Annotated in this window: 43 protein-coding genes (1 of these 43 cut by a window edge); 20 read left to right on the forward strand and 23 right to left on the reverse strand. The window is 73.1% G+C overall.

Translation table 11 applies throughout. The features are described 5' to 3' along the window. A protein-coding gene (locus tag ACA514_RS42060; RefSeq protein ID WP_375047062.1) for a helix-turn-helix transcriptional regulator crosses the window boundary here: on the reverse strand, positions 1-818 show its 5' portion. It extends 7 nt beyond the left edge of the window; only the first 818 of its 825 coding nucleotides appear in the window; the start codon lies at positions 816-818; the stop codon falls past the left edge of the window. Between the two features lie 140 nt (positions 819-958). On the opposite strand from ACA514_RS42060, the gene ACA514_RS42065 reads away from it, so the two are divergent. Next, on the forward strand, positions 959-1,738 hold the full coding sequence (locus ACA514_RS42065) for an SDR family NAD(P)-dependent oxidoreductase (RefSeq protein WP_375047063.1): 780 nt from the start codon (positions 959-961) through the stop codon (positions 1,736-1,738). Position 1,739: 1 nt separating this feature from the next. On the opposite strand, the gene ACA514_RS42070 is transcribed toward ACA514_RS42065, so the two are convergent. From ACA514_RS42070 to ACA514_RS42090, 5 genes are read right to left on the reverse strand one after another with little or no spacing between them, the layout of a single operon-like run. After that, entirely contained in the window at positions 1,740-3,203 is a 1,464-nt protein-coding gene (locus ACA514_RS42070; RefSeq protein WP_375047064.1) for an ABC transporter ATP-binding protein, read from the reverse strand. Continuing rightward, on the reverse strand, positions 3,200-4,072 hold the full coding sequence (locus ACA514_RS42075) for an ABC transporter permease (RefSeq protein WP_375047065.1): 873 nt from the start codon (positions 4,070-4,072) through the stop codon (positions 3,200-3,202). The genes ACA514_RS42070 and ACA514_RS42075 overlap by 4 nt, the downstream gene beginning before the upstream one ends. Beyond that, entirely contained in the window at positions 4,062-5,051 is a 990-nt protein-coding gene (locus ACA514_RS42080) for an ABC transporter permease (protein ID WP_375047066.1), read from the reverse strand. Before ACA514_RS42080 ends, ACA514_RS42075 begins: the two co-directional genes overlap by 11 nt. After that, on the reverse strand, positions 5,052-6,617 hold the full coding sequence (locus ACA514_RS42085) for an ABC transporter substrate-binding protein (RefSeq protein ID WP_375047067.1): 1,566 nt from the start codon (positions 6,615-6,617) through the stop codon (positions 5,052-5,054). A 56-nt stretch (positions 6,618-6,673) separates the two neighbouring features. Next, on the reverse strand, positions 6,674-8,287 hold the full coding sequence (locus tag ACA514_RS42090; RefSeq protein WP_375047068.1) for a serine/threonine-protein kinase: 1,614 nt from the start codon (positions 8,285-8,287) through the stop codon (positions 6,674-6,676). A 163-nt stretch (positions 8,288-8,450) separates the two neighbouring features. On the opposite strand from ACA514_RS42090, the gene ACA514_RS42095 reads away from it, so the two are divergent. Then, positions 8,451-8,882, forward strand: a complete 432-nt coding sequence (locus ACA514_RS42095; RefSeq protein WP_375047069.1) for a Fur family transcriptional regulator — start codon at positions 8,451-8,453, stop codon at positions 8,880-8,882. A 96-nt stretch (positions 8,883-8,978) separates the two neighbouring features. Here ACA514_RS42095 and katG read toward each other — a convergent pair whose 3' ends face one another. The 3 genes from katG to ACA514_RS42110 form a co-directional block, all read right to left on the reverse strand. Next, positions 8,979-11,222, reverse strand: a complete 2,244-nt coding sequence (gene katG, locus ACA514_RS42100; protein ID WP_375047070.1) for a catalase/peroxidase HPI — start codon at positions 11,220-11,222, stop codon at positions 8,979-8,981. A 16-nt stretch (positions 11,223-11,238) separates the two neighbouring features. After that, positions 11,239-11,661, reverse strand: a complete 423-nt coding sequence (locus ACA514_RS42105) for a Fur family transcriptional regulator (protein WP_375047104.1) — start codon at positions 11,659-11,661, stop codon at positions 11,239-11,241. 218 nt (positions 11,662-11,879) lie between these two features. Next, complete coding sequence (locus tag ACA514_RS42110) at positions 11,880-12,308, reverse strand: ATP-binding protein (protein ID WP_375047071.1); 429 nt, start codon at positions 12,306-12,308, stop codon at positions 11,880-11,882. 99 nt (positions 12,309-12,407) lie between these two features. On the opposite strand from ACA514_RS42110, the gene ACA514_RS42115 reads away from it, so the two are divergent. The 10 genes from ACA514_RS42115 (at position 12,408) to ACA514_RS42160 (ending at position 20,360) form a co-directional block, all read left to right on the forward strand. Further along, positions 12,408-13,223 carry a helix-turn-helix transcriptional regulator gene (locus tag ACA514_RS42115; protein ID WP_375047072.1) on the forward strand — a complete coding sequence of 272 codons (816 nt, stop codon included), beginning with the start codon at positions 12,408-12,410 and terminating at the stop codon, positions 13,221-13,223. Further along, entirely contained in the window at positions 13,220-13,414 is a 195-nt protein-coding gene (locus ACA514_RS42120) for a DUF397 domain-containing protein (RefSeq protein ID WP_375047073.1), read from the forward strand. The genes ACA514_RS42115 and ACA514_RS42120 overlap by 4 nt, the downstream gene beginning before the upstream one ends. Positions 13,415-13,417: 3 nt before the next feature. Continuing rightward, the gene (locus tag ACA514_RS42125) at positions 13,418-13,612 is read left to right on the forward strand and encodes a DUF397 domain-containing protein (protein ID WP_375047074.1); all 195 of its coding nucleotides are present in this window, start codon (positions 13,418-13,420) and stop codon (positions 13,610-13,612) included. A gap of 3 nt (positions 13,613-13,615) precedes the next feature. Beyond that, the gene (locus ACA514_RS42130; protein WP_375047075.1) at positions 13,616-13,810 is read left to right on the forward strand and encodes a DUF397 domain-containing protein; all 195 of its coding nucleotides are present in this window, start codon (positions 13,616-13,618) and stop codon (positions 13,808-13,810) included. After that, entirely contained in the window at positions 13,807-13,995 is a 189-nt protein-coding gene (locus ACA514_RS42135) for a DUF397 domain-containing protein (RefSeq protein WP_375047076.1), read from the forward strand. Before ACA514_RS42130 ends, ACA514_RS42135 begins: the two co-directional genes overlap by 4 nt. Before the next feature lie 520 nt (positions 13,996-14,515). Further along, on the forward strand, positions 14,516-14,785 hold the full coding sequence (locus tag ACA514_RS42140) for a hypothetical protein (protein WP_375047077.1): 270 nt from the start codon (positions 14,516-14,518) through the stop codon (positions 14,783-14,785). A 48-nt stretch (positions 14,786-14,833) separates the two neighbouring features. Beyond that, positions 14,834-15,706: an alpha/beta fold hydrolase gene (locus ACA514_RS42145; protein ID WP_375047078.1), complete on the forward strand. Its 873-nt coding sequence runs from the start codon at positions 14,834-14,836 to the stop codon at positions 15,704-15,706. A 278-nt stretch (positions 15,707-15,984) separates the two neighbouring features. Next, positions 15,985-16,521 carry a hypothetical protein gene (locus tag ACA514_RS42150; RefSeq protein WP_375047079.1) on the forward strand — a complete coding sequence of 179 codons (537 nt, stop codon included), beginning with the start codon at positions 15,985-15,987 and terminating at the stop codon, positions 16,519-16,521. Positions 16,522-16,726: 205 nt separating this feature from the next. Beyond that, on the forward strand, positions 16,727-19,045 hold the full coding sequence (locus ACA514_RS42155) for an AAA family ATPase (protein ID WP_375047080.1): 2,319 nt from the start codon (positions 16,727-16,729) through the stop codon (positions 19,043-19,045). Next, positions 19,038-20,360, forward strand: coding sequence for a protein kinase (locus ACA514_RS42160; RefSeq protein ID WP_375047081.1), 1,323 nt, complete (start codon positions 19,038-19,040; stop codon positions 20,358-20,360). The genes ACA514_RS42155 and ACA514_RS42160 overlap by 8 nt, the downstream gene beginning before the upstream one ends. A 4-nt stretch (positions 20,361-20,364) precedes the next feature. Here the strand turns inward: ACA514_RS42160 and ACA514_RS42165 are convergent, their stop codons facing one another. Then, positions 20,365-23,787, reverse strand: a complete 3,423-nt coding sequence (locus ACA514_RS42165) for a WD40 repeat domain-containing serine/threonine-protein kinase (RefSeq protein WP_375047082.1) — start codon at positions 23,785-23,787, stop codon at positions 20,365-20,367. Positions 23,788-23,817: 30 nt separating this feature from the next. Between ACA514_RS42165 and ACA514_RS42170 the strand changes: the two genes are divergently transcribed. Continuing rightward, complete coding sequence (locus tag ACA514_RS42170) at positions 23,818-24,534, forward strand: serine hydrolase (protein ID WP_375047083.1); 717 nt, start codon at positions 23,818-23,820, stop codon at positions 24,532-24,534. A gap of 25 nt (positions 24,535-24,559) precedes the next feature. On the opposite strand, the gene ACA514_RS42175 is transcribed toward ACA514_RS42170, so the two are convergent. After that, complete coding sequence (locus ACA514_RS42175) at positions 24,560-27,073, reverse strand: tetratricopeptide repeat protein (protein ID WP_375047084.1); 2,514 nt, start codon at positions 27,071-27,073, stop codon at positions 24,560-24,562. Positions 27,074-27,105: 32 nt separating this feature from the next. Then, positions 27,106-27,765 carry a CHAT domain-containing protein gene (locus ACA514_RS42180; protein WP_375047085.1) on the reverse strand — a complete coding sequence of 220 codons (660 nt, stop codon included), beginning with the start codon at positions 27,763-27,765 and terminating at the stop codon, positions 27,106-27,108. Positions 27,766-27,902: 137 nt separating this feature from the next. Here ACA514_RS42180 and dapD point away from each other — a divergent pair, with 137 nt between their 5' ends. Continuing rightward, positions 27,903-28,877, forward strand: coding sequence for a 2,3,4,5-tetrahydropyridine-2,6-dicarboxylate N-succinyltransferase (gene dapD, locus ACA514_RS42185; RefSeq protein ID WP_375047086.1), 975 nt, complete (start codon positions 27,903-27,905; stop codon positions 28,875-28,877). 113 nt (positions 28,878-28,990) lie between these two features. Beyond that, entirely contained in the window at positions 28,991-29,350 is a 360-nt protein-coding gene (locus tag ACA514_RS42190) for a hypothetical protein (protein ID WP_344266901.1), read from the forward strand. Positions 29,351-29,388: 38 nt separating this feature from the next. Here ACA514_RS42190 and ACA514_RS42195 read toward each other — a convergent pair whose 3' ends face one another. After that, entirely contained in the window at positions 29,389-29,847 is a 459-nt protein-coding gene (locus ACA514_RS42195; RefSeq protein WP_375047087.1) for an STAS domain-containing protein, read from the reverse strand. A gap of 203 nt (positions 29,848-30,050) precedes the next feature. Here ACA514_RS42195 and ACA514_RS42200 point away from each other — a divergent pair, with 203 nt between their 5' ends. After that, positions 30,051-30,365, forward strand: a complete 315-nt coding sequence (locus ACA514_RS42200; protein WP_375047088.1) for a helix-turn-helix transcriptional regulator — start codon at positions 30,051-30,053, stop codon at positions 30,363-30,365. Between the two features lie 23 nt (positions 30,366-30,388). Here ACA514_RS42200 and ACA514_RS42205 read toward each other — a convergent pair whose 3' ends face one another. The 6 genes from ACA514_RS42205 to ACA514_RS42230 are packed head-to-tail and all read right to left on the reverse strand — an operon-like array spanning position 30,389 to position 37,286. Then, on the reverse strand, positions 30,389-32,014 hold the full coding sequence (locus ACA514_RS42205) for a CocE/NonD family hydrolase (protein WP_375047089.1): 1,626 nt from the start codon (positions 32,012-32,014) through the stop codon (positions 30,389-30,391). A 29-nt stretch (positions 32,015-32,043) separates the two neighbouring features. Further along, the gene (locus ACA514_RS42210; protein WP_375047090.1) at positions 32,044-32,865 is read right to left on the reverse strand and encodes an ABC transporter ATP-binding protein; all 822 of its coding nucleotides are present in this window, start codon (positions 32,863-32,865) and stop codon (positions 32,044-32,046) included. Continuing rightward, positions 32,862-33,845 (reverse strand): ABC transporter ATP-binding protein, encoded by a 984-nt coding sequence (locus ACA514_RS42215; RefSeq protein ID WP_375047091.1) that lies wholly within the window; start codon positions 33,843-33,845, stop codon positions 32,862-32,864. The genes ACA514_RS42210 and ACA514_RS42215 overlap by 4 nt, the downstream gene beginning before the upstream one ends. Continuing rightward, positions 33,842-34,711 carry an ABC transporter permease gene (locus tag ACA514_RS42220; protein ID WP_375047092.1) on the reverse strand — a complete coding sequence of 290 codons (870 nt, stop codon included), beginning with the start codon at positions 34,709-34,711 and terminating at the stop codon, positions 33,842-33,844. The genes ACA514_RS42215 and ACA514_RS42220 overlap by 4 nt, the downstream gene beginning before the upstream one ends. After that, entirely contained in the window at positions 34,708-35,670 is a 963-nt protein-coding gene (locus ACA514_RS42225; protein WP_375047093.1) for an ABC transporter permease, read from the reverse strand. Before ACA514_RS42225 ends, ACA514_RS42220 begins: the two co-directional genes overlap by 4 nt. Next, entirely contained in the window at positions 35,670-37,286 is a 1,617-nt protein-coding gene (locus ACA514_RS42230; RefSeq protein ID WP_375047094.1) for an ABC transporter substrate-binding protein, read from the reverse strand. The genes ACA514_RS42225 and ACA514_RS42230 overlap by 1 nt, the downstream gene beginning before the upstream one ends. Positions 37,287-37,572: 286 nt before the next feature. Between ACA514_RS42230 and ACA514_RS42235 the strand changes: the two genes are divergently transcribed. Further along, positions 37,573-38,211, forward strand: coding sequence for a TetR/AcrR family transcriptional regulator (locus tag ACA514_RS42235; protein ID WP_375047095.1), 639 nt, complete (start codon positions 37,573-37,575; stop codon positions 38,209-38,211). 56 nt (positions 38,212-38,267) lie between these two features. Here the strand turns inward: ACA514_RS42235 and ACA514_RS42240 are convergent, their stop codons facing one another. Continuing rightward, complete coding sequence (locus ACA514_RS42240; RefSeq protein WP_375047096.1) at positions 38,268-38,843, reverse strand: TetR/AcrR family transcriptional regulator; 576 nt, start codon at positions 38,841-38,843, stop codon at positions 38,268-38,270. A gap of 154 nt (positions 38,844-38,997) precedes the next feature. Here ACA514_RS42240 and ACA514_RS42245 point away from each other — a divergent pair, with 154 nt between their 5' ends. The 3 genes from ACA514_RS42245 to ACA514_RS42255 all read left to right on the forward strand — a co-directional run bounded on the left by ACA514_RS42245 (position 38,998) and on the right by ACA514_RS42255 (position 42,449). After that, positions 38,998-40,419 (forward strand): amidase, encoded by a 1,422-nt coding sequence (locus tag ACA514_RS42245; RefSeq protein ID WP_375047097.1) that lies wholly within the window; start codon positions 38,998-39,000, stop codon positions 40,417-40,419. 69 nt (positions 40,420-40,488) lie between these two features. Beyond that, entirely contained in the window at positions 40,489-40,959 is a 471-nt protein-coding gene (locus ACA514_RS42250; RefSeq protein WP_344266872.1) for an Lrp/AsnC family transcriptional regulator, read from the forward strand. Positions 40,960-41,036: 77 nt separating this feature from the next. Continuing rightward, complete coding sequence (locus ACA514_RS42255; RefSeq protein WP_375047098.1) at positions 41,037-42,449, forward strand: NAD(P)/FAD-dependent oxidoreductase; 1,413 nt, start codon at positions 41,037-41,039, stop codon at positions 42,447-42,449. A gap of 48 nt (positions 42,450-42,497) precedes the next feature. Here ACA514_RS42255 and ACA514_RS42260 read toward each other — a convergent pair whose 3' ends face one another. The 3 genes from ACA514_RS42260 to ACA514_RS42270 form a co-directional block, all read right to left on the reverse strand. After that, complete coding sequence (locus ACA514_RS42260; protein ID WP_375047099.1) at positions 42,498-45,020, reverse strand: FtsX-like permease family protein; 2,523 nt, start codon at positions 45,018-45,020, stop codon at positions 42,498-42,500. 3 nt (positions 45,021-45,023) lie between these two features. Further along, positions 45,024-45,791, reverse strand: a complete 768-nt coding sequence (locus ACA514_RS42265) for an ABC transporter ATP-binding protein (RefSeq protein ID WP_375047100.1) — start codon at positions 45,789-45,791, stop codon at positions 45,024-45,026. Between the two features lie 1,875 nt (positions 45,792-47,666). Next, positions 47,667-48,950: a DUF222 domain-containing protein gene (locus ACA514_RS42270; protein WP_375047101.1), complete on the reverse strand. Its 1,284-nt coding sequence runs from the start codon at positions 48,948-48,950 to the stop codon at positions 47,667-47,669. Positions 48,951-49,062 lie beyond the last annotated feature (112 nt).

The raw sequence follows: 49,062 nt of genomic DNA on the forward strand, positions 1-49,062 counted from the left end.
GCGGCGGTGGCGGCGAGGGAGCCGAGCAGGCCGAGGGCCTCGCTGCTGGCCGAGGCGGGTTCGGCGTGGTAGACGACGAGCTCCTGGCCTGGGCTGGAGCGGACGTCGAAGGTCTGCATGGACAGCGTCAGCGGCCCGACCTCGCGGTGGTGGAAGCGCTTGCTCTCCAGCGCCTTGCCGCGCGCGTCGTGCCGGGCCCACAGCTCGGCGAACTCCGGGCTCTGCTCGAGCAGCTCGGTGAGCACCCGCCGGATGCGCGGGTCGTCGGGCGAGGCGCCGTAGCCGAGCCGGAAGCCGGCCACGGAGTTGCGCGCGACCTCGTGCCAGTCGCGGTAGAAGGTGCGGGCGGCGGGCTCGGTGAACACCACGTGCATCAGGTTGCGCGAGTGCGACCAGTCGTGGAAGAGCGCGTCGGCGATCGCGTTGGAGGCGAGGACGTCGTAGGCGCGGTTGTAGACGATCGCCGGGTTGTTCGGCCAGGCGGACATGAGCTGCAGGAGGTTCGGGTCGACGTGGTCGGTCGCGGCGGCGGCGCGGGCGCGGGGGCTGAGGCCGGCCAGGCGGAACAGGTGCAGCCGGCCGTCCTCGGGCAGCCGCAGCGCGGCGGCGAGCGCGTCGACGACCTGCCCGGACGGGGTCCGTTCGCGGCCCTGCTCCAGCCGGACGTAGTAGTCGACGCTGACGCCGGCCAGCGACGCCACTTCCTCGCGCCGCAGGCCGGGGACCCTGCGCTGCCCGATGCTGGGGACGCCGGCCTGCTCCGGCGTGACCTGGGCCCGCCGGGCCTTCAGGTAAAGGCCGAGCTCAGAGGAGGACATACCGCCATCGTAGGTCGCGATCCGGGCGGGCTGGGTGGGTGCGTTACTCCCAGGGTGAACCGCGCCCTTCTGCCCGCCGGCGGGCCCGGTCAGGGTTGAAAGCGTGCCGACCGGCACGTGCATCGACCAAGAAGGAACCCATGACCATCACGCACGACCACACCGCTCTTCCGGCCTCGTGGGACCTGACCGGACGGGTCGCCGTCGTCACCGGAGCCGCCCGCGGCATCGGCCGCGCGACGGCCCTCCTGCTGCGCGAACGGGGCGCCCGGCTGGTCGTCACCGACCGCTCCGAGGCCGTCGAGGAGCTCGCCGCGGACGATCCCGGTGGCGTCGCGGCGCTGGTCGGGGACGTCGCCGACGAGGAGCTCGCCCGGGCGACCATGCGGCTGGCGACCGGCCGGTTCGGGCGGCTCGACATCCTCGTCAACAACGCGGGCCGCACCCTCAACAAGCCGATCACCGAGACGTCCGTCGCCGACTTCGAGGGCATCCTGCGTGTCAACGCGCGCGGCAACTTCGTCCAGGCGCGGGAGGCGTTCGGCGTCATGGCGGACGGGGGCGGCGGGGCGATCGTCTCGGTCGCCTCGGTGTCCTCGGTCGTCGCCTTCGAGACGCAGACGGCCTATGCCGCGTCCAAGGGCGCGCTGGCCCAGATGACGCGGGTGCTCGCCATCGAGGGCGGCCCCAAGGGCATCCGCTCCAACGCGGTGCTGCCCGGCGTGATCGACACCGACATCATGGAGGGCGTGGTCGACAACGGCCGCGAGATGCTCGCCTCTTTCGGCCCGGCCCACCCGATCGGCCGGATCGGGCGCCCTCAGGAGGTCGCCGAGGCCATCGCCTTCCTCGTGTCCGACGCCTCCGCGTTCGTCACGGGCGCGCTCGTCGCCGTCGACGGCGGCTGGACGGCCCAGTGAGCTAGCTCGGGCTGAGGGCGGTGGCCTGGAGCAGGCGCACCGATTCGGGGTGCCGGGCGGAGTCGAGGTCGCGGGAGGGAAGCTCCTCGACGATCCGGCCGTCGTGCAGCACGATGATCCGGTCGGCGACGCGGCGGGCCACCCGCAGGTCGTGGGTGACCAGGACGACCGTGAGCCCGTGGTCGCGGCGCAGCGCGTCCAGCAGGCGCAGGATGTGCTCCTGCGTGAGGACGTCCAGGCCGCTGGTGGGTTCGTCGGCGAGCAGGACGCGGGGCTCCTGGGCGAGCGCGCGGGCGATGGCGACGCGCTGGCATTCGCCGCCCGAGAGCGTGGCGGGACGCCGGTCGGCCATGGCCGGGTCGAGGCCGACGCGGCGCAGCAGCCCGTCGTCGTAGGGGCCCGCTTCCGCGATGACCTGGCGGACGGTGCGGCGCGGGTCGAAGGACGCGAGCGGGTCCTGGAAGATCAGCCCGGTGCGGCGCCGGACGGCGCGCCGCTCGCGGTCGCGCAGCGCCCACACGTCCCGGCCGCCTCGCAGGACGGTGCCCTGAGCCGGGCGGTCGAGGGCGGCGAGAGCCCCGATGAGCGTGGACTTCCCGGAACCGCTGCGCCCGACGATCGCCACGGCCTCGCCCGGCCGGATGCGCAGGTCGACGCCGTCCAGCGCCAGGGTTCTGCGCCTGCGGGAGCCGAGGACCCGCCGCACCTTCTGGAGAGCGAGCCCTTCGGCGGACTCCGCCTTCGCGGAAGGCGCCTCCGGCGGACGGGGCGTCTCCCGCACGGCCGCGACGAGCTCGCGGGCCAGTTCGCTGCCGGGCTCGGACAGGATCCGACGAGCGGGGCCCTGCTCGACGATGCGGCCGTCCCGCATGATCGCGATGTCGTCGGCCCAGCGGGCGGCGGCGCTCAGGTCGTGGGTGATGAGCAGCGTGGCCCGGCCCGCCGCCTGCGCCCTGACCAGGTCCATCACGGTGGCCTGGGTGACCGGGTCGAGGGCGGTGGTGACCTCGTCGGCGATGAGGACGGGCGGCTCGTGCACGGTCGCGAGCGCGAGCGCGACGCGCTGCGCCTGGCCCCCGGACAGCTCGAACGGGCGGGCCCGGCCGAGCGCGGGGTCGAGGTCGAAGCGCGCCAGCGCTGCGTGCGGGTCCCCGGTCCGGTGCGCCCTGACGGTCTCGGTGAGGTGCCGCCGGACGGTGACGGTCGGGTTCAGCGAGGCCAGGGCGTCCTGGAAGGCGTATCCGACGTCCCGCCCGCGCACCGGGGGACGGCCGTCCACCAGGACCGTGCCGCCGTGGGGGCGCAGGCCGGCGATGGCGCGCGCGGTGAGGGTCTTGCCGCTGCCGCTCGGCCCGACCAGCGCCAGGATCCGCCCGGCGGGCACGGCGAGGTCGACGCCGTGCACGACACGGCGGCCGGGGACGTCGACGGTGAGGCCCGTGACGACGAGGCCCGGACCGCTCACCACGCCCTTCCTTCGGACGGGCCGGAGATCGCAGCGGCGACGGCGTTGACCGCGATGATCGTCGCGACCACCGCGGCGGCCGGGACCGCGACGGTGTACCACTCGCCGGTGAGCAGGTGCGACTGCGCCTCGGTGAGCAGGTTGCCCCAGCTCGGCCGGTTCGGCGGGACGCCGAGGCCGAGGAAGCTGAGCGTGGACTCGGTGAGGATCGCGTGCCCGACCTCGAACGCGGCGATGGACGCGACCGGCGGCACCGCGCCCGGCAGCAGGTGCCGCCGCATGACCTGCCGGCGCGACAGGCCGAGCGCGTAGGCGGCGCGGATGTGGAGGCGCTCGCGGCGGCTGCGCAGCTCGGCGCGGACGATCAGGGCGACCGGCATCCAGCTCGTCAGCGCGATGGCCGCGACGACGAGGCCGAGCGACGGCCCGGCCACGGCGGCGAGCGCGAGCACGACGACCAGCAGCGGCAGCGCCAGCAGGACGTCGGCGGTGCGGGCGATCAGGCCGTCGAGCCAGCGCGGCGCGACGGCGGCCAGCCCGCCGGCCAGCATGCCCAGCCCGACGGTGATCGCCGCGGCGGTGACCCCGACCAGCAGGGACGTGCGGGCGCCGTAGATCATCCGGGTCCACAGGTCGCGGCCGAGCAGGTCGGTGCCGAGCGGATGGCCGGGCGAGCCGGGCGGCAGCGAGGTCGCCGAGGTGTCGGTGGCGACCGGGTCGAGCGAGGTGAACAGCGGCGCCAGGACGGCGAGCACCGCGAACGCGGCCAGCACCGCGACGGCCGCGGCGAGCGCGGGCCGCCGGGGCCGCAGCCGGACGGCGAGCAGCCCGCGCGGCCGGAGCGGTGCGGCCGGAGGTTCAGTGGGCATGGGCACCGCCCGGCCGGGCGCGGGCGCGCGGGTCCAGCGCCGCGACGGCGAGTTCCGCGACCAGGTTGGCCGCGATGACGATCAGGCCGGTGACCAGGACGATCGCGATGAGCAGCGGGTGGTCCTGGGCGCGGGCCGCGGTGATGGCCGCCCGGCCCATGCCGGGCCAGGAGAAGATCACCTCGGTGGTGTAGACGCCGGCGATCAGCGTCCCGACACCGACGCCGAGCCGGGCGGTGAACGGCACCAGCCCGGGCCGCATCAGGTGCCGGGCGACCACCGTGCGGCGGGGCAGCCCGCGGACCCGGGCGTTCTGCACGTGCGGCGCGTCCCGGAGCCGTCCGACGCCGTTCTCCACCAGCCGCACGTAGACGCTGAAGTGGTGGCCGAACGCCAGCGCGCACGCCGGCAGCACCAGATGGGCGAGCAGCCCGTACGCGGTGACGGGCTCGCCGGGGCGGCTGACGCCTCCCGACGGCATCAGGTGGGTCGCCGCCGCGAACGCGTACAGCAGCAGCAACGCGACGACGAATCCGGGCATGCCGCCCATCACGAACAGCAGGAGGTCGATGCCGCGGCGCAGCCACGCCCGCCGGGTGAGGGCCGCGACCAGCCCGACGGCCAGCGCGGCGGCGAAGCTGAGCAGCACCGCGGCGGCCGTGAGCAGCAGCGTCCACGGCACGGTGTCGCCGAGCGTCTCGGTGACGGGGCGGCCCGACATGTAGGAGGTGCCGAGGTCGCCGCGGACAGCGTGCGACGCCCATCGCCAGTACCGGACGGGCGGCGGGTCGTCGAGCCCCATCTCGCCGCGCAGCTCGGCGACGGCCGCCGGGGACGCCGGGCGCCCGCCCGACCGGGCCTCCAGCACCGACGCGGCCGGGTCGCCGGGCGCGGCGTCCAGCAGCCCGAAGCACACCACCGACAGGGCGACGACGACCAGCGCCGCCGTCGCCATCCGGCGCACCACACGCAGCGCCATCTAGTTGTAGCGCCAGGTCTCGGCGTTCCAGAAGAACCCGTAGCCGTGGTGGCCGAGCGTGCGCTGCGCGGGGCCGGTCAGGTTCTTCGGGACGGCGTTGATGGTCTTGAGGTAGGAGATCCACACGAACGGCGGGTCGTCCTGCAGCGCCTGCTGGAACGCGGTGTAGGCGGCCTTGCGCTTGGCCGGGTCGAGGGTGGAGCGGCCGTCCTCCAGCGCCTTGTCGGCGGCGGGGTTGCTGTAGGAGCCGTAGTTGGAGCCGCCCTTGGCGAGGGCCTGGGACGAGGCGAACGGCCCGTACACCGAGGAGTCCGGGTCGTAGGGCGTGCCCCAGCCGACCACCATGCCCTGCAGGTCGCCCCAGTGCTTGCGCACCCAGTCGCGCGGGCGCGGGCGCGGGTCGACGTCGAAGCCCTGCTGCTTGAGCTGGGTGGCGGACACGTTGAGGATGGCGACGCGCAGCGAGTCCTCGGCGAAGGTGGTCAGCTCGAACTTCACCGTCCTGCCGTTCCTGGCCCACATGCCCTGGGCGTTCTTGGCGTAGCCCGCCGCCTTCATCAGGGAGGCGGCCTTGGCGGGGTCGAAGGCGAACCCGGGCGCAGCGGCATAGGGACTGGCGTCCAGCGGGCCCTTCGCCGGGGAGCCGTAGCCGAGGACGACGCTCCTGGTGATGGCGTCGCGGTCGACGGCGTAGTTCATCGCGACCCGGATCCGGCGGTCGGCGAACACCGGCTCCTTCATGTTGAACATGAGCGCCCGGTAGTCGGCGGTCGGGTAGACCTCCAGCCGGTGCCCGCCGGCCTTGCCCGCCTGCTGCGGCGCCAGGTTCGCGGCGTCGACCTCGCCGTTGCGCAGCTGGATCAGCCGCGCCGAGTCGTCCGGGACGTACTTGACCACGATCTTCTTCAGGCCCGGCTTGCCCTCGTAGTAGCCGTCGAACGCGGTCAGCTCGGCGTACTGGCCGTGCTTGTAGGTCTTGAGGGCGAACGGGCCGGTGCCCACGGGGTGTTGCCCGAATCCGGGGTCGGTGAGCTTCTTCCCTTGCAGCAGGTGCTTCGGCAACATGCCCATCGACACCGCGTCCAGCATCGGCGCGAACGGCTCGTCCAGGGTGAGGCGGACGGTGGCCGGGTCGGGCGTCTCGACCGACGTCACCATGGTGAAGTTGCGCGACAGCGGGGACCCCGCCCCCGCGTCCCGGACGGTCTCGATGGTGAACTTGACGTCGCCGGAGGTGAACGGCTTCCCGTCCTGCCAGGTGACGCCGGGCCGCAGCGCGAAGGTGTAGGTCTTCCCGTCCGGCGCGACGGTCCACGACTCCGCCAGTGCCGGGACGACCCTGTTGTCCTTGTCGTGCCGGGTCAGCCCGCGGAACACCAGCTCGGTGACCGGGTCGGTGTGCTCGTCCTGGAGCCCGGGGTTGAACGTCTCCGGCTCGTCACCGATCGCGTAGGTGAGCGAGCCGTCCCTGCTTCCCGGGGCGGACGCGTCCCCCTGCCCGCACGCGGACGCGAGCGACGCCGCCACCGCAACGGCCAATACCGCCAGAACCGGACGTTTCAGCATGCCCGGCATTATTGCAAACTCTATGCAGTAACCAACTCATCGCATCTAGCGGACGATCATGGGACGGTGAGGCGCACCCCGTTGCTCGACCCGTTCTGATGGAACTCCACGGCGCGCGGCACGAACCCGGACGGAACGTCGAACAGCAGCACCCCGGTGAAGGACTCCGCGCTCGGCAGCGACTGCACGTTCACCCGCGTCTTCGGCCCCGGCCTGCCCTTGAACAGCATGATCGCGCGACGGTCGCCGCCGTCCGCGTCCAGCAGCCACTGGTTGGCCGGGGCCAGCACCTCCGCGGCCGTGCCGGTGTTGGTCACCGTGACCGTCACCTGGCAGAGCCTGCCCTCCTTCGCGGTGACCCCCTTGACCTTCCCTCCGCACTTCGGCGGCGAGGCCTGGAAGGACATGTCGCCGTCCTTGGCGGGCCGGCCGAACTCCGCCGCCGCCGGCTTGTGCTCGTGCTGGTAGTAGGCCAGGCCGGCGGCCGCCAACGCGGCCACGACCACGAGGCCGGCGACGCGCCGCAGCCAGACCCCGATGCGCACGCGCCGGAGGGCCTTCCGGTCGACCGGCGGCGCGGGAGGGGGCGGCGGCAGTGGCTCGGCGGGACGGGACCACAAGGGCAGGTCCTCGGGGCGCCAGTTCGCGCCGACCGTATGGCTGGCGGCGGCCAGGATGTCGATCGGCGGGTCGGCGGCGGTGCCCGGGACGGCCACGCCCGGTAAAGCAGCGCCCGGTAAAGCAGCGCTCGGGAAGGCGGCACCCGGTAAGGCGGTGCCCGCCGGGACGTCGGGCTGCGTGCCGGGCGCGGAACCGCCGACGAGGGCGAGCAGGAGCTGCTGCGCGGTGGGGCGCATGCCCGGCTCCGGCGACAGGGCCTTGGCCACGACGGTCCGCAGCGGCTCGGCGAGGTCGCCCAGGTCGTACATGCGCTGCTGCGCCCGGTAGGCCACCACCAGCGGGTCGCTGGTCGAGTGGGCGCCGGAGCCGCTGAACGGGTGGCGGCCCGTCCCCGCGAGCGCGACCAGGCAGCCCCAGGCGAACACGTCGCTGGCGGGCGAGACCTGCCCGGTCTGCACCTGCTCCGGGGAGATCCAGCCGGGCGAGCCGACCACGAATCCCGACTTGGTGTGCCCGGAATGCTCCCCCACGCCCCGCGCGATGCCGAAGTCGATCACCCGGGGGCCGGAGATCGACAGCAGCACGTTGGCGGGCTTGAGATCGCGGTGGACGAGGCCCGCCGCGTGGATGGCGGTCAGCGCCGCCGCGACCCCCACCGCGAGGCCGTGCACCGTGCCGGGCGGCAGGCCGCCCTGCTGCTTGATGTGCTCCGACAGCGGCCGCCCGTCGACGTACTCGGTGACGAGGTAGGGGCGCCCGGCGTCGTCTCCGTAGTCGAGGACCGCGGCGGTGCAGAAGGAGGCCACCTGCTGGGCGTGCCGGACCTCGTCCTGGAACCGGGCCCGGTAGCGCTCGTCGGCGGCCATCTCCGGCTTGATGACCTTGATGGCGACCGGGCGCCCGTCCGCGCCGCGCCCGAAGTAGACGGTCCCCATGCCGCCCTCGCCGAGCTTCCCCAGGAGCGGGTAGGGCCCGACGGCGGGAGGGTCTCCGGCGCCCAGGGGGTCGACCCCCGCGGGCAGCCCCTCGCTTCGCATCTCGTCCTGCACCGGGCGCGTACCTCCGGCCCATCGGCGATTCGCTCTGCACAAGAGCCCCAGGGACTCCCCAAGCCCCACAAAGTATCGGACGCGGCCCGCGCGGGCGGGAGCAATGACTTGTACCGTTTGCTGTTTTGAATCGTTCTCGATTTGTTAAGGTACCCTGGGCCTCATGTGCGCATCGCAGACCCCGACCACCGCCGAGGAACTGCGCGGTGCCGGCCTGCGGGTGACCGCCGCCCGCGTCGCGCTGCTGGAGACCGTCCGCGAGGGCGACCACCTCGACGTCGAAGGGATCGCCGCCGGGGTGCGCGACCGCGTCGGCCACATCTCCCTGCAGGCCGTGTACGAGGCCGTCCACGCGCTCACCAAGGCCGGGCTGGTCCGCCGCATCGAGCCGGCCGGGAGCCCCGCCCGCTTCGAGGGACGCGTCGGCGACAACCACCACCACCTCGTGTGCCGCAGGTGCGGGACCGTCAAGGACGTCGACTGCGCCGTCGGGCACCCGCCCTGCATGGACCCGGTCGACGACGCCGGCTACCTGGTCGACGAGGCCGACGTGACGTTCTGGGGCCTGTGCCCCCGCTGCCGCGAGGCCGGCTGACCCCAGCGGCGCCCGACGTGACATGTGACGGCCGGGGCGGGGCCGGGGGGACCGCCCCGGCCGCCGTCATGTCAGGCCCGGATCACCGGGTCCGGTTCACCGGGTGGAGGTGAGGTCGTACCGGTCGAGGTTCATGACCTTGTCCCACGCGCCGACGAAGTCCTGGACGAACTTCTCCTTCGCGTCGTCGCTCGCGTAGACCTCCGCGACCGCGCGGAGCTCGGCGTTCGCACCGAAGACCAGGTCGGCGCGGCTGCCCGTCCACCTGACGTTGCCGGAGGCGTCGCGGCCCTCGTAGGTCTCCGAGGTCTCCGACGTCGGCTTCCACGTGGTGCTCATGTCGAGCAGGTTCACGAAGAAGTCGTTGGTCAGCACCCCCGGCTTGTCGGTGAGGACGCCCAGGGACGACAGGTCGTGGTTCGCGCCGAGGACCCGCAGGCCGCCGACGAGCACCGTCAGCTCGGGCGTGCTCAGGGTGAGCAGGTTCGCCCGGTCGATCAGGAGGAACTCGCCCGGCAGGATGTTCCCCTTGGCGAGGTAGTTGCGGAACCCGTCGTGCGTCGGCTCCATCACCTCGAACGACTCGACGTCGGTCTCCTCCTGCGAGGCGTCGGTGCGTCCCGGGGTGAAGGGGACCGTGATGTCGTGGCCCGCGTCCTTCGCCGCCTTCTCGACGCCGGCGCAGCCGCCGAGGACGATCAGGTCGGCGAGGGAGATCCGCTTGCCGCCGGTCTGCTCGGCGTTGAACGCCTCCTGGACCTGCTCCAGGGTGCGCAGGACGGTCCGCAGCTGGTCCGGGTTGTTGACCTCCCAGTCCTTCTGCGGCGTCAGGCGGATGCGGGCGCCGTTGGCGCCGCCGCGCTTGTCGGTGCCGCGGAACGAGGCCGCCGACGCCCACGCGGTCGTCACCAGCTGCGAGACCGACAGGCCGGAGTCGAGCAGCCGGGCCTTGAGGGCCGCGACGTCGGCGTCGTCCACGAGCTCGTGGTCGACCGCCGGCACCGGGTCCTGCCAGACCAGCGTCTCGTCCGGGACCTCCGGGCCGAGGTAGCGGGCGACCGGGCCCATGTCGCGGTGGGTCAGCTTGAACCACGCGCGGGCGAACGCGTCCGCGAACTCCTCGGGGTTGTCCTTGAAGCGCCGCGAGATCGGCTCGTAGATCGGGTCGAAGCGCAGCGACAGGTCCGTCGTCAGCATCATCGGCTGGCGGTTCAGCGTGCCGTCCTCGGGGTCGGGCACCGTGTTGGCCCCGGCGCCGTCCTTCGGCCGCCACTGCTTGGCCCCGGCGGGGCTCTCGGTCAGCTCCCACTCGTAGCCGAACAGGACCTCGAAGAAGGTGTTGTCCCACTTGGTCGGGGTGGGCGTCCAGGTGACCTCGAGGCCGCTGGTGTAGGAGTCGCGGCCCTTGCCGGTGCCGTAGGCGTTCTTCCAGCCGAGGCCCATGTCCTCCAGCGGGGCGGCCTCGGGCTCGGGGCCGACGTGGGTGTCGGGCGCCGCGCCGTGCGTCTTGCCGAAGGTGTGGCCGCCGGCGATCAGCGCGACGGTCTCCTCGTCGTTCATCGCCATGCGGGCGAACGTCTCGCGGATGTCGCGCGCCGCGGCGATCGGGTCCGGGTTGCCGTTCGGGCCCTCCGGGTTGACGTAGATCAGGCCCATCTGCACCGCGGCCAGGGGCTTCTCCAGCTCGCGGTCGCCGCTGTAGCGCTCGTCGTCGAGCCAGGCCGTCTCGGGGCCCCAGAAGACGTCCTCCTCGGCCTCCCAGGCGTCCTCGCGGCCGCCGGCGAAGCCGAACGTCCGCAGCCCCATCGTCTCCAGCGCGACGTTGCCGGCCAGGATCATCAGGTCGGCCCAGGAGATCTTCCGGCCGTACTTCTGCTTGACCGGCCACAGCACGCGGCGGGCCTTGTCGAGGCTGGCGTTGTCCGGCCAGCTGTTGAGCGGCGCGAAGCGCTGCTGGCCGGCGCCGGCGCCGCCGCGGCCGTCGCTGACGCGGTAGGTGCCCGCGCTGTGCCACGCCATCCGGATGATCAGCGGCCCGTAGTGCCCGTGGTCGGCCGGCCACCAGTCCTGCGAGTCCGTGAGGACGTGCGCGATGTCCTGCTTCACGGCGTTCAGGTCGAGGCTGTTGAACGCCTCGGCGTAGTTGAAGTCCTCGCCCAGCGGGTTGGTCACCGGCGGGTTCTTGGCGAGGAGCTTCAGGTTGAGCCGCTCCGGCCACCAGCCGCGGTTGCCGCCGCCCTGCGTCGGGTGCGGCGCGCGCGAGTGCGCGACCGGACACTGGCCCGCGCCCTCCTGGGCCTGCTCGGGGGTCGGCGTGACGACTTCATTGTTGTCGGACATGTGGTTCCTTCCAGGACTACGCGAGGTTGGCGGACGAGGAACTCTGGGCGGTGGAGCAGTCGGGGCAGAGACCCCAGTAGATGACCTCGGCCTCGTCGATCGTGAAGCCGCTGTCATCGGGGGCGGCCAGGCAGGGCGCCTCGCCGACGGCGCAGTCTGCGTCGGCGATGGCCCCGCAGGACCGGCACACGATGTGGTGGTGGTTGTCGCCGACCCGGGCCTCGTAGCGGGCGACGGAGCCGGACGGCTGGATGCGCCGCACCAGGCCCGCCCCCGTCAGCGCGCGCAGCGAGTCGTAGACGGCCTGGTGGGACACCTTCGGGACGTCCCGGCGCACGGCGTCGATGATCGAGTCCGTGTCGGCGTGCGGATGCGCGTGCACCGCGCTCAGCACCGCGACCCGGGGCCGGGTCACGCGGAGAGCGGCCCCGCGCAGCATCTGCTGGTATTCCACGGTCGTGGCCACGTCCGACAGGTTGCCCCCTTTTCTTGAATCAGTCAAGTGTTTGCAGCACCCCACTTCTTGACCGGCTCAGCTAGCCGACCGCGCAAGCCCCGCCGCCCGCCGCCCGACACCGGCCATCGCCCGACCCCGCCACGACCAGCACCGATCACCGAAACGGACCCGTGACGAAGCCTGGCGATCGGACGCGAAGTTCACGGGACCAGGCGGGCCCAGATCCACTTGCCGCCACCCGGATCCTGGGTGGCACCGCAACGCGCCGACAGGGCCTGGACGATGTGCAGGCCCCAGCCCCCGTTGTCGTCGAACGCCTCCTCGGTCAGGTCGAGGTCTTCGAGCGTGAGCCGCCGCAGCGGCTTCGCACGCGGCACCCCGGCGCCAGAGTCCCAGACGGCGATGACGATGCCCTGCGCGTCCCGGCTGAGCTGGAAGCGGATCTCCTTGCCCGGCGTCTGGCGAGCCGCATTCGTGATGAGTTCGGAGGCGACAAGAAGTGCATCGTCGAGAATATGGAAATAGTCCCATTTGCGCATCCATGCGTCCGCCAGAGTACGCGCGAGCCCCACCGTGGCCGGCGTCCCGAGCAGGGGAATGATCAAATCCCCCGTCTCCGTCATCACCATCGTCCCCACCCTTGTCGCAGTTTTGGATTTCCCGTGGCAAGGGTCACTGACCTGTCTTAACTTTGGGTGTATCAACGCGAACTCAAAACAGGAGGGGCTATGCCCAAGGCCCGCGAACCTCTCGACCCAAAGATCTCGATGGGCCACTTCCTCGCGTACTACCTGCGGTTCGTCCGCGAGCAGGAGGGGCTGTCGCTCACCCAGTGGGGCAAGGTCATCGGACTCGCCCGCTCGAGTGTTTCGAACATCGAGGCAGGGCGTGCCCGCCTCCAGGAGGACTACGCCCGACGTCTGGACGTGAAGTTCGAGACCGGCGGCCTGTTCGAGCTGCTGCTCTGGTACTCCCGCATGGCCCACGACCCGAACTGGTTCAAGCAGTACAGCGAGCACGAGCGGCACGCGGCCGAGATCAAGGTCTTCCACGGGCAGGCCATCCCGCTGCTGCTTCAGACCGATGACTACACGAGGGCCTACGGCCGCCTCAGCACGGCGAGGGATCGTGAGGCGGTGCTGGCCGGACGGATCGCTCGAAAGCGGGCAGTTCTGGAACGGGAAGACCCGCCCTACATCTGGGCGCTTCTAGATGAGGCCGCCCTGGCCCGCCGGGTCGGGGGAGCGAAGGTCATGCGGCCGCAGCTTGAACACCTCCTCGAAATGGCCGACCGCTGGAACGTGATCCTTCGAGTGGTCCCCTTCTCGGCGGGCGAACACCTCGGTTCGGAGGGATTCTTCCAGCTCATCGGCCTGCCAGATCGAGACGTCGCTTATGCGGGTGCACAGGGAGGCGGACGCTTGATCGACACGCAAGACGAGTTCAAGGGCTTTGCTGATACGTTCGAACGTATCGGCGCAAAGGCCGACTCCCAGGACGCCTCGCGCGAGTTGATCAAGAAGTACTTGGAGAGTTACCCATGATCATCCAGTGGCGCAAGAGCTCGTACAGTGGCACCGCGAATGACGATGTGTGCGTTGAGCTGGGACGACTCGCGCCAGGGGCGGGCATTGGCGTGCGCGACTCGAGGAACCCGGAGGCCGGGCACCTCACCCTCACGTCCGCGCAGTTCACGGACCTCGTTAGCCAGATCAAGCAGCATCCGGAGCGATAGGCCATGACCGTCCAGTGGCGGAAGAGCTCTCACAGTGGCGGCGCGAACGACGAACAATGTGTTGAGCTGGGACGACTCGCGCCGAGGGTTGGCATCGGCGTGCGGGACTCGAAGAACCCGAACGGCGGGCACCTCACCCTCACGTCCGCGCAGCTGACCGACCTCATCAGCCAAATCCAGCAGCATCCGGAGCGATAGGCCATGACCGTCCAGTGGCGGAAGAGCTCTCACAGTGGCGGCGTGGACGACAAGCAGTGCGTTGAGCTGAGACAACTTGTGTCCGGGGTCGGCGTGCGGGACTCGAAAGACCCGGACGGCGGCCACCTCACTCTCACACCCGCGCAGCTCACGGACCTCGTCGGCCAGATCAAGCGCCACACGGGGCGGCAGGCATGACAGTTCAGTGGCGCAAGAGTTCCCGCAGCGGCGGAGCCAACGACAATCAGTGCGTTGAGCTGGGACGGCTTGTATCCGGGATCGGCGTGCGGGACTCGAAGGACCCGGACGGCGGGCACCTCACCCTCACGGGCGCGCAGCTGAACGACCTCATCGGCCGGATCAAGCGCCACGCGGCCCGCTAGCCCCCACCGGCCCGAGCCGTCCGCTCCGGACCGTCGCTGGGCTCGAACCCGGTTGCCGGCCGAGGTTGAGCCCCGCTCCTTCGTGTCCTCGCACCTGCTGGCTTGCGTCTCGCGTGCGCTGGCGTTGGGTGGCGGGGACGTCCTAGGCCGATCTCTGGTGCGGGCGCGACGGTCCGGGGCTTTGCCCGGCTCGGCAGGCCGGGGCGCACCTGATCGGCGTCGACTTCTCGTCCGTTGCCGTGGCCAACGCCTGGCGACGCGTCGCGCTCCGACTGCAGCGGCTGATCCCGGCAGGGCGATCTCACTGGCACCGGGCTGCCGGACGCCTGCGGCCCTCGCGGGGCTTCAGGGCGAGGCGCGCGCCGCCGTTGTCCCCGCCCTTCCGCGCACATAAGAGTCGACCGCGGCTTTGACCGGGATCTACTTTGCGGAGGTTTGGGCCACAAATGGTGCTGGTGAAGTTTGCATTTGCCGAGGCCGGGTGTGGCCTGAACGTAGGTGACGCGCAAGGGGGGAAGAGATGACGAAGACCAAGATCCCAGAAGACGCGGAGGTCAAGACGCCCAAGCGTCGGCACCGCGTGTTTCCCTGGGTCTTTCTGGCGGTCCAGGCCATATTCCTCGTCTGGATCATCGTGGGGGCGAACTCCGGCGGGGACTGTCCGGCGGGACAGCAGGACGCCTGCGACGCGGGGACGACGATTGGCGTCGGGCTCATTATCGGGCTGTGGGTGGCGGTGGACGTCATCCTCGCGCTGACGTACCTGGTGTTCCGGCTGTTCCGCAAGTGACACAGCGGGGGCGTCGGGGGTGTCTTATCCGCGGGCTACTTTGAGGGCATGTTCGAGGGGTTCGAGGAGTTCGACGTCGCGACGCCGCAGACGACGATCCACGGTGTCCGCGGCGGGTCCGGGCCGCCGGTCCTGCTGCTGCACGGGATTCCCGAAACGCACCTGATGTGGCACCGCGTCGCGCCGGGCCTGGCCGAGCGGTTCACGGTCGTCGCCACCGACCTGCGCGGGTACGGCGCCAGCGGAAAGCCGCCCAGCGGCCCCGACCACGAGCCCTACCGGATGCGGGCGATCGCCGCCGACCAGGTCCAGGTGATGGCGGCGCTGGGCTTCGACCGGTTCGCGGTGGTCGGCCACGACCGCGGCGCCCGCTGCGCCTACCGGATGGCGCTCGACCATCCGGCGGCGGTCGACCACCTGGCGGTGCTGGACGTGGTACCCACCGGCGAGGCCTACGGCCGCGCCGACGCCGAGTTCAGCCTCGGCTTCTGGGTCTGGTCGTTCCTGGCGGCCCCGGAGCCGGTCCCGGAGCGGATGATCGCGGCGGCGCCGCACGTCCTGGTCGACCACATGCTCGACGCCTGGTCCGAGGTGCCCGGCGCCTTCCCCGACGAGGTGCGGGCCGCCTACGCGGCGGCCTTCACCGATCCGGACACGGTCCATGCCATCTGCGAGCAGTACCGTGCGGCCGCCACCCTGGACGTCGCCGACGACCGGGCCGACCGGGGCCACCGGCGCATCGGCTGCCCGACCCTGGTGCTCTGGAGCGCCACCGGCCCGCTCGGGCAGTGGTACGACCCGCTCGGCATCTGGCGGACCTGGGCCGCCGACGTGCGCGGCGCGCCCGTCCGGGCCGGCCACTTCCTGCCGGAGGAGGCACCCGAGGAGACCCTCCGCCACCTGCTGGAACTGCTGGCCTGAGCCCGCTCCCGGCCGCAATGAATTCATTCGCCGGGCCAAAGCGGAGCGATAAGTTTTCACTGGAATTCGTCCAACGACTCCCGTACCCCTCGATGCGTTTACACGGGAGCGCACATTGACCCGAAGCGGTCATTTACGGGGGGTCGCAAGGGCGCCTACCAGGCACGAATACCAATGATCACTCTACCTCTTCTCCGTGGCGTGTACCAGGGTCCGGCACGGGTAAGGCAGGCACCCTCTTCGAAAGAGACGCAAGGACGAAAGAGAGGAATGCGTCCATGAAAAGAGCTGCCTTTCAGCTGTCCGCGATCGCGATCGCGCTGGTGACGGCCCTGGCCCTCGCCATCGCACCCGCCTCGGCACGCCAGCAGGCGACGCCGGCCCCGCTCGCCAGCATTCCGGTCACCGGGACCGCTGACGACGGGTCGACGTTCACCGGGACGCTGGTCCCGTCGGCCTTCACCTCCGAGGGCCGTCAACTCAACCTCGACGGCACGCTGAGCGGGACGATGCGCAACGCGGCCGGCGCCACCACCGGCACGGTCGACGCGACCCCGGTGACCGTGCCGGTCGCGCTGCCCACCGCGACGTGCCCGATCCTGCACCTGACGCTCGGCCCGCTGGACCTGAACCTGCTCGGCCTGAAGGTGCACCTCGACCGGGTCGTCCTGGACATCACCGCGATCTCCGGTCCGGGCAACCTGCTCGGCAACCTGCTGTGCGCGATCGCCGGCCTGCTCAACGGTGTCGGCGACATCGCCGGGCTCCCCGCGCTGATCGCCCAGCTGAACGCTCTGCTCGGCCTGACCGGCTAGCTTCCGGTCGCCGGCCTGGGCGGGCACGGTCCCCTGGCGGGGCCCGTGCCCGCCCGCCGCGTTCGGGCCCTCGGCGCCGAGAGTTCACCGAAGGCAAATAGACATCGCTGTTTGACTGCTACTACATTCGTGGCATGCCCCGTGAATCGGCGCGGACTCCGCAGGACGTGAGGACGCGGTGAGCCGGTTCGGCGGGAGCGTCCGCGTGGTGCTGCGACTGGCGCGGTACGAGGCGCGGGCCGGGCGCGCGCTCGCGGTGGAGCCGGGGCATCTGCTCATCGGGCTGAGCAGGCTGACGCGTCCCGACCAGGCGGAGGTCTTCGCCGCCGCGGAATCGGTCCCGGTCGATCTGGAGGCCCTGCGCGCGGACGCGGGGCTGGTGCGCGAGCGCTTCGCCGCCGCCAGCGTCGACCCGGTGGAGTTGCGCGGACGGCTGCGCACGCTGCTCGCCTCCACCGTCGCGGGCCCGATGGCCGAACGGCCGCCGCATCGCAGCCGCGAGTCGTACGACGCGTTCGGCCGGGCCGCGCAGCTCGCCGAACCGTCCCGGGCCGGGGCGCCGCATCTGCTGCGGGCGATCGCCGAACGGCCCGACCGGTGGTCGCGGAAGGCGTTCGCCGATCTGGACGTCGCCGACCCGCTCGCCGCGCTGTTCCCGGAGCTGGGGCACGGCACCCCTCGCGAGCAGCAGCAGCAACCGCCGCCGGAGCGCGAGCTGAAGCTCCTCGGCAGGTACGGCCGGGACCTGACCGCGCTGGCCCGCCGCGGCCGGCTTCCCGAACTGATCGGGCGGCGGGACGAGCTGCGCCGCCTGGCCCGCGTGCTGGTGCGGCAGCGCAAGGCGAACGCGGTCCTGGTGGGGCACGCGGGCGTCGGCAAGACGTGCGTGGTGGAAGGGCTCGCGCAGCGGCTGGTCGCGGCGGACGCGCCCGCCGCGCTGGCCGGTTCGCGGCTGATCGAGCTGTCGATGTCGGCGCTGGTCGCGGGCACGAAGTACCGGGGCGAGTTCGAGGAGCGGATCCAGGGCGTCCTGGAGGAGGCGTCCGGGGCCCCGGAGGTGATCCTGTTCGTCGACGAACTGCACACGGTGCTCGGCGCGGGCGGGCGCGGCGCGTCCGACGCGGCGAACATCCTGAAGCCGGCGCTGGCGCGCGGCGAGCTGCGCTGCGTCGGCGCGACGACGCCGCAGGAGTACCGGCGCCACATCGAGCCGGATCCGGCGCTGGAACGGCGGTTCGAGGCGGTGTGGATCGAGGAGCCGACGCGGTCGGAGGCGGTGACGATCCTGGGCGGCCTGCGCGCGCGGCTCGCCGCGCACCACGGGGTCGGCATCGATCCGGACGTCCCCGCGGCGGCGGTCGACCTGGCCGTCCGCCACCTGCCCGACCTGCGGCTGCCGGACAAGGCCATCGACCTGGTCGACCAGGCGTGCGCGGCCGCGCGGATCCGGACGCTGAGCCCGGAGGACGGGCCGCGGGAGCCCGCCCGGATCGGCCGCGCCGAGGTGGCGGCGGCCGTGGCCGAGCGCGCCCGCCTTCCGCTGGAGCGGGTCGAGGCGGACGAGGCGCGCCGCCTGCTCGGCATGGAGGAGCGGCTGCGCCGCCGGGTGGCCGGGCAGGACGAGGCGGTCCGCGCGGTCGCCGAGACGATCCGCGCGTCGCGCGCGGGCCTGGGCGACCCGGACCGTCCCGCCGGGGTGTTCCTGTTCGCGGGCCCGACCGGGACGGGCAAGACGGAGCTGGCCAAGGCGCTCGCGGAGTTCCTGTTCGACGACGAGCGGCGGCTGGTCCGCATCGACATGTCGGAGTACAAGGAGCGGCACGCGGTCTCCCGGCTGCTCGGCGCGCCGCCGGGGTACCTCGGGCACGACCGGGAGGGCCAGCTCAGCGGGCCGCTGCGGGACCGTCCGCACAGCGTCGTGCTGTTCGACGAGATCGAGAAGGCGCATCCGGAGGTCCTGGACCTGTTCCTGCAGATCCTCGACGAGGGCCGGCTGACCGACGCGCGCGGGCGGCGCGTCTCGTTCACCGACGCGGTGATCGTCATGACGTCGAACCTCGGCGCGTCCGGGCCGGCGCCCGCCACGGCGAAGCGTCCCCTGGGGTTCGCGCCCGCCCCGGCCGTCGTGCGGGACCGGTCCGGGACCGAGACGGTGATGGCCGCGCTCCGCGAGAGCCTGCGCCCGGAGCTGCTCGGCCGCATCGGCCGGATCGTGGTGTTCTCGCCGCTGGACGAGGCCGCGCGCCGGCAGGTCCTCGACAAGGTGCTCGATCGCGTCCGGGACCGGCTCACGGACCGTTCGATCACGCTGCGGCTGACCGGCGACGCCCTCGACCTGCTGCTGCGGCAAGGCGACGCCGCGAGGTCCGGTGCGCGGGCGCTGGAGCAGGCCGTCGAACGGATGCTGGTCCAGCCGCTGGGCCGGGAACTGGTGGCGGGCCGGATCGCGGACGGCTCGCGGCTGCTGGTCGGCGCCGCCGGTGAGGAACTGGTCTTCGCGCCGGGTGGGGAGGACCGTGAGTAGCACGAGGCGGATGGCCCCCGCCGTCACGCTGACGCTGGTCAAGGGGCGGCTCGACCGCAAGGAGTTCGTCTTCGACGAGCGGGCGACCTGCGTGCTCGGCCGCTCGTCCGACTGCTCGCCGCGCCTGCCGGACGACGAGCACCACCGCGAGGTCTCCCGGCACCACTGCCTCATCGACATCAACCCGCCGGCCGCCCGCATCCGCGACTTCGGCAGCCTGAACGGCACCTACGTCAACGGCCGGAGGATCGGCAAGCGGGAGCGGCACCAGACGCCGGAGGAGGCCGCGCTGCTCGCCTACCCGGAGCACGACCTCGCCGACGGCGACGAGATCCGGCTCGGGGACACCGTGTTCCGCGTCGGCATCCACGCCCCCGGCCCCGCCCCCGGCACCGGCGACGGGCCGAGCGGCGACGAGCTGTCGCCGCCCTCCCTCGACCCGGCGGACATCGCCGCGCTCCTCCAGGAGATCGCGCGCGGCGAGAACGCGGCGCTGATCCCCGGCTACACGATCCTGCGGGAGCTCGGACGCGGCGGAATGGGCGCCGTCTACCTGGCCCGCGACGACGCCACCGGCGCCGAGGTCGCCCTGAAGCTGATGCTGCCGAGGGTCGCGGTCAACCCCACGTCGCGCGCCCGCTTCCTGCGGGAGGCGGAGCTGACCAGCATGCTGCGCCATCCGAACATCGCCGCCCTGCACGACCTCGGGTCGTCCGGCGGCGTCTTCTACTTCACGATCGAGTACTGCACGCGCGGCAGCCTCGACCGGCTGGTGTCCCGCCGGGGCGGGCGGCTCCCGGCCGGCGAGGCCGTCCCGCTCATCCTGCAGGTGCTGGACGGCCTGGAACACGCGCACGACCAGGGCGTGGTCCACCGCGACCTCAGCCCGTCCAACATCCTGCTGCACGAGGCCGACGCCGGGACCCTGGTGGCGAAGGTCGCCGACTTCGGGCTGGCGAAGGCGTTCGACCAGGCCGGGCTCAGCGGGCTCACCAGGACCGGTGCGACCGCCGGGAAACCGGTGTTCATGGCGCGCCGGCAGGTCATCGACTTCAAGAACGCCGCACCCGCCGTGGACGTCTGGGCGGCGGCGGCCTGCCTCTACCACTCGCTGAGCGGCGCCGTCCCGCGCGACTTCCCGCCCGGCAAGGACCCGTGGCGGATCGTCCTGCAAGCGCCGCCGGTGCCGCTGCGCGAGCGCGCGCCCGACGTCCCGAGGGCCCTGGCCGACGTCGTCGACACCGCGCTGCGCGAGAAGCCGGCGTTCGGGTTCACGACGGCGGCGCAGTTCCGGGACGCCCTCCTCGCCTGCTGAGACGTCAGGCGCCGAGCCGCCAGTCGATCTCCCACACCCGCACCTGGCCGTCCTGCCCGCCGCTCACCACGTAACGCCCGTCGGGGGTCAGCGCCATCGCCGCGGCGTTCATGCGGTGTCGCCCGAGCACGGTCGTGCGGCGCTCGCGCACGTCCAGGACACGCAGCGCGGACCGGTCGTCCTCGATCACCGCGAACCGCCCGTCGGCGGTGAACCGCGCCACCGGCGCGGCCCCGCCGCGGCCCGGCAGCTCCTGCCCGCTCCGGACGTCCCAGATCCGCGAGGACGTGCCGCGCCGGTCCCGGAAGGTGGCCATGGCCAGCCGGTCGTCGGAGCTCAGGCACACCGAGGTCGCGGTCCCCCCGTAGTCCTTCAGCGTCCGCAGCAGCCGCCCGTCCGCCAGGTCCCACACGCGGACGGAGCCGTCGCGTCCGGCGGACACGGCCGTCCGTCCGCGGTCGCCCGCCCACAGCGCGACCGCCGCGTCCCGCCGGTGGCCCTCGCACGTCCACAGGCGCCCGCCGGTGTCCAGGTCCCACCAGCCGATCAGGCAGTCGCCGGCGTCGCCCACCAGCAGGCGCCGCCCGTCCGGGGTGAAGTGCGCCGCGGTGAGGTTCCGCCCCGACCCGCGGACGGGCACGGCCTCCCACTCGGCCACCACGTTCCCGGTGGCGAGCGACCAGGAGCGGAAAAGGCCGTCCTCGCACGCGGTGAGGACGCGGCCGTCGCCGGTCAGCCGCACCGCGACCACGGCGCGGGTGATGCCGGGCCGGCCCTGGTGCACCGTGATGGTCCGCGCGCGGCGGCGGGCGGCCAGGTCCCAGACGACCACGGTGCCGTCCCGCATGCCCGCCGCGGCGACGGCGCCGTCCGCGCTCACGTCCACCGACGCGACGCCCCCGCCGCCCTTGCCGTCGCCGCCCCTGCCGTCGCCGCCGAGCGCCGCGACGAGCCACCCGCCGCGCACTCCGGTGCGCTCCAGGTGCCGGCTCAGGCCATGCCAGGCGTCCATGACCTGCGGCGCCCGCTCGTAACCGGGAACCGTCCGCGCCTGTTCGAGCAGGGCCAGCGCGGCGGGACGGCGGCCCGCCGCCCGCTCCCGTTCCGCCCGCTCCACCAGGTCACGCACCCGGACGGCGTGCCGGTTCATCTCGTCGGCCCGGCGCGGCGCCGCCACCTGGTAGGGGGCGGGACGCGGCGACGGCAGATCCCAGAACCGCAGCTCCCGGTGCCGCCCGGCGGACATCGCGGTCGCGCCGCCGGGCCCGAACTGCACATGGAGGACCGGGTCCGGGCTGGACTCGGCGGCGAGCAGGGTGCGGCGGCACCGTCCGGTGGCGAGGTCCCACAGCCGGACGGCGCCGTCCGAACCGCCCGACAGCAGCGACCGGGAGTCCGGGCCGAAGGCCAGCGCCTCGACCGGGCCCGCGTGCCCGGTCAGGGTCCGCACGCGGCGCCCCGTCTCCAGATCCCACACGCCGATGTCGCCGTCGCGGGCGGCGGCGGCGACGGTGCGGCCGTCACCGGCGAGCCGCAGCGCCGCCGGCGGCGCCCCGAACGCCAGCCGCCGGTCCACGGTGCCCGCCTCCAGATCGATGAGCAGCCCCTCGCCGCCGTCGCGGACGAACGCGCGGCGGCCGTCCGCAGTGAGCTCCACCGGCCCCTTGGCCCAGGTGCCGGACAGATCGTGCGTCCCCAGGGGCCGCGCCGTCCGCTCGTCCCAGACGTGCAGGCGCCCCGCCCGGGACAGGGCGAGAACATCGGAGCGGGACGGACCGGCGCCGAGCCGGACCGCGACGAACGTCGTCCCGTGCCGCCCCTGCGGACCGTAGGAGCCCGCGGGGGCGCCGCTGGCCAGGTGCCACGCCCGCACGGCGCCGTCCGCACCGGTCGAGGCGGCCAGCGTCCCGTCCGGCGAGACGTCGACCGAGCGCACCGGCCCCTCGTGCGCCCGGCGACTCCAGATCGTCTCGCCGCGGCGGACGTCCCAGAGCCGCAGGCGCCCCCGCCCCTCCCCGTACAGGAGGTGACGTCCGCCGGACAGGAACCGCATCGCGCCCGGCTCCGGGTGGTTGCGGCCCCGGTCCTCGCTCCAGGGGGCCGGCGCGCGGCCGGCCGGCGGCTCGCCCGGGTCCGGTAGCGCGTCGAGGACCGTCCGCGCCTCCGCGTCCCCGGGACGTTCCCGGACGATCTCCTCCAGCAGCTCGCGGCCCCGCCGGACGTCCCCGCGCTCCAGTTCCACCAGCGCGAGCAGGTGGCGAGCCTCGCGCGGGCCGCCGTCGAGGGGCCGGAACTCCATCAGCCGCTCGATCACCTCCAGGTCGGTCGCGGCGGCCCGCCGCCAGCGCGCCACCATCCGGTTGCAGGCGGCGGGCAGGTGGCGCGGGTCGGCTGCGAGCGCGGCGGCGAACGCCTCGTCGGCCTCCCCAGCGCGACCGAGGTCCAGCAGCGACAGCGCACGGTTGTTGAGCTCGTCGGCGCGCAGTTCGGCGGCGGCCGGCGCCGGACGCGGGTACGGGCTCCCGCTCACCGCCCGATGCACGGCGACGAGCTCGTCCGCGACCTCGGCCATCGTGCCCGGCCGCCGCTCCGGCTCCTGCCGCAGGCACCGGGCCAGCAGTGCGGCGAGGCCAGCCGGCATCTCGGGGAGCCCCTCCCCCGGGCCTTCGGCCAGGTGCAGTTCGAGGGCTTCGCCGGCGGCGGGCCCGACCATCCAGGTCCGTCCACCGGTGAACATCTCCAGCACGGACACCGCGAGGCTGTAGACGTCCGTGCGGCGCCCCAGCCGCTCCCCGTCGAACTGCTCCGGCGAGGCGTACTGCGGCGTCTGCCCGCGCCGGGTGACGGGCGCGCTGCCGGCGCCGCCCTCGAAGGCCGCCGGCGCGGACCGGGCCCCGGCGAGCCCGAAGTCGGTGACCTTCACCGTCCCGTCCGCGTGGAGCAGGACGTTGGCGGGCTTGACGTCCTGGTGGACCAGGCCCCGGCCGTGCGCGTGCTCCAGCCCCCACGCCGTCTGGACGGCCACGTCCAGGATCCGTTCGAGCGCCCGCGCCGGGCCGCCCTCGTACAGCCGGCCGTCCTCGATCCATTCGTGCAGCGAGCCGCCCGGCACGTACTCGGCGAACACGCGCGGGATCCCGTCCAGCGTGCGGACGTAATGGCAGCCGCACACGTTCGGGTGCAGGCCCAGCGACACCCAGTTCTCCGCCTCGGCGACGAACCGCGCCCGGCCCGCGGCGTCGGCCAGGGCCGCCGGCCGCGGGCTCTTCACCGCGAGATCGATCCCCCAGGTCAGGTGCCTGACCCGGTACACCAGCCCCATGCCGCCGTGCTCGTGGACGCGCGTCACCCGGTAGCGCCCGTCGATCACGTCGCCCACCCGCCAGACCCCGGAGGCCGCCGGGGCGGCGGCGTCGTCCAGCCTCATCGAGCAGCCCTCCGATGCCGTTCCCCGGACTTGGACGGCCGCGCACCCCAGATCGTTCGCAAGGCGCCGTCCGGGATCCTGCAGAACAAGCCGGCCGGCACGAAGGTGACCCTCGGCCAGTACGCCGACTACATGATCTCGATCAGCGACAACACGGCCGCCGACCACCTCATCCACCGCCTCGGACGCGGCGCCGTGGAGACCGAGCTGCCCCGGCTCGGCAACCGGCACCAGCGCGGCGACCACCCGTTCCTCACCACCCGGCAGATGTTCGCTCTCAAGGGCGCCGGTTACCCGGCGCGCGCCGACCGCTACCTGGCCCTGCCGCAGCGCGAGCGCGCCGCCGCGCTGCCGGGGCTCGACGCCGTCCCGCTCGACCAGATCACCCCGTGGCAGCAGCCGCGCGACATCGACTCCATCGAATGGTTCGCCGCCCCCACCGACATGTGCGCGGCGCTCGGCGGCCTCGACGACCGGTCCGCCCGCCCCGGCCAGTCCGGGGTCGGCAAGGCCCTGGCCATCAACGACGGCGGCATCGGGCTGGACCGCGCGGCCTATCCGAAGGTGTGGTTCAAGGGCGGCAGCGAACCCGGCGTCGTCACGATGAACTACCTCGCCCGGACGTCCCGCGGCCGGACGATCGTCACCAGCGTGATGCTGTCCGACCCGAAGACGGCGTTCAAGGGCACCGTCGACCTGGACGCCCTCGCCGTGGCCCGCGCCGGCGTCCAGCTCGCCGCCCGCTGACCCGGACCCCGCCCGTCGCCGCGGCTCAGTCTCCGTCTCGCCGCGCGGCCCGCTTGGACCAGTAGGCGAGCCGGCGGCGGGCGGCCACCGTGTCGGGGTCATCGGCCCCGAGCACGCGTTCCAGGACCGGCACCAACTCCGCGTACTGGTCGCGGGCGGTCACCGGGTCCCCGGCCTTGCCCGTCCAATGGGCGAGATTGCTCCGCGTGGTCAACGTGTTGCGGTGCTCCGGCCCGAGCACCCGTTCGCGGACGGGCAGCAACGCCGCGCCCATGTCCCGGGCCGTCACGGCGTCCCCGGCCTCGGCCGTCCAAAGGGCGAGGTTCGCCCGCGTGAGCAGCGTGTCGAAATGCTCGGCCCCCTGCACGCGCACGCGCAGAGGCAGCAACTCCGCGTAACGATCCCGCGCGGCAGCGGCGTCCCCGGCCTTGCCCGCCCACGAGGCGGCGCCGGCGCGAGCGCTCAACGTCTTGGAATGCAGCGGGCCCATCACCCGCTCGATGACCGGCAGCAACTCCGCGTAAAGGTCCCTGGCCGCAGCGGCGTCCCCGGCCCGGCCCGTCCAGTAGGCGCAGTTCGCCCAGGTGTTCAACGTGGCGGGATGCTCGGGCCCCTGCACCCGCTTGCGCAGAGGCAGCAACGCCGCATAGCCGTCCCTGGCGGCAGCGGCGTCCCCGGCCATGCCCGCCCACGAGGCGACGCCGGCGCGGGCGTTCAGCGTGCTGGGATGCTCCGGGCCCAGCACCCGCTCGCGGAGGGACAGCAACTCGATGGAGAGGTCCCGGGCGGCGGCGGCGTCCCCGGCCTCACCCGTCCAGTAGGCGAAGTTGGCCCGCGTGGTCAGCGTGTCGGGATGCTCGGCGCCCTGCACCCGCTCGATGACCGGCAGCAACTCCGCATAGAGGTCCTTCGCTGCATCGACGTTCCCGGCCCCGCCCGTCCACGAGGCGAGGTTGGACCGGACGGTCAACGTGCGGGGATGCTCCGCGCCCAGCACGCGCGCCATGACCGGCAGCAGCTCCTCGCACATGTCCCGGGCCGTCACTTCGTCCCCGGCCTCGCCCGTCCAGCGTGCGAGGTTCCCGCGCGTCACCAGCACGCTCGGATGCTCGGCTCCCAGGACCCGCGCCCGGACCGGGAGCAGCGCGGCGTACATGTCGCGGGCGCCCGCGGCGTCCCCGGCGGCGCCCGTCGCGTACGCGAGGTTGCCGCGCGCGATCAGCGTCCTCGGGTGCTCGGGGCCGTAGACCCGCTCGGACGCGGCCGCGGAGAGCCGTTGCAGTTCGAGGCCGGCGCGGTAGTTCCCGCTGGCGGACAGGTAGTCGAGGACGGCGTCCATGGCGTCGGAGGCCGGATCCAGCACCTGGCGGGCGTGCGGGAGGAGGTCGGCCCATCTGGGCCATGTCCCGATCGTCCGGTGGTCGTCCGGGAGGGCCTTGCGGATCAGTTCGGCGGCCACGGCCATGTCGTGCTCGCGGTCTTCACCGGTGAGGGCGGCGCGGGTGACGGCCTGGACGAGGCGGTGCACGCCGACGTACCGGTGGTCGGCCGACAGTTCGATCATGCTGTAGGACGCCAGCGCCGCGAGCGCCTCCCCCACCTCGACCGGGTCGGCGCCGGGGAGGCCGTAGAGGACGTCGCACGGGAGGCGGTCGGAGGCGAAGCACGCCAGCAGCCGCATGACCCGCCCCGCCAGCGGGTGCTCGTCGCGGACCCGGTCCATGGTCATCGACCAGGTCGCGGCCACCAGCTGCCGATCGCTGCGCCGGCCGACCGGCGGCCGGGTGCTCACCGCCCAGTGCGCCGACTCCCGCAGCCTCCGCAGATAGAGCTGGACGGTCATGCCGGGGACGGCGGCGATGTAGGCGCCCGCCTGCCGCAGCGCCAGCGGCAGCCCGCCCAGCTCCCCGGCCAGGTCGTCGGCGCCGCCCGATCCGGCGCCGCCCGATCCGGCTCCCGCCGGGCCGGTGAGGGACTTCAGGAGGTCGACCGCGTCATCGTGGCGCAGCACCGGCAGCCGCAGCACCGTGCCGATGGCGTCCCAGCCGACGGCGCGGCGGCTCGTCACCAGGACGTGGCCTCCTGCCAACCGGCCCAGCAGTGGTTCGAGGTCAGTGACGTCCTCGGCGTTGTCGAACACCACGAGCCAGCGGTCGTGGGCCGCCAGCCACGCCAGTGCCCATGCCGCCGCCTCCGGTGCGGGCGCCTGCGCGGCGGCCGCCGACGCGATCGGCGCGCACAGCGCCCGGCACAGATCCGCCAGCCCCGCCTGGACGTCGTCGGCGGTCTCGGCGAGCACCCACCACACCAGGTCGTAGTCGCCGCGATGACGGTCGGCGTACTGCAACGCCAGCTCGCTCTTGCCGATCCCGCCCAGGCCCACCACCGCCTGCGCGATCACCCCCGGCCCGTCGCGCACCGTGGCGCGCAGGCCGTCGAGGACCTCGTCGCGGCCGACGAACACCGGTGACGGCAGCCGCGGCAGTTTCACCGCCCCGCCCGCCGGCACCCGCGCCACCGCAGGCAGCGCGGCCGGCACGGGCAGGGTGCCCAGGAAAGCGCCGGACCCGGTCAGGCTCGCGCCGGGTCCGGCATCGAAGGGTCCGGCGGCGCCACGAGGACCGCCGCGCCCGGATCGACCCCGGACGCGCACTCCAGCACCGGCAGGTCGGCGTCCGGCAGCCCCTGGCCCGCGAGCTGCACCTTGGCCAGCTTGAACGCGGCCCGCACCGACTGCCCGTCGGCCAGCGCCGCGTAGAACCGGGACGCGAACGCGATCGCGGCGGGATCGCCGACGCTGCCGCGCATCCCCACCGCCAGCGGCACCACCCGCACGAGCCGCTCGAGCTGGGCGTGGGTCTTGCAGGCGTTCAGCACCACCAGCCGCGGCCGCACGTCCACCGCGTCGAGCGCGTCCGCGATGACCTCGACCGGGAGCCGGTGCCCGGGGCCGCGGCGGACCGCGCCGGTGTCGAACTCCAGGCCGCCCTCCTCGCCGTGGCCGGAGAAGCTCACCACGTGCGGGACCACCCGGGTCAGGCCGTCCAGGAACCGGTCCAGGGTCGCCGCCGGCAGGTGCTCGATCCGCACCCGGTCCCGGTGCACCGCCGCGCGCACCGCCTCCTGGACGCGGCCGACCTCCTCGTCCACCCGCAGATCCCCGCGCGCGGACGCCGTCAGATACAGCACCCGCAGCCCTTCCGGACGCGGATCGTCCCAGTCGCCCGCCATCCACCGACCTCCCGCCGAACCACCGCCGCCGACGCACCGCCAACACCCCACCACACTCCGGCACCGTCCACCACCGCCACCGCGAACACCTCGACCTCCCGACCGGGGCCGCCGGCCGTGCCGTTACCGTGTGCGGCATGAGTGACGCGGGATTCGTGACGGACGGAGCGGCCGGCGACGGCATCGCCACGATCGCGGACGACGGGACGGTGCTCGACACCTGGTTCCCGGCGCCGCGGATCGCGGGGGACGCCGGCCAGGGCTCGCGGCGGCTGTCCGCCGAGGAGGCCAAGGCGGCGTTCGGGGAGGACCTCCCCCTCGGCCGGGACGCGGCGCGGCGGGTCGAGACGGTCGCGGTGCGGACGGAGATCGGGTCCCTGGCCGGCCCGCCGGTGGACGCGCACGACGTCTACCTCCGGCTGCACCTGCTGTCGGCGCGGCTCGTCCGGCCCCATCAGGTGAACCTGGACGGCGTCTTCGGCCTGCTGGCGACGGTGGTGTGGACGAGCGCCGGGCCGTGCGCGGTGGACGGTTTCGAACAGGTCCGGACGGCGCTGCGGGCGCGCGGGCCGGTCTCGGTCGACGGGCTCGACAAGTTCCCGCGGATGACCGACTACGTCGTGCCGTCCGGTGTGCGGATCGCCGACGCGTCCCGCGTGCGCCTCGGCGCGCACCTGGCGCCCGGGACCACCGTGATGCACGAGGGCTTCGTCAACTTCAACGCCGGCACCCTCGGCGCGTCCATGATCGAGGGGCGGGTGTCCGCGGGCGTGGTGATCGGCGCGGATTCCGACGTGGGCGGCGGCGCGTCGATCATGGGGACGCTGTCCGGCGGCGGGCGGCAGGTCATCTCGATCGGCGAGCGCTGCCTGCTCGGCGCCAACTCCGGCATCGGCATCTCGCTCGGCGACGACTGCGTCGTCGAGGCCGGCCTCTACGTCACGGCGGGCACGAAGGTCGCGCTCGCGGGCTCCGGCACGGTCAAGGCGGCGGAGCTGTCGGGCCGCTCCGGGCTGCTGCTGCGCCGCAACTCCACGACGGGCGCGGTGGAGGCCCTTCCCCGCCGCGGCGAGGGCGTCGAGCTCAACACCGCGCTCCACACCAACAACTGAGTCCCGGGCGCCCGTCCGGGCGCGGGGCGCGTCCGCCGGCAGCGCGCGGCGGATTTCCAGCGCCCCTGTGCGGGGGCGGGACGGCGTGGTGCACTGGGGTGGTGAGCGATCCGATGACCGTTGCCATCGCCACGGCGATGGCGGGCAAAGCCGTCGAAGTCGCCGGGGAACCGGTGCGCGCCGCGGTCGCCGAGCTGTCCCGGCGCGTCCGCGCGCGGTTCCGGGGGCGGGCGGCGGACGAGGACGCCCTGGCCAGGGCCGCCGAGGACGCCGGCGGGATCCCCGCGCTGGAAGGCGCCGTCCGGCGCCTGCTGGACGAGGATCCCGCGCTGCGCGCCGAGCTGGAGGCGATCTGGAACCAGGCCCAGACCCGGGCCGAGGCGTCCGACGACGGCGTCGTCAACGTCTTCAACGGCCGCGCCGAGAAGGTCGTCCAGCTCCGCGACGTGAACGGCGACCTGAACATCAACTGACCGCCCCGTCCGGGCGACCGTGCCCGGTGCCTCCGGTGTCAGATCGCGGTGGTCTCCGCCTGCCGGGCGGGCGCGGGCAGGTCCTCCCGCCGCTCCACGGTGACCTGGCGCAGGTAGCGGTTGAGCCTCGGATGGACGGCGCCGTCGCGCGGGGCGACGATGTGCAGGGTCCCCCTGGCGGCGCAGACCGTGAAACGCGTCTTGCTCAGCAGGTTGGCCCCGTGCTGGTCGATCGTGTCGACCCGGGTGAGGTCGAGCACCAGGTCGAGGGGGCGTCCGGCCAGCACGGTGGTGGTCAGGATCCGCGCCTCCGCGGTCACCAGCGTGCCGGCGACCAGCGGTCCCGCCATGCTCAGGACCGTCGCGTCCCCGCGCTCCTCGGTCTCGATGACCAGGGCGGGCCGCTCGCGGGGGTCCGGCGGCGCACCGGCCGGGCCCCCGGTGGCGGGAGCGTCGGAATCAGCGGCGAGCTGCGGCGTGACCGGCTGCACGAGCATGGCGGAGCACCCTCCCCCAGGACGACGGCGTCAACGGACGACAACAGTTACCTCAAAGAGGTTACACGAAAAATTATTCGGTAAAACCCTGTCGTATCATGACCAGGTGACCGGCACCTCCCGCGTCCACGGCGTGACGCACCGTCCTGGACGCGCGCGTCCCGGACGCCCCGGGGGGCGAGCATCGGACAGTGAGGTCGCGAATGGAGAGCGCACAGGCACGGCAGGCCGGCAAACCGTGGACGTTCCTGACCAACCACGCGCGGGTGCTGATCTGCATCGCGCGAGACCCCGACCTGCGGGTCCGTGACGTGGCGGAGAAGATCGGGATCACCGAACGGTCGGCCCAGCTGATCATCACCGATCTGGAGGAGGCCGGGTACCTCGTCCGCACCCGCGTCGGCCGCCGCAACACCTACACGGTCAACGCCGACCGGCCGTTCCGGCATCCGGCCGACGCCGGTCACGACGTCCAGGCCCTCATCGAGGTGTTCCTCGGAGAGGGCTCCTTCGCCTGACCGGCGGCCGGCCGGACGGCGGGTCAGCGGCCTCCGGGGCCGGGGCCGATGCGCAGGCGGGACGGGCGGGCGCCGCCCAGCGCGATCCGCCGGGTCACCGGGCCGCCGGGGAGGGACGTCCACGGGTCGGCGCCGGCCGGGCATTCCGGGACGTACTCCGGGAAGTCGCTGCTCATGACGTCGAGGGCGAGCCGGTGGCCGGCACGGAGCCGGTAGCCGACGTCCTGGAGGTCGAGGACGGCCGCGTCGTGCGGCACGTCGAAACGGACCTGGCCTTTGCTGATGAGGTGGGCGGAGCCGTCGGGCGCCATGTCGAGCAGGCGGGCGTGGATGTGCGCGCCGGCCGGTGCCGAAAGGCTCAGCAGCAGGGTCGCGGTCCCGATGAGGTCGGTTTCCTCGCTCAAAGCGGGGCCGGTGAAGCGCAGGACGTCGTCGCGTTCTCCGATGGCGCTGAGATCTGCCCGGTCGAAGAGGGCCGCGAAAGGATTCATTGAGGCCGAGGGGACCAGATCGGACGGGTCGTGCGTCCACTCCGCGCTGCTCTCCCGCTGCGGCGGTTCGGCGGAGAGGCCGTCCGGAGTCAGGAAGTACTCGAATCCGGTCGCCTGGCGGGGCGGCCAGGTCCCGCTCTCCCGCCATTCGCCGTGGCAGATCTCGTAGCTGACGCGCGGCTGCGTTTCCAGCGAATCGTCGAGGACGGCGTTGAAGAACTCGATCGCCGGGTCGAGGTAGCCGGGCAGCATCCGCTCGAGTGCGGCCGGGTCGGCGGCATGGTCGGCGGACGGGGCGACGGGGGCGTCGCGCAGGCGGTAGTTCTCGTGGTCGATGGCCTCCATCCGCAGGTAAAGGCGGGACGACCAGCCCGGGTCGCGGGACAGGGCGCGGACGTCGTGCCACGACCAGATGGCGCAGTTGTCGAACCAGCCGATCGTGTAGAGGGCCGGAACGGGGCGGCTCTCCAGCAGCGCCTTCAGCGGCGGCGGGACGAACCGGGACTCGCCCGAGAACTCGGCGTCGAAGCAGGCGGAGCGCTTGCCGATCTGCTCGAAGAAGGCGTCGAAGGACGCCCGGAGCGGCCGGCCGTTCCAGTCGGGCTCCCATTCGTAGCGGTCCGCGTCCACGTAGTGGGTGGCGAAATACATTTTGCGGCTCGTCTGCTCGACGTCGCGCGTCCCGTTGCCGTACTCCAGGACGGTGGACAGTTGGGAGCCGGTGACGCGGGGCGAGATCGCCTTGAGGGCGGGATGGCCGCCGATCGCGGCGGCGATGGCGGTGAATCCGTAGTAGGAGTCGCCCCACATGACGACGTCGCCATTGCACCAGGGCTGTTCGGTGACCCATTGGATGGTGTCGTATCCGTCGTCGGCCTCGTGGACGCCGAATTCGGTGGCGCCCTCGGACCGGTACTTGCCCCGGACGTCCTGGACCACGGCGCTGTAGCCGCGCGCCGAGAAGTACCGCCCGATCAGCGGCATGAAGCAGTAGGCGCCGTCCTTGTCGTAGGGCAGCCGGACGAGCACGACGGGAGCCGGGGAGGAGCCGGTGCGGTAGAGGTCGGCGGCCAGCCGGACGCCGTCCCGCATCGGGATCATGACCTGTTCGGCGTCGGCGGGTGCGGCGGCGGGGCCTACCCGCTCGATGTTCAGCACGTGTTCTCCGGAGGGAATCGGGTGGTGCCTCAGTGGGACGGGTCGAGGGCGCGGCGGTCGCGGGCCACCCGGTCGAGGTCCCAGCCGGGCGCGGGGATCGAGTCGAGCAGCAGGCGGGTGTAGGGATGCCGCGGGTCGCGCAGGATCTGTTCGGTGCCGCCGCGCTCGACGATGCGGCCGTGCCGCATCACGACGGCGGTGTCGGTGATGTGGCGGACGACGGCGAGGTCGTGCGAGACGAAGACGTAGGCGATGCCGGTGTCGCGGCGCAGGTCGTCCAGCAGGGTGAGGATCTGGGCCTGGATGGACACGTCGAGCGCGGCGACCGCCTCGTCCAGGACGAGGACGCGCGGCCGGATGCCGAGCGCGCGGGCGATCGCGGCGCGCTGCCGCTGCCCGCCGGACAGGTCGCGCGGCGGCGACTCCCCCGCGCGATCGCTCAGCCCGACCTGGTCGAGCAGTTCGGCGACGCGGGCCCGCCGGTCCTTGGCGGACAGCTCCGGCGCGTGGAGCCGGAGCGGTTCGGCGATGGACTCGGCGATGGTCTGCCGCGGGTCGAAGGAGCCGTACGGGTCCTGGAAGATCATCTGGAGGAGGCCGGCGCGGCGGAGCCGGGCGCGGCGCGAGCGGCTCACCACGGTCTCGCCGGCGAGCGTGACGGTGCCGGACGTCGGCTCGTCGAGCCCGGCGAGGATGCGGGCCGTGGTCGTCTTGCCGGACCCGGACTCCCCCACGATCCCGAGGGACGCGCCGGGCATCAGCTCGAAGGTGACATCGTCCACGGCCGTGAAGTCACCGAACCGCTTGACCAGCGACGACACACTCAGCACCGGCTCGTTCGCGGTCGTCATCGCGCCACCTCCCCGGGGCGGACGCACGCGACGGCGGACGTCCCGTGCGGGCGGGCGGCGGGCACGGCCTCGGCGCAGTCGTCGCCGGCCAGCGGGCAGCGGTCGCGGAACGCGCAGCCGGACGGCGCCTCGGCCAGCGAGCGGGGACGTCCCCTGATCGCCTTGATCGCGGTCCTCTCGCCGTGCACGGACGGGCTCGCCTCCAGCAGCGCCTTCGTGTAGGGGTGCGCGGGCGAGGAGAACAGCGCGGCGCCGGCGGCCTCCTCGACGATCCGCCCGGCGTACATGACGTAGACGCGGTCGCAGATGGCGGCGGCGAGGTCGAGGTCGTGCGTCACGAACAGCATCCCGGTGCCGCGCTTGCGCTGCATGTCCTTCAGCAGCCCGATGACCTCGGCCTGCGTGGTGACGTCGAGCGCGGTCGTCGGCTCGTCCGCGAGCAGCAGCTCCGGCTCGATGGACAGCGCACCGGCGATGACGACGCGCTGCAGCATGCCGCCGGAGAACTCGTGCGGGTAGCGGCGCAGCGCGCCGCGCGGGTCCCGGATGCCGACCTGCTCCAGCAGGCCGAGCGCGGTCGCGGCGGCCTCGCGGGACGGCACGCCGCGGGCGCGCAGCCCTTCGGTGAGGTAGTCGCCGACGCGGCGCACCGGGTTGATCGCCGCGCGCGGGTCCTGGAAGACCATCGACGCGCGGGTGCGGCGCAGGTCGCGCAGCGCGGCGCGGCCGGCGGCGAGCACGTCGACGCCGCCGACCTCGACCGAGCCGGTGGCCGTCGCGCCGCGCGGGAGCATCCCGAGCGCGGCGCGGGCCGTCAGCGACTTGCCGGACCCCGACTCGCCGACCAGCCCGACCGTCTCGCCGCGCCCCACCCGGACGGTGACGCCGTCCAGCAGCGGGAGCGCGCCGATCCCGAGGGTCAGCCCGGCGACGCCGAGCGCGTCCCGGCGCGCCGTCTCCTCCTTCGCGAGCACGGTCATCTCACCTCACTCTGCTTCCTGGAGACGGAGGCCCCGATGTGCTCGCCCAGCACGTTGACGCTGACGACGGTCAGCAGCACGGCGACGCCGGGGATGAGCCCGCTCCACGGCGAGCCCTGCAGGATCGCGCTCTGCGCCTGGCTGATCATCGAGCCCCAGTCGGCGGCGGGCGGGCGGACGCCGAGCCCGAGGTAGGACAGCGACGCCAGGTCGACCATCGCGTAGCCGAACGACAGCGCGCTCTGCGCGAGCAGCACCGGCAGCATGTTCGGCAGCAGGTGCCGGACGGTCACCCACAGCTCGCCGAAGCCCATCGCGCGGTAGCTCTCCATGTACGGGCGGGCGCCCTCCTGGATCGCGACGCTCCGCACGACCCGTCCGAGGAACGGCGTGTAGCTGACGGCGAGCGCGCAGATCGGGGCGGTGAGCCCGGGCCCGAACACCGCCACCACCAGCATCGCCAGCAGCAGGCTCGGGAACGAGAACACGATGTCCATGGCGCGGGACAGGACGGCGTCGACCCAGCCGCCGGCGCGGGCGGCCAGCAGCCCCACCGCCGTCCCGAGGACCCCGGACAGCAGCACCACGCCGAGCGGCGCGAGCAGCGACAGCCGCGCCCCGTACATCAGCCGGGACAGCACGTCGCGTCCGGTGGAGTCGGTGCCGAGCAGGTGGCCGGCCGTGCCGGGCGCCGCGAGCGAGTCCAGCAGGCTCGTGGCGTTCGGCGAGTGCGGCGCGAGCACCGGGGCGAGCGCGCCGGTGACCGCGGCGACCAGCAGGAACGCGATCGCGAGCGTGACGCCGAGCGGGCGGTGCCGGCGCCGCTTGGCGCCGCGCGCCCGCAGCGCGGGGATCGTCAGGGTCATCGGCGCGGCCCTCCCGCCGTCACGCGCGGGTCGATGAACGGCAGCGCCAGGTCCACCAGCGTGTTCACCACGACGAACAGCAGCACCCCGAACAGCGCGATGCCCTGCACGACCGGGAAGTCCCGCCGGGACACCGACGTGACCAGCAGCGACCCGACGCCGTCCAGGCCGAACGCGGTCTCGACGACGGCGGTGCCGACGAACAGGCTCGCCACCAGCACCCCGATGACCGTGAGCAGCGGCCCGAGGGCGTTGCGGACGACGTGCCGGCGGATCAGCGCGGCGCCGTCCACGCCCCGGCTGCGCGCCGCCTGCACGTGCTCGCGGCCCAGCTCGTCGGCGAACGCCGCGTTGCCGACCCGGGCGAGGACGCCGAACGCCGCGAACGCCATCGCGACGGCGGGCAGCGTCAGGTGCCACAGCCGGTCGGGCAGGCCGGTGCCCGCCCCCGTCGAGGGGAACCAGCCGAGCCCGACCGCGAACGCCGACAGCAGCACGATCGCGGCGACGAACGGGGGCGTCGCGGTGGTGAGGGACGCCGCGACGGTCGCGATCCGGTCGACCAGGCCGCCCTTCACCGCCGACACCAGCGCGACCGCCGACCCGACGGCGACGGCGAGGACCGCCGAGTAGGCGATCAACAGGCCGGACACGCCGAGCCGGTTCCCGATCAGCGACGCCACGCCGGTCTGGTAGGTCAGCGACCTGCCGAGGTCCAGGTGGAGCGCGTCGCCGATCCACGCGGCGTACCCCTGCGCGAACCCCTTGTCGAGCCCGTAGGCGTGCCGGAGCGCGTCGATCTGGTCCGGGGTGAGGCGGCGCCCGGACGTCACCGCCAGCACCGGATCGCCGGGGACGAGCCGCAGCGCCCCGTAGATCAGGACCGACGCGACCAGGACGGTCAGGACCGCGCCCAGCGCGCGCTTCCCGATCCAGGGCGCGAGTGCTCGAACCGTCATCACTTGCCGCCGAGGGTGGTCGCCCATGGCGTGTACAGGTAGTTCTGCCGCGGGACGAGCCCGGTCAGGCCCGACTTGTAGAAGACGTTGACGTACTGCGTCGCGATGGGGACGTTGACGAGGTCGCGCGCCATGATGGTCTGCGCCTTGGTCACCTCGCGCGCGCGGGCGGCCGGGTCGGCGGTGGCGATCGCGGTCTGGATGGCGGCGTCGTACTCCTTGTTGCTGTACGCCGGGAAGTTGTAGAAGTTCCCGGTCGTGAAGAACTGGTAGTAGGTGAGCGGCTCGGGGAAGTCGAGGTACCCGGTCGACAGGAACAGGTCGACGCCCGCGCGGGCCTGCGGCGAGGAGAACATCGCGCCGTACTGCTCGGCGGTGAGCGGCCTCAGCTGGATGTGCATCCCCGCCTGCGAGGCGGCGTCGGCGATCGCCGTGGCGATCCGCGATTCCTCCTCGATCGCCGTCGTGTACGCCAGGACGATCTTCCCCTTGGCCTTCGGCGCCTTGGCGATGAGCGACTTGGCCTTCTCCAGGTCCTGGGACGGCGCCGGCAGCTGGTCGTACGCCTGCTGGTAGACGTTCTTGCCGTAGCCCCACGCCGCCGGCGGGACCAGCGCCCGCAGCGGCTGCGCCGCGCCCTGGTAGACCGACTTGATGATGCCCTTGTAGTCGATGAGCGCCTGGAGCGCCTGCCGCGCCGCCGGGTCGGACAGCCCGCCGTTCTGGTTCAGCACCGAGATGAACGTGGGCGACAGGCTCTGCCCGAACAGCAGGTGCCCCTTGTCCTTGAGGCGGACGTGCGCGGCGCGCGGGACGTTGAACTGGCCGTCCACGTCCCCGCTGTCCAGCGCCGCCGTCTGCGCGGACGGGTCGGTGATGAAGGTGAACTTGACGTTCTTCACCTTCGGCTTCACCTTCGTGTTCCACCAGGCGTCGTTGCGGGTGAGGACGATGTTCTGGCCCTGCGTCCAGCTCGCGAGCTTGTAGGGGCCGGTGCACATCACGCCGCGCCCGGCCGTGCCGAAGCTCTTGCCTGCGGACTCCGCGAACGCCTTCTCCACGACGTCGAACGCGGGCGTGGAGAAGAAGTTCGGGACGAGGACGTCCGGCTTCTTCATCTTGATGGTGATCTCGTGGGAACCGGTGGCCTCGATGCTCCGCATCCGCTCCGCCCAGCCGATCCAGGACGAGCCGAGCTTCGGGTCGAGGAGCCGCTTGACGCTGTAGACGACGTCGTCGGGCGTGACGGGCTTGCCGTCCCAGAACTTCACGCCCTCGCGCAGGTGGATCACGTAGGTGAGGTCGTCGGGGTGGTCGAACGAGGTGGCGAGGGCCGGTTCGCGCTCGTAGTTCGGACCGAAGCTGAACAGCCCCTCGCACATGTTCGCCAGCGGCGTGCTGACGGACTCGATCGCCGACTGCGCCGGGTCGAGCGTCGGCGGCTCGCCGGGCGGCAGGTTCCAGGTGACGGTGCCGACGTCGCCGGTCGGGGCCGGCATGGAGGTGGTGACGGTCGGGGCGGCCGCCGTCGCGGACCCGCCGCCGTCCGCGCACGCGGCGAGGGTGCAGGAGCCGGCGAGGATCGCGGTGACCGCGGCCAGACGTGAACGTTGCATGGATGGACCCTTCGGATGGTGGACGGGCCGTGCGCGACGGCGCGGACGGGCCGGAGAGGATCGGAGGGAGCCGGACGGGGCGGACGGACCGGGCGGGGCCGGACGGGACCGGACGGGGAATCGCAGCGTGGTTCGTCGCCGAGTTGATTGTCAATACCGCAAAACAAAACATCGGGCCGTCGGGCCGGAGACTTCCTCGCTCTCCTTCCGAAGGATCACGGCGCTATCCTTGGCGCGCGTTGAACTTCCGTTCCGCAGAACTACCGCGGCGAAAAAAGGGGGACCGTTGGGACGGCCGAGCCTCGTGGCGGAGCGGCGCGAGCAGATCCTGCGGGCCGCCGCCCGGTCGGTCGCCCGGCACGGCCTGGCGGGCAGCACGCAGGAGCGGATCGCCGCGGCGGCCGGGATGAGCCGCTCCCACGTCCGGCACTACGTGGGCAACCGCGACGAGCTCGTCGACGCGCTGTGGGACCACGTCATCACCCCGTACTTCGCCTCGATGCGGGAGGCGCTGAACGACCGGGAACCGGCCGCGCGGCTGCCCGCGCTGGTGGACTACCTGTTCGGCCCGCAGATGGCGCGCAACGAGGACGACCTCGTCATCGAGGCGCTGATCAGCGGCGCGATGCACGACGTGCGGCTGCGCGGCCGGATCTACGACAGCTACAGCCGGCTCGAACGCGAGATCGGCGAGACGATCCGCGCCGCCGTCCCGGGCTGCGGCTCGGCGGAGAGCCTGCAGCTCGCCTACGCCCTGATCTGCATGGCGTTCGGCCACTCCACCCTCGCGCCGCTGCCCTTCCCGGCGACGCGGCAGGCGGGCATGAAGGCGCTCGCCGCGCAGATGCTCGCCGCCCTCGAAGCCGCCCACGCCGGCCCGCCGTCCGATGCCGGAGCGTCGGCCGGGGCCGGGGCGTCTGGGTAGCCGGTTCAACTCCATCCGTGGCTCCTTGCTGTGGGCCGGTCGCTCTGGGCCGGTCGCTACGGGCCGGTGGTCAGCAGCCGGACGAGCCGGTCGATGAGGGGGGTCATGCGTTCGCTGTTCCAGCGCTCCGGGTCCTCCAGGCCGGCGACGTAGAAGCCGCGGAACACCAGGTGCAGGACGTCGGCGGCGAACGCGGGGTCGGAGGCGCCCGCGTCGCGCGCGGCGCCGGCCAGCATCTCGTGGTTCTGCCGGCCGTCCTCGTTGAGGGCCTTCAGCGAGTCCGAGCCGGGGCCGCCGCGACCGAGGATCTCCATGAACAGCCGGCGCAGCACCTCGTCGTCGCCGGTGGTCGAGCACGCCCAGCGGGCCATCGCGAGCAGCCGCCCCGAGGCGTCGGCGCCCTCGACGGCCTGGTCCATCTCGGTGGCCCACCCCCGCATCGCGTGCTCTATGGCGTTCTGCAGCAGGGCCTCCCGGGTGGGCAGGTAGTTGGTGACGAGCGTCGTCGAGCCGCCGATGCGCTTGGCGACGGCCCGGATGGACACGCCGTCGAGACCGTCCGCCGCCACGATCTCCAGGGTGGCGTCGGCGATGGTCGCGAGGCGCTGGTCGATATCGATCTCCACCGGCATGACGGCAGCGTAACCCCGGGAATCCCGTCATACAACACCGTTGTACATCAGCGTTGCATCACGTACGCTCCTCGCCATCGCCGGTGCTCCGCGCACCACCGCCGCAGCGCGGGCGCACCGCCCGCGCGCCGCAACGACGCCCTGAGGAGCAGGCATGGAACTCTGGCAGTTGCCCGTCACCGAGGTCGCCGCGCTGATCCGCGACCGGAAGGTCTCGGCGGTCGAGGCGGCCGAGTCCTGCCTCAGCCGGGTCGAGGCCGTGAACCCGGAGCTGAACGCGCTCGCCGACGTCCGCCCGGAGGAGACGCTGGCGGACGCGCGCCGCGCGGACGCGGCGGTCGCGGCCGGCGCCGACCTCGGCCCGCTGCACGGCGTCCCGACCTCCACCAAGATCAACACCCCGCAGCGCGGCGCCCTGATGACGCACGGCGTCACCGCCATGGCGGGGATGAGGGCCGCGCGCGACGACGCGTCCGTCGCCGCGCTCCGCTCCGCCGGCGCGGTGTTCCTCGGCCGCAGCAACGCGCCCGCCTTCTCGGTGCGCTGGTTCTCCACGAACGAGCCGCACGGCCGGACCCTCAACCCGTGGAGCGCCGGGCACACCCCCGGCGGCTCCAGCGGCGGCGCCGCCAGCGCCCTCGCCGCCGGCATGACGCCGCTCGCCCAGGGCAACGACATCGGCGGCTCGATCCGCTTCCCCGCCGGCTGCTGCGGCGTGGTCGGCGTCCGCCCGACCGTCGGGCTGGTCTCCAACTGGACGGCCCCCGAGGACACGGGCCCGGAGCCGTCCCTCACCGTCCAGGCCTGGGCCGTGCAGGGGCCGATGGCCCGGACCGTCGCGGACGCGCGCCTCGCCCTGCGCGCGATGGCGGGCGCCGACCTGCGCGACCCGTTCGGCGTGCCCGCGCTGCCGGCGGCGCCCGCTCCCGGCGACCGGCCGATCCGCGTCGGGGTCGTCCGCGACGTCGGCATCGTCAAGCCGCACCCGGCCGTCGACGCGGCGGTGGACGACGCCGCGCGGTGGCTGGCGGACGCGGGCTACGAGGTCGAGGAGATCGAGCTGCCGCTGCTGGCCGAGGCGGCGCGGCTGTGGTCCCTGCTGCTGTTCGAGGAGATGCGTCCGGGACTGCCCGGGATGCTGGAAATGGCCGACGAGGGGCTGCGCGTCCACATGCGCTACGCCTACGAGTACGCCGCCGGGCTGTGGGGCGAGAAGCCCGACCTCGCGGCCTACGTCCAGGGCTGGGCCCGCCGCGCGACGCTGATCACCCGGCTCCAGGAGCTGCTCGGCACCGGGATGATCCTGCTGACGCCGGTCTCGGCCGAGCCGCCGTTCGAGCAGGACGCCGACATCATCGAGCCCGAGCGCGGGCGGAACCTCGTCGCGGCGCAGTGGCCGATGACGTCCCTGCCGGTCCTCGGGTTCCCCGGCGTCTCGGTGCCGGCGGCGCTGGCCGACGGCCTGCCGATCGGCGTCCAGCTCATCGGCGGCCGGTTCGCCGAGGACCTCGTCCTCGACGCCGCCCAGGCCGTCGAGGACCGCGCGCCCGACTTCACCGCGCCCCTGTCCGCCTGACCTGTCCGCCTGACCCGTCCACCCGAGGCCCGCGCCCGTGCGGCCCGGCGCCCTGCGATGATGCGGGCCATGAGCAGGAAGAGCACGGCCGGGCCGGACCTCGACGCCATCTCCTGGCAGATCATCGAGCAGCTGCAGGAGGACGGCCGGCGTTCCTACGGGGCGATCGCGAAGGCGGTCGGCCTGTCGGAGGCCGCCGTCCGGCAGCGGGTGCAGCGGCTGACCGAGGCCGGCGTGATGCAGATCGTCGCCGTCACCGACCCGCTGGTGGTCGGCGGGCACCGGCAGGCGATGGTCGGGGTGAAGGTGGCGGGGCCGCTGGAGCCCGTCGCGTCCGCCCTGTCGGACATGCCGGAGACGATCTACGTCGTGCTCTGCGCGGGCGGCTTCGACATCCTCTGCGAGATCGTCTGCGACGACGACGCACACCTGGCGGAGGTGCTGGCGAGCCGCATCCGGTCGATCCCCGGGGTGCGGGGCACGGAGACGTTCGTCTACCTCCAGCTGCGCAAGGAGAGCTATCGATGGGGCGCACACTGACCACTAAATCAGTCGCTCCTCAACATCTACACAACTGGATTAGTGAAATCTCTCGCGCAAGCCGCTAAATTAGTGGCATGTCGCAGGCCATCGCCGCTGATCCCGCACGTGCTCTCGTGCACGCCGAACCCGTCCCCTTCTGGCTGGACGACCCCGCGCGCCCCGCGGCCTTCCCCGCCCTCGCCGGCGAGGAGCACTGCGACCTCGTCGTGGTCGGCGGCGGCTACTGCGGCCTCTGGACCGCGCTGCTGGCCAAGGAGCGCGACCCCGGCCGCGACGTCGTCCTCGTCGAGGCGCGCGAGGTCGGCTGGGCCGCGTCCGGGCGCAACGGCGGGTTCTGCTCGTCCAGCCTCACGCACGGCTTCGGCAACGGCCTCGCCCGCTGGCCCGGCGAGATCGCCGAGCTGGAGCGGCTCGGCATGCGGAATCTGGACGAGATCGAGGACGCGATCCGCCGGTACGGCATCGCGTGCGACTGGGAGCGCACCGGCGAGCTGAACGTCGCCACCCGTCCCCACCAGGTCCGCGAGCTGGAGGAGGAGGCCGAGGCCGCGCGCCGCTTCGGCCGCTCCCCCGAGCTCCTCGACGCCGAGCAGGTCAGGGCCGAGGTGGCGTCGCCGACCTACCTCGCCGGGCTGCTCGACCGGGACGGCACCGCGCTGGTCAACCCGGCGCGGCTCGCCTGGGGGCTGCGGGACGCCTGCGTCCGGCTCGGCGTCCGCATCTTCGAGCGCACCTCCGCCACGTCGCTGGCCCCGCGCGGAGCCTCCATGGTCGTCACCACCGGCTACGGACGGGTCGTGGCGCGCCGCGTCGCCCTCGCGACGAACGCGTTCCCGTCACTCGTCCACCGGGTGCGGCCGTACATCGTCCCCGTGTACGACTACGCGATGGTGACCGAGCCGCTGACGGACGCCCGGCTCGACTCCATCGGCTGGCGGAACCGGTACGGCATGTCCGACAGCGGCAGCCAGTTCCACTACTACCGGCTGACCGCCGACAACCGGATCCTGTGGGGCGGCTACGACGCCGTCTACCACTACGGCTCCCGGGTCTCGGCGGACCTCGACCAGCGGCCCGACACCTTCCGCCTGCTCGCCGCGAACTTCTTCCGCACGTTCCCGCAGCTCGAAGACGTCCGGTTCAGCCACACCTGGGGCGGCGTCATCGACACCTGCACCCGGTTCTCCGCCTTCTTCGGCACCGCCGCGCAGGGCCGGGTCGCCTACGCGCTCGGCTTCACCGGCCTCGGCGTCGGCGCCACCCGGTTCGCCGCCCAGGTCACCCTCGACCGCCTCGACGGCCTGGACACCCCGCGCACCCGGCTCGCGATGGTGCGCTCCAAGCCCGTCCCGTTCCCGCCCGAACCCCTGCGCTGGCTCGGCATCGAGCTGACCCGCCGGTCCATGGCCGCCGCCGACCGCAACGGCGGCCGCCGCAACCTGTGGCTGCGCACCATGGACACCCTCGGCCTCGGCTTCGACAGCTGACCCGCCCTCCGCGCCGGCCCGGGGGCCGGCGCGGGGGCGGCGCGGCGGCTACTCGCGGATGCCCATGCCCTCGACGGGCGGGGTGCGCAGCAGGCGGCCGATCGGGATCACCGTGGCGACCAGCGCGAGCGCCACGGTGCCGCCGACGATCGCGACCCAGCCGGCCGCCGGGACGTACGGGACCCGCTGCCCCGCGACGGCGTTGACGATCGAGGACAGGGTGACCGCCGCGATCGCGCCGCCGATCGCGAGCGCCACCCCCAGCAGGGCGGCCTGCTCGGCGTTCGCCATCCGCTTCACCTGGCGGCGCGTCACCCCGACCAGGCGCAGCAGGGACACCTCCCGGGTCCGGGCCAGCGCCGCCATGATCAGGGTGTTGCCAGCCGCGAGGATCGAGTACCCGATCAGCACCGCCACCAGCAGCTTGTTCAGCCACGCGCTGATCGCCAGGTCCTGGGCGAGCTCACCGGTGAGCCGGTCGGTGCCGGCCGCGGAGCTGCCCGGGTACTCGCCCGCCAGCCTCGTCAGCGCGGCGCCGACGCCGGCGGCGTTCGGCGCGCTGCGGACCAGGACGCGGTCGTCCAGGCCGGTCCGGGTGTGGCCGGTGAGCGTCGCGTTGTCCACGGTGATGTCGCCGAAACCGAGGTTCCGGTCGTAGACGGCGACGACCCGCAGCGACACCGGCGTGCCGTCGCCGAGCCAGAACCGCGCGTTCCCGCCGAGCTTCCAGTGCGCCGACGACGCCTGCGACCGCGACACCGCCACCGTGCCGGGACGCAGGTCCGCGAGGTTCCCCGACCGCACCCGCAGGTCCATGGTCTGGCCGATCCCCTGTGGATCGACGCCCTGCGCGACGACCGTCTGCCCATCGTCCATGAACGGGACGATCGCCGACGTCTTGCGCACGCCCGTCGCGGCGACCACCCCGGGGATCTGGCGGGCCTTCACCGCGGCCGCCGCCGGAAGGCCGGCGCCGCCGACGAGCGCGTGCTGCGCCAGCGTGCCGTCATGGCTCTGCACCACCGTCTGCCGCTGCAGGTTGTCCTGAAGGAACCACACCGTCCCGCCGAACCCGACCGACAGGACGAGCGCCGTCAGCACCGCCACCATGCCGCGCGCGTTCGCCCGCAGGTTCGCGGCGGCCAGGTACCCGCTGTCGCCGAACACGGCCCGCAGGACCGGCGCGAGCGCCCACGCGGTACCCCAGTTGATCCACGGGGCCAGCAGCGCGATCGCCAGCACGAACGTGTACAGCATCCCCACCGCGGCGCCCATCGCGGTCTCGCCGTTGGCCTTGCCGGTCACCGCGATCAGGGCGACCCCGGCGCCGAGGAGCACGACCCCGGACACCATCCGGACCCTGCCCCCGAGGACCGCCTCTACGGCCGCCTCACCGAGCGCCTCCGTCGGCCGGATCCGGGTGGTGCGCCGCGCGGCGACCCAACCGGCGAGCAGCGCCACCGCCGCGACCGCCGCAGTCACCGCGAGCCCCGACAGCGCGCCGCCCTGCACGGTGAACGTCTCCGGCACGAACCCCCGGTCGACGAGCCGGCCCCGGAGCCACGCGGTGACCCCCAGCCCGGACGGCACGCCCACCACCGCGGCGAGCACGGCGAGCAGCCCCACCTCGCCGAGGATCAGCGCCCGCACCTGGCCCGGCGTCGCCGCGACCGCCCGCAGCAGCGCGAAGTCGCGGCGGCGGTGCCGGACCGACAGGCCGACCGTCGCGGCGACCACGAAGACGATGATCAGCGCGGCATAGCCGCCGAACGCGCCGCCGGCCTGCACCATCAGGTCCCGACCGGCCGCCGCCTCCGGCTCCTCGGCCAGTCCGCGCTCGCCCCCCTCGTACGCCTTCGCCCCGGCGGCCGCCGCGATGCGCCGCACCGCCGCGGACACCTCCGACCTGTCGGCACCCCGCTTCAGCAGCACGCCGATCGCGTCGACGCGCCCCTGGCGCGGATCCAGCCGCGCCGCCTCCGCGTCGGTGAAGAACACCGCCGACCCGCGCACACCGGACGCCTCCACGACACCGCTCACCCGGAACCGGCGGACCGTCCCCCCGGTCAGCACCGCCGTGGTGGCCCCGGGCCGCAGCCGTCCCGCCGCCGCGAGCCGGCCGTCGACCGCCATCTCACCGTCGGCCCGCGGCGCCGTCCCGGACACCACCCGGTACGGGGCGAGCGCCGCGCTCCCCCAGCCGTGCCCCGCCGCCTCCACCTCCGGCGCCGCCGCCGGCGCCACCGCGATCGAACGGTCCGCCACCGCGCTCGCGACACCCGGCACCGCGGCGATCCGGCGGGCCAGCGCGTCCGGGACGCCGCCGCGCTCGGGCAGCGTCACCGTGCTGGTCTCGGTGTCGCCGAACTCCTTGTGCGTGATCGTGAGGTCGCGGTGGGCGACCACGGCGAACGCCTCGGCGTACCGCTGCGTCTCCCCCTGGTAGCGGAGCCCCGACTCCACCAGCAGCCCGCACACCGTGAGGATCATGACGCCCGCGGCGAGCGCGATGAACGTCGCCACGAAATCGCCCTTGTGGAACCGCAGCATCCGCGCGGCCAGTGCGAGCACGCCTCAGCCCTCCCGGCTCGCGGCGGGCTGCCGCCGGCCGAGCATCGCCAACTGCTCGGCAATCCGCTGGACGCCCGGCTGCGGCATGTCCTGCACGATCCGGCCGTCCGCGAGGACCATCACCCGGTGGGCGTAGGACGCGGCGACCGGATCGTGGGTCACCATGATCACCGTCTGGCCGGCCTGGTCGACCACCGACCGCAGCAGCGCCAGCACCTCCGCCGCCGTCCGGGTGTCCAGCGCGCCGGTCGGCTCGTCGCAGAAGATCACCTCCGGCCGGCCGACCAGCGCCCGGGCGATCGCCACCCGCTGCTGCTGGCCGCCGGACAGCTCCGCCGGCCGGTGCCGGAGCCGGTCGCCCAGCCCGATCCGTCCGATCACCTCCGCGACCCATGCCGGATCCGGGCGGACGCCCGCCAGCCGCGACGGCAGCATGATGTTCTGCTCGACGGTCAACGCCCCCACCAGGTTGAACGCCTGGAAGACGAAGCCGATCCGGCGGCGGCGCAACTCGGTCAGCTTCTTCTCAGACATCGCCGACAGGTCGGTGTCCCCAATCCGGACCCGGCCGGAACTCGGCCGGTCCAGGCCCGCCGCGCAGTGCAGCAACGTGCTCTTGCCGGAACCGGACGGCCCCATCACCGCGGTCATCGTCCCCCTGGCGAACCAGGCGTCGACGCCGGCCAGCGCCACAACGGGCCGCTCACCACCGCCGTACGTCCTACTGACACGTTCGACACTGACGGCGTATGGCGCCGGGGGCATGGACATCGGCTGGTGCCTTCCGGGGGGCTTCGGTTCGGAGGCTCCCGACGCTAGGGAGATCGCCGACCCGCAACAATGCAGCCAGTGGCCCACCCGTGGTAGCGCAGGCTGTACCGCCCGTCGCGAGTGGCGGGCGTAAGCCGGAGTGGCCGGTACCTCGTCGCCCCACCGGTCGTTCCGGAACGCGACCGAGGCGATCTGCTGCCGGGCTCGCGCCGCGCTTCCTCGATCGCGCGGGTGACAGCGATCTACTTGGTGCGCTCCCGTCCTGATCGGACGCGAAAGCGAACGGCTCCACAAGAAGGCCGCAGACCTCAGCGCGCGGGCCGTCATCACCGACACGGCCGAACGGTTCGCGGCCAAGAGCGGCCCGCCGTGGTCGTCAACACCATCGGCGACTACGCGAGGACGACCACGGTGATCGCCCGCGCCTGCGTGCCGCGCGACCTGGCCGCCGTCCCCTGGCCTGCTCGACCTGCACGAGGACACCATCGCGCAAGGCAGCACGCTGGTGACCGGCTTCAGCTTCGGCGTGCCGACGACCGAGGCCGTCGTAGCCGAGCTGCGCAAAAGCCGCCCCGCCCTCGCACGCCTCGGCGCCGCCCCCAGCACCTGGCTCTGCCCGACGGGGAGAACGCGAAGTCCGCCGGCACCCCCTCCACCGGACTGCTCGCCGCCCAGTGCGCCAGCAATGCACATCGGTGACCTTGACCACCGGCCTGGCCCCCACCTCGCCCGTCCTGCGGGCCGTAGCCGTACTCCCCATCGCCGGAAAGCTGCTGTCCATCAACCCCCTCCGGCGCTTCGCCGTCCGCCGGCTCGCCGGCACCAAGCTCAAGGTCGCCACCTTCGTCCTCCCCCGGACCAGGCCGCTGATCGAACTGCTGCTCTCGACGGTCACTCGCGACTTGCTCACCACAAGCGCCTGCTTCTGGGTTCCGCGACAGCACGAGAGCCGCCCGAACATGGATTGCGACGAACAGCAACGGCGAGCACGAGGCACCGCAGGCGCGGGATACGAAGCGCGGCCGGACGTGGAGCGCCAGGTACTGCGGGCGCGGAACGCGACGAGCAGCCGTACGTGCAACGCGACGAGTTGGGGCAGCGCGGCGGCGAGCGATGTCCGGGTGAGGAGACATCGGGCGTTCGGCGAGGGGTGTGAGGGGTGTTGGCGGAGGGGTCGGCCGTGCGGTGGGGTGGCGCTGGCGTACGGGGCCGCCCCTCCAAAGTCAAGGGCGCCTTCGGCGTCGCTTCGCGATGGACTTCGTCCACCCTTGACTTTGGAGCCTCTGCGGCCCCTGAGGCAGCGCTTAAGGGGCAGGCTCCGCCTGCCCCGCCTGGTCGCGCCACCCCACCGCCCCCGAACCAGCGGACCAAGCGAGGATGTCGAGATGGGTGCGGTGGCTCCGACCACGTAGGGAACCGTCCCCACGACGAAGGAGCTCCCGATGTCGGAGAACACGCGCAGCACCCGTCCGCGACGGCCGCCACGAAGCGCTCGCGGTCCTCATCGGCAAATGGATCAACGAAGGCCACACGATCGAGACCACGGAGACCCCATCGGTTCCGATCCTCACCAGTGATGTCTACGAGTGGGCACCTGGCGGGTTCTTCGTCGTCCACTCGGCCTTCAAAGGATCGGCAACCGCACGCGTTGCACCGCAGCGATGACCGACGACGGCATGAACTGGTCCCCATCGATGGATGTCACCCTCCGCAAGGTCGCCTGATCCCGCCTGGGCCGCCGCCCCCGGCGCCTTTCCCCGTCCCCGTCCATCGCCGTAGTCAGCATGGTGGCGACTGTGAGCGGACATGGGCATGCCGGTTCGCCCGAGATCCGGATTGGATTCGGGCGAACCGGTGACGTGGAGGTGGGGCGGGTTACGCGGCCCAGTTGGCGGTGGTGTCGGGCGGGCCGAACGCCCCCGGTGGCCCGCTACCCGTCCGGGGTCTGGATCTTGATCGGGCGCCTGGTGGTGGCAGCAATCGGTAGATGTACCGCCCGTCGGGATCTTTGCCGATCCCGATCTGATCTGGGCTGGCGTGTTTGAACCGGTTGTGCCATCCGCAGGTCAGGGTGAGTTGGTCGATGTCGGTGGGGCTGTTTCCCAGGGCCCATCCGTTGACGTGGTCGACCTCGCACAGCGTCCCGGGGATCTCGCATTCCCGGACCGCGCAGGTCGGGTACAGGGTTTCGAGGACTTGGCGTTGGGCGGCGCTGGCGAACCGCTCCCGGTAGCCGAGGTACAGCGGCGTGTGCCCTCGCCCGAGGATCAGCGGTGACACTCCTGCCGATAGGGCGATGCGGCGGGCTTGGGCGGCGGGGATCGGTGTCCCGTCGGTGAGGCGGGCGGGGGCGTTGCCGCCGGTCAGTGTCTCCAGGTTGCAGATGACGGTGACCTTGGTGGCCTTGTGCCCACCGGATAGGACGCTGGACAGGGCGGCTGCGGTGCGCTCCCCGACGTCGCGGGTGTCCTCAGGCCCGGCCGGCTTGACCAGCGGAGCCAGAGTCCCGTCCCAGATCGCAGCGTCCTCGGCGTTCAACCAGCCTTTGATGTAGCGGCCGCCGTCCAGGGAGCCGGTGCTGGTGATCCACGATTTGGCGTACCCGCGCTTGACGTCCTCACCGGGGACGGCCTCGGTGCCGTCGCGTTCGGCGATCACGTCGCAGATGCGGCGGCCGAACACTCCCACCTTCGCCGCTGAGAAGCCTTGGTCGACGAAGCTCAGCAGGGTTGTCTCGGCTTCGGCGCAGTCGGTGTCCTCCAAGCGGGCCACACTCTGCGCGACCGTGGCCGCATATCCGTAGGACAGCTCCCCGCAGGCGAGGCGTTCGGCGACTTTCGGGAGGCGGTGCCGTTGGCGGGCGAGGATGAGGCGTTCGGTGGTGCGGTTCTCCCGCATGCCAAGCCGGGACCGTAGCCATGCCCGGGTGGAGGGGTATCCCCACCGCTTCTGTTCACCTGTGACATCGACTCGGCGAATGAAACCGACCAGTGCGCTTTCCTGAATATCGCAGGCAGCGGCAAGGCTCTCGGTGAGTTCCAGACACGCCGCCGCCGACTCCGGGGCTTCGCGCTGGGCGAGTTCAGCGGCGATCGCCGAGACCGCGTCCACCAATTGAATGGTGGACGCGGTCTCCAGGTCGACCGTCACTGATTGCATAGGTAAATCATACCCTACGTGGCCGGCAAAAGTCGGCTCGACGGACCCTTATTTCGATGCTCCGCGAAAAGGTATGGCTAGATATACCCGCGGCATACTGATCATCCTCTAC

The organism is Actinomadura sp. NTSP31 (assembly GCF_041951385.1).
GTDB classification, from domain to species: Bacteria; Actinomycetota; Actinomycetes; order Streptosporangiales; family Streptosporangiaceae; genus Spirillospora; species Spirillospora napierensis.

Excerpts from the sequence above, each read along its gene's own strand:
- ACA514_RS42130 (WP_375047075.1), top strand. The coding sequence starts at position 13,616 with ATGACCGTCCAGTGGCGGAAGAGCTCTCACAGTGGCGGCGTGGACGAC.
- ACA514_RS42095 (WP_375047069.1), top strand. The coding sequence starts at position 8,451 with ATGTGCGCATCGCAGACCCCGACCACCGCCGAGGAACTGCGCGGTGCC.
- ACA514_RS42270 (WP_375047101.1), bottom strand. The coding sequence starts at position 48,950 with ATGCAATCAGTGACGGTCGACCTGGAGACCGCGTCCACCATTCAATTG.
- ACA514_RS42215 (WP_375047091.1), bottom strand. The coding sequence starts at position 33,845 with ATGACCGTGCTCGCGAAGGAGGAGACGGCGCGCCGGGACGCGCTCGGC.
- ACA514_RS42105 (WP_375047104.1), bottom strand. The coding sequence starts at position 11,661 with ATGCTGCGCGGGGCCGCTCTCCGCGTGACCCGGCCCCGGGTCGCGGTG.
- ACA514_RS42230 (WP_375047094.1), bottom strand. The coding sequence starts at position 37,286 with ATGCAACGTTCACGTCTGGCCGCGGTCACCGCGATCCTCGCCGGCTCC.
- ACA514_RS42080 (WP_375047066.1), bottom strand. The coding sequence starts at position 5,051 with ATGGCGCTGCGTGTGGTGCGCCGGATGGCGACGGCGGCGCTGGTCGTC.
- ACA514_RS42165 (WP_375047082.1), bottom strand. The coding sequence starts at position 23,787 with ATGAGGCTGGACGACGCCGCCGCCCCGGCGGCCTCCGGGGTCTGGCGG.
- ACA514_RS42190 (WP_344266901.1), top strand. The coding sequence starts at position 28,991 with ATGACCGTTGCCATCGCCACGGCGATGGCGGGCAAAGCCGTCGAAGTC.
- ACA514_RS42125 (WP_375047074.1), top strand. The coding sequence starts at position 13,418 with ATGACCGTCCAGTGGCGGAAGAGCTCTCACAGTGGCGGCGCGAACGAC.
- ACA514_RS42265 (WP_375047100.1), bottom strand. The coding sequence starts at position 45,791 with ATGTCCATGCCCCCGGCGCCATACGCCGTCAGTGTCGAACGTGTCAGT.
- katG (WP_375047070.1), bottom strand. The coding sequence starts at position 11,222 with ATGTCCGACAACAATGAAGTCGTCACGCCGACCCCCGAGCAGGCCCAG.
- ACA514_RS42085 (WP_375047067.1), bottom strand. The coding sequence starts at position 6,617 with ATGCTGAAACGTCCGGTTCTGGCGGTATTGGCCGTTGCGGTGGCGGCG.
- ACA514_RS42220 (WP_375047092.1), bottom strand. The coding sequence starts at position 34,711 with ATGACCCTGACGATCCCCGCGCTGCGGGCGCGCGGCGCCAAGCGGCGC.
- dapD (WP_375047086.1), top strand. The coding sequence starts at position 27,903 with ATGAGTGACGCGGGATTCGTGACGGACGGAGCGGCCGGCGACGGCATC.
- ACA514_RS42200 (WP_375047088.1), top strand. The coding sequence starts at position 30,051 with ATGGAGAGCGCACAGGCACGGCAGGCCGGCAAACCGTGGACGTTCCTG.
- ACA514_RS42245 (WP_375047097.1), top strand. The coding sequence starts at position 38,998 with ATGGAACTCTGGCAGTTGCCCGTCACCGAGGTCGCCGCGCTGATCCGC.
- ACA514_RS42150 (WP_375047079.1), top strand. The coding sequence starts at position 15,985 with ATGAAAAGAGCTGCCTTTCAGCTGTCCGCGATCGCGATCGCGCTGGTG.
- ACA514_RS42110 (WP_375047071.1), bottom strand. The coding sequence starts at position 12,308 with ATGGTGATGACGGAGACGGGGGATTTGATCATTCCCCTGCTCGGGACG.
- ACA514_RS42210 (WP_375047090.1), bottom strand. The coding sequence starts at position 32,865 with ATGACGACCGCGAACGAGCCGGTGCTGAGTGTGTCGTCGCTGGTCAAG.
- ACA514_RS42255 (WP_375047098.1), top strand. The coding sequence starts at position 41,037 with ATGTCGCAGGCCATCGCCGCTGATCCCGCACGTGCTCTCGTGCACGCC.
- ACA514_RS42250 (WP_344266872.1), top strand. The coding sequence starts at position 40,489 with ATGAGCAGGAAGAGCACGGCCGGGCCGGACCTCGACGCCATCTCCTGG.
- ACA514_RS42120 (WP_375047073.1), top strand. The coding sequence starts at position 13,220 with ATGATCATCCAGTGGCGCAAGAGCTCGTACAGTGGCACCGCGAATGAC.
- ACA514_RS42240 (WP_375047096.1), bottom strand. The coding sequence starts at position 38,843 with ATGCCGGTGGAGATCGATATCGACCAGCGCCTCGCGACCATCGCCGAC.
- ACA514_RS42195 (WP_375047087.1), bottom strand. The coding sequence starts at position 29,847 with ATGCTCGTGCAGCCGGTCACGCCGCAGCTCGCCGCTGATTCCGACGCT.
- ACA514_RS42135 (WP_375047076.1), top strand. The coding sequence starts at position 13,807 with ATGACAGTTCAGTGGCGCAAGAGTTCCCGCAGCGGCGGAGCCAACGAC.
- ACA514_RS42065 (WP_375047063.1), top strand. The coding sequence starts at position 959 with ATGACCATCACGCACGACCACACCGCTCTTCCGGCCTCGTGGGACCTG.
- ACA514_RS42115 (WP_375047072.1), top strand. The coding sequence starts at position 12,408 with ATGCCCAAGGCCCGCGAACCTCTCGACCCAAAGATCTCGATGGGCCAC.
- ACA514_RS42075 (WP_375047065.1), bottom strand. The coding sequence starts at position 4,072 with ATGCCCACTGAACCTCCGGCCGCACCGCTCCGGCCGCGCGGGCTGCTC.
- ACA514_RS42225 (WP_375047093.1), bottom strand. The coding sequence starts at position 35,670 with ATGACGGTTCGAGCACTCGCGCCCTGGATCGGGAAGCGCGCGCTGGGC.
- ACA514_RS42180 (WP_375047085.1), bottom strand. The coding sequence starts at position 27,765 with ATGGCGGGCGACTGGGACGATCCGCGTCCGGAAGGGCTGCGGGTGCTG.
- ACA514_RS42145 (WP_375047078.1), top strand. The coding sequence starts at position 14,834 with ATGTTCGAGGGGTTCGAGGAGTTCGACGTCGCGACGCCGCAGACGACG.
- ACA514_RS42140 (WP_375047077.1), top strand. The coding sequence starts at position 14,516 with ATGACGAAGACCAAGATCCCAGAAGACGCGGAGGTCAAGACGCCCAAG.